Raw genomic sequence first — 55,392 nt, 5'->3', positions numbered from 1 at the left:
GGCCATACCCCTGACCGCAGGCCGCATCCCCGGCCGAAGGCCACATCCCTGGCCGAAGGCCGTACCCCTGGCCTGAGGCAGCACCTCCGACCGGAGGCCCTGCCTCCTACCCAAGGCCACACCCCGGCCCAGGCCACACCCCCGGCCGGAGGCCGTGCATCCTGCCCGAGGCCGTATCCCCGCCCCGAGGCACTCACCTCCCACCCCTCCCACCCCTCCCGACCCCTCCCGCTCCCTCGGCCCCGCCCGGGCTCCCGCCGGTACCCACCCGGCGGGGGTCCGGGCGGCGGCGCGTAGGCTCTGGCCCTGTGAATCTGCTCGACAACATGGGCTCGCTGAGGTCGCTGACCGCGGGCCCGTGGATCTATCCGGTGGTGGCGACGTCGATCCTGCTCGACGTCTTCCTTCCCGTGCTGCCGAGCGGCTTCCTCGTGATCTCCGCCGCCACGGCCGCCTCCGCGGCCCTCGGCTCGGCGAACGCGCCCGCGGACGTCCCCTCCCTGCTGCCGCTGCTGCTCACCGCGGCGACGGCCTCGGCGCTCGGGGACTTCCTCGCGTACCGGCTCGCGCTGCGCGGCGGACGGCGCATGGACCGGGCGATAGCCCGCTCCCGCCGCCTGACCGTGGCGCGGGAACGTCTCGGCACCGCCCTGGCCCGGGGCGGCGGCCTGATCGTGGTCCTCGCCCGCTTCGCCCCGGCCGGCCGCTCGGTGGTCTCCCTCGGCGCGGGCGCGGCACGGCGGCGCCCCGAGGAGTTCCTGCCCTGGTCGGCCCTGGCGGCGGTGATCTGGGCCTCGTACAGCGTCGGGCTCGGCTGGCTGGGCGGCCAGTGGCTGGGCGCGACCTGGTTCAGCGCGGGGGTCTCGACCCTGGCGCTGCTGCTGGCGGGCGGACTGGCCGGCTACCTCATACGGCGTCCGGGGACGGCTCCGGCTCCGGCGTCCTGACGGCGTGGTGGTGGGCTCCTCTCACCTCCAGGGTGGCGAGGAGCCGGACGGTGGCGTCGGCGATCTCGTCGACGGCCCGGTCGAAGACCTCCCGGTTGTGCGCGGCGGGGGCGCGGAAGCCGGAGACCTTGCGGACGTACTGGAGCGCGGCGGCGCGGATGTCGTCCTGGGTGGCTTCGTGGGGCAGGACGGGCGGACGGAGCGTCTTGATGCTGCGGCACATGCTTCCAGTGTGACCCGCCCCACTGACAGCGGGTGCGGGTCGCGGACGACCGTCGCATTCCAGCCAGACGCGACAAGGCGCGGCACGCATCAGCACGCCTCGGCACGACCCGGCATGCCTCGGCACGGCACGATCAGCACGGCGCGGCAGGGATCAGTTCAGCCCCCGCCGGCTGCGCGCGTTGATCTCGGCGGCGCGGGCGCGGAGCTCGCGCAGGGGCGTGGCGGGCTGGACGTCGCGGGGCTCGGCCTCCCACTCGGCCTCGGGGCCGCCGTGGACGGCGCGGATCAGGAAACGGCCGGAATCGCTCCGTACGAAGAAGCCGACCCGCCCCGTGGCGGTGTCACGGACGAGGTCGCCGACCTCGGGCACAGGTTGCACGCCACCCCTCCGTCCCGTCCGGAATGCTGCGTGGGGACACCCAGGGAAACCCGGAGACCTCGCCCTGTCAACGTATCTCTAGAGATGTCCCCCGATGGATGGATCACGAGGGCAGGACGGCGCACACGTGTGCACCCTGGCCGCGGGAGGCCCCTTAGGGTGTCCCGCAGACGAAGGGAGTGGTCCACTCGTGACCGACCAGGACAGCACTCGTCGCCCCAAGTACCAGCGCATCGCGGATGAGTTGAGAACAGCGATCCAGTCCGGCGACTTCGCGCCGGGCGACCGGCTCCCCGGCGAGAACGACCTCATGTCCACCTACGAGGTGGCCCGGATGACCGCCCGCCAGGCCCTCTCGGTCCTCCGCGGCGAGGGCCTCACGGAGGCCCGCAAGGGGGCCGGCGTCTTCGTCCGCGCCTTCCGCCCGCTGCGCCGCCGCGGCATCCCGCGCCTCGCGGCGGACGGCTGGGCGGGCGGGCGTTCGGTGTGGGCGGCGGAGGTGGAGAACCGGGACCTGGTCGTGGACGGGATCACGGTGACGGAGGAGGAGGCGGGTCCCCGGGTCGCCGCCGCGCTCGGCCTGCCGCCGAAGGCCCCCGTCTGCGTCCGCAGCCGCCGCTTCGTCCTCGACGACAAGCCGGTGCTGCTCTCGGTCTCGTACCTCTCCGCCGATCTGGTCCGCGACACGGCCGTCACCCGCCCCGACACGGGCCCGGGCGGCACGTACGCCCGCCTGGCCGAACTGGGCCACCGCCCGGTCCGCTTCCGCGAGGAGATCCGCTGCCGCATGCCGACGGCGGACGAGACCACCCGCCTGACCCTCCCCCCGGGCACCCCGGTGGTCCTCATCGGCCGCACGGCGTTCACGGAACGGGGCCGCCCGGTCGAACTCAACGACATGACCCTGGACGCCTCGTCCTACATCCTGGAATACGACTTCGACGCCTGACGCCGCCTACCCCTCCCGAGCTACCCCTCCCGAGCCCCAGGCACAACAGGGCTCCCGCCCTTCCCCTCCACATCCCCCCCGACCTGCGCCCCCAAGGTCATCACATTCAACGTGGCTGCGTTCTCATGGGCGATGGCCTTCTCCACCCGGGCCACGAGCAACGCGAACGCCTCCCGCTGCGACAGCTCCCGATAGGGCCCGACCCGCGTCTCGAAGTAGACCCGCTCGTGCCCGAGGAGCTGCTCGGTCGACCGGTAGTTCTTCCACTGCTCCCGCTACCGGTAGACGCTCTCCAACGACACCGCAGCCACCACGACCACACTCAGCACGGTCGCGGTCACCCGCGCGAACCCGGCATCCAGATTCACGAACACCGGCACCAACGCCCCACCCACCACGGACACCGTCCACCACGGACACCGTCCGCATCCGCAGATGCATCGCCTTCATCCGCCCGGCCTTGACGTCGTACCACTCCTGATACCGCCCCTGCCGAGTCTCCACATACTTCTGCGCCGTCATGTCCCCACCGACAGCCCCCGCATCAGGAGCATCCCCCCACGTCAACCATCCCGCGAGTACACCCACCCCCGACACCCCCGTCAACCCACCCCCTCCCCCCGACACACGCCTCCCGCCGACGCGCCCCCGCAGACCTCCAGCTAACCGATCGGGGATCCCCCGGAGGGTTGCGAGACCGCCTCCAACTCCGCACGCTCCAAGGCCGCGATCGTCCTGCGCCGCCATCGAACAACCACAAACGCCCCGACCACAGCCACCAGCACTGCGGCGAACACAGCACCCCAGACCAAGGCGCCCATGAGATACCCGACCGACTCCAAGGCACTCTCCCCCTCACCTACAGCTCCACCGACCCGAATCTCGTAAGACCATCCCATACCGGTTGGCGTGCACTTCCTGGCTATTCGGCAATGCGGACGGGGCGCACGAGCCGGCCACCGACGAGGAGCGGAACCGCCCCACCCGGCACTGCACGCCCCGCCCTCGCCTACACTGCCGCGGCCCCCGATTGACCGTGGCTGTCTGCTCGGTCTGGCGCGGATCTGGCACGGTCCCTGGCGCCGACGCCTGCGCCGTGAGTCCGTCCGCCATGCCCCGTTCAGAACCGGATCGCCGGCTCCATCTGCCATGGCAATTGCGCATGGCCGCCGTCATCCAGCTTCGTTGATGTCAGTTCTAGATGTCCGCTCCTGCGACAACCGCGAGGAACCCGGTCACTCTTCGTCGCTACGCTCCAAGACCAGGCCGACGGACCCGTCTTCCAGTCCGTTGTTGTCTTCGAGGTGCAGATGAGCCCCATCAGGAACTCCTTCGCCTGCCAGCACCAGAAGATGCCCGGCAAGCGTCCTGAGACCCGCGGCGTTCGCCTCGATGACGACCTCGCCTCCAAGGTTGCGTACCTCGATCCGGGCATCGGCATCCCAGGAGAAGTGGAGCCTCGCGCCCTCAACGGCGGCCGTGACGTGAGTGCTCTCGATCGGCACTGAGCCGGTTTCCGAAGTCATGGAACTCATGATGCCGCCACAGGGGCAGGGCACCAGGGCCGGGAGCTTTCCCTCGTGCCCCGCACACTGACAGACGTCCAGGAAGCCACGGTCACAGTTGCGCCAGGCATCAGTGATCCTCGCTCGGACGATGTCCTTTCTCGCCAGCAGAGCAGCCACGTCCACGCCGTACTCGCCCAGGGTGAGGTCGACGTACCAGCAAAGCTGCTCCCGCTCCTCGGTGCAGAAACCGGCTCCCATGTGTGTCGACAGCGTTGAGCGCGAGAACGATCCTTTCGACCGCCCGGAAGACCTTCCCGTCGGAAGGATTCACGAGACCCCGCATCTCCGCCTCGAACGCCTCCAGCGCCGAGTCCGTCGCCCTCAGCACGAACTCTGGGTGCATCTCTGCCACGCCTGCACCATCGGGCTCCAAGATCCCGGCCTCGACGTCTCGGGCCGCCTGCGCCATCCAGACACGCCAGGTCTCAGGAGGCCTGCTCACCATGACGAGAAGGTGCGCAGAGGCACTGACAGCCCAGTTCGATCGGGCGCTTGGCAGTAGTCGGCCCGCCCGACATGTCAGACCTCCCTGGCATCCTGCGCCCGTGAGAATGACATGGGCCGACTTCTGGGCACTGATAGCCACCCTGAACGGCGAAGCCACCAAAGAGAACTGCCATCGCCTCGCTGAGGAGCTGAGCCGCCGCCCCGTCTCCGACATCGTCGGCTTCGCGGAACGGCACGCCGAGGCGCTCTACCGTCTGGACCAGGAGAAGTTCGGCACCCTGCCGGTGATCGACATGACGCTTCGGGACGGCAGTCCCTTCCCACAGTCGTCCGACGCGTTCCTGTACTCCCGATGCGCGGTCGTCGCCGCCGGCCGGGCCGTGTGGGAGAGCGTCTTCTCCGACACGGACAAGTTCGCTCCGTACACCTCCACCGAGCTCGACGGCGAATCGCTCCTGTACGTCCCGGACGAGGCGTACGAGCTGGCCACCGGCAACGAGTGGGACCGCACGACCCGCCACTGCTTCGAGAGCTGCTCGAACAGAGACGGTTGGCCACACCTACGAAACTGAGGCGAGCCCCCGCTTGACCTGCAGGGCCAGTGGCCTCGCGGACCTGGCAAGATCGAGGAGGCGGGGCAGTGCCATGAGGGGAGGACCGGTGGGAAGCCTGTTGCGTGTCGGGGACGTGTTTCGGTCTGCTCGAAACAGAGATCCCGAGGTGGCGTTCATCGACGGTCACCCAAACATCCACCACGTCACAGCCTCGGAGAGGCTCGCTCAGATCCAGCTCAGCAAGGGAATCAACCCGATTGCCAAGGTCAAGGCGCCCGGCGGGCTGCGCCGTCCGTGCATCCTGATCCGCTCCAGCCCGTGGAAGGCCGGAACGGCTGAAACGCCCTGGCACGATGTGTTCGACCTGGACAACGGCCGAATCCTCTATTTCGGCGACCATCGGGTCGACCACACGGTGCCGGTGGGCACCACACAAGGCAATGCGGTACTGCTGGAGGCACTGGAGGAACACCAGGGGCTCGCTGCGGAGCAGCGCGCGCTGGCCGTACCGCTGCTGGTGTTCGCCGCGGTCTCGCGCAACAAGACACCCAAGGGATACGTCGAGTTCTGCGGCGTTGCGGTGATCGACCGCGCCGAGCAGATCGAGCAGCAAGCGACGGGAACCTCCTTCCCGAACTATCGATACGAACTATCCCTCCTGGATCTGAGCGCAGAGAACGATCAGGTCGACTGGGCTTGGATCGAGGCTCGGGGCAACCCTGAGCTCTCGACCGCCGACGCGCTGCAGCTCGCTCCCCGTTCCTGGCGCCAGTGGGTGGAGCAGGGGCATGCTGCGATGCCCGAGGCTCGGCGTTGGGCCGTTCGCCCTCCCAGCGGCAGGGAAACGGTCCGGCAGTCGCCCGAGAGCGGCCGGGAACTCACGCCGCCGCTTCCCGCGCCACGCGAACCGGACGCCTCCGGTTCGGCCTCCCGAACCCCGACCGAATCGTCCGCCGAGCTCATGGTGAGCGTGCTCATGGACAGATTGAGGAACCTCCGGGTCCACAAGAGGAACGGTCGGCAGAGCAGGCACAAGCCGTTGGCTCTCCTGTGGGGCATCTCCCGAGTGGCCACGGGCAAGCCTCACCTCGCACCTTGGCGAGAGTTCCGCGAGGAAGTGGGCAGCCTGTTGGCCGAGTTCGGCCTCCCCGAATCCTCCATCACCCCCGAGTACCCGTTCGTGCACCTGCAGACGAGCCGACTGTGGGATGTCCATGGCCTCCCACCCGAGCTGGTCGCCGTGGCCCACGCCGCAGCGTTCGACAGGCTCAACCCCGAAGGAGGAGTGACCGAGCAGGTCGCGCGGCTGCTGGAAGACCCCTTCGTCCGGTCCCAGGCTGTGGCTGTCCTGCGGGAGACCTACCTGGCAGACATAGATCAGCACGCCCTGCTGGAGCGGCTGGGACTGGCCGGCTACGAAAGCGCCGGCGGCATCGAGGACTCCACAGAGGATCACGCGAGGGAAACGGTTCCTGCCGCACGCCGCACGGTCACCTCCTCCCTCGTCATCCGCGACACCGCCCTGACGGCCAAGGTGAAGAAGCTGCACGGCGACCGCTGTCAGGTGTGCGCCCTCCAGCTGTCGACCCGCTTCGGCACCTACAGCGAGGCCGCCCACATCCGTGGCCTCGGCCGCCCCCACAACGGCCCCGACGAACAGGCCAACCTGCTCGTCCTGTGCCCGAATCACCACGTTCAGTTCGACACCCTGGCGATCTACATCGACGCCGAAGGAACCGTTCGCTCGACGGCGAACAACAGCCCCATAGGCCCGCTCCGCAAGCACCCCGCCCACCCACTCGACGAAGCGCACCTTCGCTACCACCGAGCGCTCTGCGGCAGGGACACGACCGCCCATGCCACCCAAGGCGAGACCTCCTGACCGGACCAGACGGCTGCCGCACGTCAGAAGGCGTGCACGGCAGCCGTCATCGAGCACGAAGCCTCGCCAAATCAACCAATCAGCTGCCCGACGGAGAACGACGTCACGAACCTCCCCCGGGTAGCCGAACGCACCCGGCCATCGGTCCGTCGCCCATCAGCACCACGAACCCACCCGCCCCTCCCGGAGCCACTCCTTCTTCCCCCCTATGTTGAAGGCTTCCTCCGCCATTTCCCCTGATCACGCCCTTTTACGTCGGGCACGGACGTCAAAGGCCCCCAGCCATGATCGACTGGGGGCCTTTGTGCTGGTGGGCGCGGACGGTTTCGAACCGCCGACATCTGCTTTGTAAGCCTGGCGCCTGCGGCTGATCCGTCATCGCAGCTCAGCCCCTCGGTGCGCTACGACGGCTGCCACAAGCCGTGAACGCCGCATCGATCCTCCAGTGACCGTGGTTGACCGTTCGATCTGGCACGCATCTGGCACGCGTGCCGCCGGCCCCCTCATTGACCGCGAGCAGCCGCACCTTCCGGCAGGTCGGTGACGCGCCGGGCGGTCACCAGGTAGCCCGCGAAGCTCACGTCAGGCCTGGCCTTCGCCCACCCGTCCGCCTTCTCAACCGGCACCAGTACAGTCGTCCCCGGAACGGGGTGGTTCACCCTGTCCGTGGAGCCCGGGGGTACCCCATAACGGCAGTGCACCTCGACGATCGACACCACTTCCACCGAGGTGGGTGCGTGCCCCTCCTCCTGGCCGTGATGCTCCTCGCAAAAGTCGATCTCATCCGCACGTTCGCTACCGACAACGTCGACGTAGTCCTCCGAATCGACCTCCAGCAGCGTCCACGAGACAACGTCCCCCGGCGCGAAGCTCTCTCCGCAGCACTGCATCTGCCAGTCATCGACCCAAATCGTCAACGTCATGTCGTCATTGTCCACCGAGCGACCCACGCTCAAGAGGGCCTCGGGCAGGACCATCGGCGGTGTCACTGTTGTCAGGGAGAGATGTCAGGCCGGCCCGGGGCTTGCCACCCTTCGGCGGCCAGCTCTTCGCTTTCCAGAGCCGCGATGGCGCGCCGACGCCACCTGACGGTCAGCACCGTGGCGACCACACCTGCGAGTAGGGCCATGACAGCGCTGCCCCACGCCACGGCGGCAATCGCGTACCCGAGTGTCTCCAAAGTCCTTCACGCTCCCGCTTCGTCGTCTTCGTCGCTGCCCACGGTCTCCAACAAACGCCGCCTCGCCTGCTCCAGGCGGCCGGCGTAGTCAGGCATGAAGACCTCGGGCAGAGTCGTCTCCAACGTTCCGGAAATCGCGTAGATCCCCGACCAGACCGCTCGGTCCGGCACGATGGCGTCCAGCTTGTCGGACTGCATCATGACTTCATACAGCCAGTCAGACAGGACGAATGCCTGGTCACGCGTGAGTTTGATAATCACTGGTTCTTCGTCCACATGGTGACCGTACAGCCGAGGTCGGAAGAGCTGCTGTGGACTGGAGTTGTTCTGGAGCGAGCGACCTACAGACGTCGCCCGCGTCCGGCATGACGATTCGAGCCACGGACGTCAATGCCGCTGGATCGGAACCTCGTAGACGATCTCGCACAGGGAAGCAGGTACGACGATGTCCGCCGTCTCTACGGGCCTGCCCTGGTCGCTGTAGTACGTCCGCCGGATGTGGGTGACGAGCGCGGCCTTCTGGATCCCGAGGAGCGACGCCTCCTCTGCGGTCGCCTGCCGCGGCTCGGGCTGCTCGACGGCGTGGCTGACCGTGACTCCGATCTCTGCCATCCGGTTCACAACGCCGGCCCCGGCGTGAGGCCCACCCTCAGGAAGGACGACAAGGGTCCCGCCAGTGAGGTCGTACGGCTCCCAGCTCGTCGACAGCTGCACGGGCCGCCCGTCGGCAAGAAACTCATACACGGTCCGGACGCACAGCTCGCCCTCACCGACCCCGAGCCGCGCAGCGATCTCGGTCGGCGCGGGCACCTTCGCATCGGTTCGACTCTCCCAGCCGCCATTCCGCCCCACGGCCTTCATGTCGGCCCGGAACGGCGACCCATCGGGCTGCTCACGCGCCGCAGACCGAACCATCCGCACCCGCTGCCGAGGCTCGGCCACGTACGTCCCCGACCCAGCCCGCCCCTCCAACACACCCTGGGAGATGAGCAGCTCCTGGGCCCGACGGACGACGTTCTCACCCACCCCGCACTCCTGGCCGATCTGGGCCCGCGAGGGCAGACGGTCTCCGGGAGTCCACTCGTGCTCCGCGATCCGCCGCCGCAGTTCGTCGGCGATGCGGAGGTATGGCGGCTGCTCAGACATATGGAAAATCTAGTCCACTAGCTCTAATCTAGTTAACTAGCTTCACTCAAAGTGATCGCCGGTGACGGAGGCTGTCCTGTGCCTGCTCCAGAAGTAAGCGCGGAGGCCTTGGCCGCCCGGCTAGCAGCTGTCGGACTCACCACACGCGTGGAAGAGCACCCCGAGCACACATCGATCGAAGCGGAGGTACCGAAATCCCTCCCCGCCGAGACATGGCGGGAGGTCTTGGAAGTGGTGGCCGCAGCGGACCGATTCGGTCTCCTGGCTACCAGCCTGGGCGGCCGCACACTCTGGGCCGCCGTGACCAAAGTGGTCCCCGCGACGGGCGATGTCCGGGGACCTGGCCATCAGCGATAGGAGCTGATCAGCATGTTCAACCGTATCCGTCACGCCATCAGGCGCACCAGGGAACGGCACGCCCCAAGGGCCCGGCACCGCAATGCCTTAACGCCAACGCCCCCGACGCTCATCCGCCCCAAGCCGTCCGACGAACTGACGCTGTTCCTCCGGCAGCTCCGAGACCGCACGGACTTCCTCCCGGGCGAAGAGACGGCCCTCGTCCGCCCGTACGTCTTGGCCGGCGAGCAATGCACCCGGCAGAGCTCGGAGCCGATCCCGCACGACCTCCTCGCCCACACCTGCTTCGCGCCGGCGGAGGTCCACGGATGACCCGTGTGCCTCGGCGGCGACCACGCCCTACCGATCCAGCGCATGCCGGATCGGCACCCACCACGAGTGCGCGCACTCCTCCCCGACGACGGCGCCGATCGGCATCCCGGTCATCTACGAGGCGTGCGCCTGCTCCTGCCACTCCGCGACCACGTCACCGGAGGCGACCTCGTGAACGGCTTCCCCCCGGGCGGCGCACTCGCCTCCCCAGTCGAGATCACCACGACCACCGTGCAGCGCGGCGACGTCATCCAGATCGGCGGCCAACCGTGCCGAGTAGCTGACCTCCGCCAACTGCCCGGCGGCGCCAAGCGCCTCCTCTTCGAATCGGGCGAACTCCTGACCATGCACACCCGAACACGCCTGATCGCCGTACGAGTGCTCAGAAGGTGGTGATCGCCCCTATGCCGTCTCTACGCCACACCATCGCCGCCGACCTCCGGGCCCGGATCACCACCGGCCATCTGAAGGCTGGCGCCCGCCTCCCCTCGGAGCCCCAACTCGCCGCGGACTACAAGGTCAGCACCCCGACCCTGCGCAACGCCCTCGCGCTCCTCCAGGCCGAAGGCCTAATCGAGAAGATCCACGGCAAGGGCAACTTCGTCCGCCGCCCTCTCCGCAGACTCACGTACACCGGAGGCCGCCTCACCCCGGACGCAGACCTTCACGTCACGATCCGCACCACCAAACTCCGAGCGCGCGGAGACCTCATCCCTCTACTCAAGGTCCCTTCGCGCACCCCGCTGACGGAGTTCCTCTGCCTCACCCATCAGGGAGAGAGGCCGCACAGCCTGGCCCGCATCTACGTCCCGCGCGACCTGGAGCCAGCCGAACTGTCGTGGCATCGCCACGGACGGGCGGAGACCCGAGAAGTAGTTACCGCCCGACTCCCCACCCCAGAAGAGGCCTCCGACCTCAGAATCAGCACGACGCTGGCCGTGATCGCGATCACGCGAGTGTCTGCCGACATCACGGGCCGCGTGATCGAGGTAGCCCGCCTGATCCTCCCCGGCGACCGCGCCGAAGCGCTCTTCACCACTCATCACACGATCGAAGAGATGAGGACGGACGGATGAAAGCCCACAGCGAGCTCCGCCTCCTCCCCTGGTCGGGCCCTGACGGAAAGCCCTGCTACCTGAGCACTGACGACGCCAGCAGTCACTTGTCCCGCCTGGCCGACACCACTGAAGCCGCGCAACTCGACGTCGGGCAAGAGCTCCTGGAGCACGCCATCGAGGTAATCGTCGACGCGGAGCCCGGGCCGGCGGAGCTCCGCCTCCTGGCAAGGGATCTCACAGAAGCTTTGCGGGACACGCTCCGCGTGGCGGTGAGCCGCGGTCACCGCCTTCCTGCGCCGAACCCCGCCGCACCCGGAGATGAAGAAGCGGGCCCTCGGTCCCCCGCTGCGGCCTTCAGTTAGCAGCTACCTACCGCAACAAGTCGAAGCCCCGGGCCAAGGTCCGGGGCTTCTCTGCACACGGCTCCGGAGGGCCCGTGTGTTTCGACCATTCACACTGGTCAGTGGCTTATAGAGAGTCAAGGGCGATGGTTTCGTCCACGGGTAGTCCGCGCCTCAACTAGTACTCGAGGGCACCAGACGGATAAACAGAAGCACAAGGGCGGGGCTGACAGACTGCGGGCTCAGTCCACCGTCTGTGGCCTGTGGGTTTACCAGTGCCTACCGCTCTCAGCCAACCCTCGTTCGGCAGGATCACGACATCGCTGCGGGCTTCGTTATCCACGATCCACGGCGAGGTGCAGTGAGAGGTCACCTCCAGACGTCACTCTCCACCACAGTTCGACTCAGGAGAGCCCTGCCAACTGGCCGCCGTTGGTGGGGCATCGCCGGAGGGCGGGTGTAGCCCTGGCGGCGCCGTGTGACTCACCGCTCGAATAAGACGTAGCTGCTGATATCTCAAGCCGCCCAACTCACCCGCAGTACCCCAATCACTCAAGGGCGCCAATAAGGCTTCTCCCGGCGGTACGGCCCACTATCTCGCGCCCCCAATGGCAGCCACATTCCTATAGAGCGCAGAAATCTCGTCGGGTGAAACGGGTTCCCGAATGGCTGTCCCCAGAGGCTCAGCCGGATGAGGTGCGAAGATGAGCGGACCAGGATCGCCGGGAGAATCATCCTGCGTAATGAGCAATGTGGCGACAGGCGCTTGGGTAATCAGGGTCTCATGGATTGATCTGGATGGGATTCGATAAACCTGGCCCGCTGTCACGTGGCGACGATTTACCTCTTGCAGATGCGCTCGCCCTTCGTAAGTGAAGTCGTTTACCTCCCCATACGATACTCGAATTACATCATGAGACCCGCAAGGATCAGGAACTGCCCTAATTGCAATATCGGTCAGCTGGCCCACCAGCACCATACTGTCCAGGTGCCACATGTGATCGTGAACTAGGCCAAGCGCATCGCCGCCCGAAGTGGACTCTGTCCAAACATGCAAGCGCACCCGTGCACCCTCCGGCATCTCACCAACAAGTCCGGTGAGCTCGGCGTGCACAAATCCGAGAGGGTGCCGAAATGCGGCGAAGTTGTCCGATCCATTCGCGAGAAAACCAAGCAGCTCCCGAGAGTCGAGCGAAATGGGCTCACCACTTGAACCTGACCGCATTGCATTGACTGCATTCCGGAGTGGGTTCATTTTAATTCGACCTCCCCTTAAAGGGTAGTTGCGCGATTTTCTCGAAATCGAGATTCTGACTTTCGGCCCAGTCTGCTAGGAGGGGCAGGCTTGGTTGATCTGAGATCCTGCTGGGTCGAACTCTTACAGCTTCCAGCGCGTCCATGACATGCTGCGCCCTGACGTCTCTCCAGTTGCGCGGAAACATATCATCGCCGGACGGAAGTACGACGGCAGGGAGCGCTTTTCCGGCTTGTTCCAGCTCGTCCCGCACCGAAGTGCAATACCATCCCCCCGCCGGAGCGTAAATGGCCCGCTCCTGCATGTCCGGTACGGTGACAATCAGCCCGGCGTTGCTCAAGTCGTAGCGGAGCGGACTGTAGTTGGAAAGGAATGAAATATCGGGCTTAACGCGAGTGCGCTGCTGATACCAGGCCGCTGCGTACAAAAGTGCAAGCAGCTCGTCACGAACACTCTGAGGATCTGTAGTTCCGGTCCGCTGTCCCGCGCTCGCACGATAATTGGCGTAGCGGTGGCACAAATCCTCGTTAGCTGGGTTTAGGATATGCATCACGTACGAGATATCCTGATTCATTACGCTCGCCAGGGCAGGAAGGGCGGTGCTTCGCTGCCAACCACCCAGACCTCCGCGAAAGTGCCATGAGTTTGCCGAGTTTAGGAGTTCATCAAGGCGCCTTCCGATTTCCTCCCGAGGGATCTCGATCACATGAGCCCCTGTACCTCGGATTTCAATGTCTTGCTTGATGGCGCCTAGATCTGTTACGACATTCTGCAGCGCTCCCTTCTGCTCTACAGCGGCCTTCTTGCTGGCTAGAAGCGTTACTAGGAATGCGCTCAAAACTACGATGGCCGCCGCAGACAGGAACTCCTGACCGAGGGAGAGAACATCAAACATGTCAAGTAGTGTGACCACGACAATCGTTGTGATCGTGAGGAACGTGACGGCATCGCCCGGAGACTCTTTTGCCGTGTTTAGGATGTTCCTGAATCTAGAGGACGTCATGCCGTGATGATAGCCACCGCCCAGCAGCACCGCTTACGGATTGTCGAGGATCTTGGAGGCGCGTGTTCTTGCAGCTCGGAGGCCTGCTAGCGATTACCTGAGCCGTCTTCGATGGTTGCATCCGACCGCTGCCGAGTGGCTTCGGACGGCCCAGGCGCACACTAGTTGACCAACGACCTTCTGATCCGTAGCTCTACAGAGATCGACCGTTGAGGTCATACAGGCTGCCGGGAAGCCCATGGAAGGTGGCGTGGGGCGCTGCCGGTGCTGGGGTTGCTGTACCTCGCTGCTGCACCTCAGCGGGTTCATCCGCTGAGCGCTTCCACGCTAGCCATGAAGATGCCCGAGCCGAAGACAGCGGCGGCCACCATCCCGAATAACCGTCAGCGAGCAGCAAGAAGCGCTTGCCACCGTGGCCCATGCCCGCACGAAGATGCCAACGAGGCAGACGCGTGCGGTCTCCGGGCGCTATGAAAGCTCGCGAAACATGCCCTCGATCGCAGCATGCTCGGAAGGCGATACAGAGGTGCCTGGGAATCCGTAGCTCATCCCAGACTGCGGCCGGCCGTCGGGGTACTCGTCATATTCGTAATGTTGTTCAATCGACTCTCGGGCAGACTCGATGTCTGATCTCATGTCGTCAATGACGCCGATCCTAATCGCCGCTGTTTCCACTTCGTCGACCCACTGATGATCAGAATCACGATCTTGCTCATTTCCGGACAAATTCTCCAGTTCCTGTCGCAAGCCAGAGCAGACGCTCTCGTGAAATCTTTCGCTAGGGTCGAAATGCCTGCCTAGGACTGAACCATACGATACAAAGAAATTTTCGAATGCGGTCACGTTATCTAGGGTGTACAGCAATTCACCCCAACTTTCGAAGGCCCACCTCAGCTCGTCTCGCACATGATCCGGGTCTTCGTCATAACGCATCATCAAGGCCTCGTTGAAGGGCTCCCAATCGTCCGGATCCATGTACCTCGAGGCTGAACACTGAAGAAGTTCGATTGTCACCGCAAGGATCTCAGTGAATTCTGCCCCCAGCAATCGATGCGCCGGCCGTAGTGACTTGAGAAGAGGTTTGACCGTTCGCTGATAAATCCTAGCCGGTCCACGTGAATCGGATTTGCTTGCCTCTTTTTCTTTGGCAATCAGATCCATCATTTTCCTGACAATGAAGCTTGTGTGGCGAGTAACGGTTTCGGCGCAGTTCGGGAAGCGGAGCTTACCTTCAAGTTCGGATACCGCATATACCAGGAGCGTGCTCACCTGAGCCAGATGCATTGCATCCCGGATAGTATCCATCAGATAGTCCGGCTCTTCGTCAAGGAAAGCGAGAGTGAAGTCACGTACGCTTGGATTGGCGTAGGATATCACCGTGTCCCCGTCATGCCCTTTTTCCAGGCTGACAAAGGTGCCTTCCAGTACTCGAAGTGCGCTTGTGTACTCAGTTGGCTTCGACTCTTTTTTGACCAAAGCCTTAAGGACCCTGGAGCTGGCGCCTTGAACAGGAAATGAGGCAAGTGTAAGCGTTAGTCGTTGCGCAAGATCCGACAACCCGTTGTTGAAGACTATTCTCCAAAGATCCAGCGGATGGTCAAGCGTGTGGTTGAGGGTGCGCGCGAGTTCATCCGCCGACGAGTGAGTCCGCTTGATGACCAATTCCAGGATCCGTGGGGAGAAGTTTTCGTGTCTAACCACTGTCCAGTAGGAAGAATTCTCTACGTACTCCCTGACGACTTCTCGTGACAGGGTAGAAAAGTAGAGGTGGTTGTACAGTATGCGGGCTCGTTGGATCGCCCCGTAGTCAGCGATCCTCATTACGAACTCGACAACTCGTAAGTCTGCATGAGCGATCGGCTCGCTGATTAGTCGAGTTTGCCGAAGGATTTGCGATCTCGTAGTCATGACAAGCCGCTTGTCTGGGTTCCGCGCCACGCGGTCCATTAGACGTATTACAGAACTGTCCTTCGCGCGCCTTTCGCTGAGGTCCGTCTGCCCGAGGAAATCGTCATACAGAAACACCTGCTTACGACCCGGTTTATATGTCTCCCATGCGTCATCAACGTCGGTTCCCACCGACACGATCTGCCATCCTTCGTGCCAGTACCTTAGAGCAAGCATTTCCGCGAGCATGCTTTTGCCAACGCCGGGCGAACCCGTTAGGACGACTACATTCTTATCGTCGAGCAGTTTGTACGCCGCCTTGAAGCTGCTGGTTGGAACGTACAGCTTGACTCTATCCCTGATGTCCTCAAGCAGTGCCTCGCTGCGCTCCCAGATGCCACTCTGAACAATGCGTTCCAAAACGGTTGTCGAGGCCAGCCAAAGCTTGAAATGTTGTTGCTCTACTATCGGATGCCGTGTGATTAGGTCATTGATGTCAGCTTGGGTTAGTAGGTCGGCGGTGTCCGAAAGCCACGGCTTGAGGTCGCCAGCGAGGGTGTCTTTCTGGGTCCTGTTTAGGTCTTGGGATGTGACGAAGAGATACCGGTCGGGCTTCTCTTTGTTCATTTTTGGAACTTCCCGGCGTGCCGACGTTCGGAGGTCCGAGAACGACGATCTGAGATAGTGCTTGCACTGGACGACGACCTTCCCTGCTGTCGTGCTCGCCCGTAAGTCGATGCCCCCGTCGCGACCACGCCCGAATGCCTCGAGGCGCCAGCGATACTCGGCTTCGAGAAGATCACGAATTAGTATCTCGAAGTCGTTAGGCGAGAGGGTTCGAAAGTCGTAGTCGGCCAATCTGTATGCTCCAACAGAGTTAGCGATCCATCAGGGATGCGAGCTGAGGGCAGGAGCATCAACTATACCGACGCTAGCGTCCGCCGCCGATGGTTTGTCAGATCACGGAGTCCTGCGGCCGTCTGGCCAGTACGGCGCGGACGGCAAGGCTCGATAGAGCGAAGTTGCAGGTCAGAGGCTTCACGAAACCGATCGGTCTTGAAAACCGTCGTGGCGCGAGTCACCGTGGGTTCAAATCCCACCCCCACCGCAGGTGAACGGCCCCTGATCAGTCAGATCGGTCGGGGGCCGTCGTCGCGTGCGTTGCCCGTCAACCACGGTGGTCCCCCGTCAGCTCCCGGCCGAACGGGCACGCCAAGGGCACGAGTGCCACCTTGGCAGCAGCAGGAGTCCTTAGGATGGCGGGCGGGGCGGAGCTGTAGCGCAGAGGTCGTCGCGCGCGGTCTCCAAAATCGCGAGGACGCCGGTTCGAATCCGGCCGGTTCTGCCCTCTTGTCGTGTCCGGCGTGGCGGCTGCCTGCATTTTGCGGTCACGCTACTGCGGGCCTTCGCCGCCTACCTCAACCCACCACTCACCCCAAGCTCCCATCCCGTCTGCCGTCAACCCACACACCGTGGAGCGGGCGTGGTTCAGGGCGTCAAGGTGGAGCGCGCCACTGTACGAACGACCTTGACGCCCTGGGCCGCGACTGCTCGGCTTTGCCTGGGTCGACGGCAGACGGGATGGGAGCTCCCCGCGCACGCCACCAATCGGCCGGCACTCGCGAACGGCGCCCCCGCCGTCCCGGAGCCTGAGCGCCCCCGCCGGAGGCATCGTCTTGAGGTTGCACTCGCGTACCGCCTCGGCCAAGTCATGGGTTCGTCACCCATCAACCCGAGCTGTCAGGCGTGCGGACGGCGGCCGGGCTGGAGCGGGGCGCAGACAGGAGCGCAGGCCCGGGCGACGGGCCGCGCGCGCCGCGCCGCGCGCGGCGGGTGCCTTGATGAAGTAGAGAAAGTCTTACCGCGCTTCTGGGCTTCGCTCGGCCTTGAACTCGCTCAGCAGGTCGAAGAACAGGTCGATGCCTGCCCTGCCGCTCGCTTCCGCGGCCTTCGTGATCTCGACCGCCCACCCCAAGGGGCTCGCGTAGGCATGGCCAAGTCGCGGCCACAACCACTCGGCGAACGGGCCCTGATGCTCAAAGTCCGTCATGGGCTCGGGGCCGTGAATCTCGGATGCGACCCGATAGCCGTACAGCATTGCCTGGAGCTCCGGGAGGGAACCGCCGCGTACGAACATTCCGGGTCGCAAGCGGACTTGATCCAGGAAGTCGTAGACGTCGCGCCACTCGCTGACGGGCTTCGCGGTGGTCATGCGGACGTGTCCAGGAGGTGGCGACCGTCGTGGCTGCGGACGTGGGGGCCGTGTCCGTCCAGGGCGTCCAGGAGGCGGATCGCGTAGACCTCGGCCATGCGCTCCTTGGCCTCGGCCGGCGTGAGCCAGTCGACCGCGGTGGACTCGTCCGAGGTTCGCTCGGTGCCGCCGGAGGGCTTGCAGCGGAAGACCAGGGCCACGATGCCTCGCGTCGTGTTCTTGTAGACGCCGGTCAGCTCGTCCACCTCGACATGGATGCCCGTCTCCTCCAGGACCTCGCGGGCCACACCTGCTTCCGGTGCCTCGGTGAGTTCGAGCACTCCGCCCGGGAGCTCCCACGTGCCGTTGTCCGCTCGGCGGATAGCCAGGAGTCGCCCGTCCTCGCGCACTACCGCTCCGGCCACGGACACCGAGTGGAGTGGCGTTGACTTTGTTCCCGCGCTCCCATTACTCATGTACAGGAGAATATGAGAGTGGGTAGGACTGTGGGAACTCCAGCAGGAGCTGGCAGGGCCGTACCTCGGTACGTGCAGATCGCGGACGAGATCGTCCAGCAGATCCGGTCCGGCGTGCTCAAGGCCGGCGACATGGTGCCCAGCGAGTCCGAGCTCGTCGAGCGGTACGGGGTCGCCGGCGGGACCATCCGTAAGGCCATGGTGGAAGTACGGGCCAGCGGGCTCGTCGAGACCCGGCACGGCAAGGGCTCGATCGTGAAGGATCGGCCTCCCGTACGGCTCCGGTCCTCGGATCGTTTCCGCGCTTCGCACCGGCGGGGCGGAAAGGCCGCTTACCTCGCCGAGTCCGAGCAGTCCGGCGCCACGGCCAAGGTGAGCGTCCTCTACATCGGGCCCATGGAAGCGCCGGCGGACATCGCCGAACGGCTCGGTGTCGATGCGGGGACTCAGGTGCTCGCGCGGCGGCGGCTGTACTTCCGGAACGGGACGCCTGTCGAGACCGCCTCGTCCTACCTGCCGTGGGACGTCGTGAAGGACATCCCCGAGCTGTTCGCCGAGAACCCCGGCCCCGGCGGCATCTACGCCCGGCTCGAAGACCACGGCCACACCTTCGCCGAGTTCATCGAGACCCTTCAGGCTCGGCCGGCCTCGAAGGCGGAAGCGTCGGAGTTGGCTCTGAGTCCTGGTGCCTCTGTGGTGCACCTGCTGCGGGGTGCCGTGACGAAGGAGGGGCGGGTCGTGGAGGTGTGCGACACGCTCATGGCTGCTGACCAGTTCGTCTTCCAGTACCGGATCCCCGCGACCGACTGACGCTCACTCAACTTCCCTCAACCCGCTGCGGTTTACTTCCGCGGCGGGTTGACTCATGTACAGGAGTGGTGCACTCTTCTTCATGTCACTCCTATATAGGAGTGCATGAGCCCAGCCTCTATAGAGGAGTGATCCACTGTGCGTCAGATCCCCGTCGACACGTCCGCCGCGATGGTGATGGTGGCCCAGCCCCCGGCCCCGAAGATCGCGAACCGCCAGACCGGCGAGATCGCCACCGACCGGGACACCGGTGCCCCGCTGATGACCGTCGACGTCATGTTCGTCATGGACGGGAACGCCGAGATCCTGAACCTGACCGTCCCCAAGACCGGCATCTCCGAGGAGCTGTCCATGGGCACTCCCGTCGCCCTGACCGGTGTCATCGCCCGGCCCTGGGAGAACGAGTTCAACGGCCAGAAGCGCCACGGCATCAGCTTCCGCGCCGTCGCCGTCACCTCGCTCGCTGCCGCGAAGGTCGGCTGACCCATGACCGCCTTAACGGTCACTCTCGCCCTGGTCGCCTCGGTCGCGCTGCTGCTGCGGTGGCAGCGTCCGGCCTGGTACTGGATGAGCTTCGGCGTCGTCTTCGCCGTGGTGCGGATCCTCGCCCGGTACGCGTCGGTCATGGACGCGTGTGGGCTGACCGTCCCGCCCTCGCGCTGGCGCCTGGCGCTGGCCCGGATGACCGGCCGGCCCATCCCCGAGTCGCGGGCGCCCCGGATCCTGCGGCTGCGGCCGACACGTACCGGGCTTGTCCTGCGGCTGAAGCTGCGGCCCGGTCAGGACGCCTTCGACTTCTCGGCCGCGTCGGACCGTCTCCGGCACTCGTTCGTCATGCAGAACGTCACCGCTCGGGAGATCCGATCGGGTGTGGTTGAGCTGCGGATGACTGGCTACGACGTCCTCAAGCGGGTCCAGATGCCCGCGGCTGCCCGCGGTGGGGTGATGCGGGTTCCGGTAGCCATGCGGGAGGACGGGGAGGTCTACTACCGCGACTACCACCAGACCCCGCACGCGTTGAACGTCGGTGCCACCCAGTCCGGAAAGTCCGTCTATCAGCGCAATCTCGTCGCCGCGCTTGCCACGCTGGATGTCGCCCTCGTCGGGATCGACTGCAAGCAGGGAGTCGAACTCGCCCCGCTAGCACGTCGGTTCACTGCCTTGACCGATAACCCTGATGCCGCTGCCGACCTCCTCGACGCCCTCGTCGAGCACATGGAGGGCGTCTACCAACTGATCCGACGCGAGCAGAGATTGAGTGCAGACCTGCCGGATGCGGAGATCACCGCCGATATCTGGGACCTGCCCGATCACCTGCGACCGACGCCGATCGTGCTCCTGGTCGATGAGGTCGCCGAACTCGCCCTCTTCGCCACGAAGGAGGAGGAGAAGCGGCGGGACCGGATCATCACCTCCCTGGTCCGGCTCGCCCAGCTCGGCCGGGCCGCCGGCATCTACCTGGAGATCTGCGGGCAGCGCTTCGGCTCCGAGCTCGGTAAGGGCATCACCATGCTTCGTGCCCAGCTCACCGGCCGGACCGCTCACCGCGTCAACGACGAGACGTCCGCCAACATGGCCTTCGGTGACATCGCCCCGGACGCCGTCCTCGCCACGGTCCAGATCCGCACCGATCGGCCCGGCACCGCTGTCGCCGGCGACTCCTCTGGTGGGTGGGTCCGCATCCGTACCCCCCACCTCACGCTCCGGCGAGCCGTGAACATCGCGAACTCCCATGCTCACCGCACGCCCGAGGTTCCCGCGCTGGACGCCTTCCGGCCGGTTCTGTCGCCTCTGGGCAAAGCCGCGGCGCCCTCGGCCGTCACGGCTCCTGCGATCGTCTGAATCCCCACGCTCCACGGCGGCGTGACCGCGCTTCACGCCAGGCCCCTACCCCTCCCATGCCTGATATCGGAAGGAGGACCCTCCGATGCGTCCCATCCGCCGACCGGACGCCGTCCTTGTACAAGCCGTGATCGCCGGCGCCCTGTCCTTCGCTCATCTCCACGACCTGGCTGCGGCTGCCGGACAGTCTGGTTGGAAGGCTTGGGCCTACCCCGTCTCCGTGGACCTCCTGCTCGTCGCCGCCTGGCACCGGCTGCGGACCTCGCGGGCCGCCGGTGTGCCTGCCCGCTCGGCCTGGACGTGGTTCATGGTCGCCCTGGCCGCTTCCCTCGGCGCGAACGTCGCCACCGCCGGTCTCCTCGACCTCGGCCACGTTCCCGCCTGGCTGCGCATCCTCGTCGCCGGGTGGCCCGCCCTCGCCTTCCTCGGCGGCACCCTCCTCGTCCACTCCCCCGCCGAGCCGGAGACCGGGCCCACTCCGGCACCGGCCCCGCCGTTCGTCGGCCCAGAGCCCGTCCCCGAGCCGACACCGGCCCTGCCGTCTGTCAATCCGGAGCCTGCCCCAGCGCCGACACCGGAGCCGGCCGCGGTCGCTGTGCCTCCCGCCCTGGTCGCCCACGCCCGCAAGGTTGCCGACGACCACCAGACCCGTACCGGCTCCCCGATCGACACCGACACCCTGCGCGCTCGCCTCGGCGTCCCGCCCCTGATGGCCAACGCCATCGCCGCCCAGCTCGCCTGAAGGGAGACCCCCATGGCCCCTCGCGACCACTTCCACTCCGTGATGCGGATCGGCCCGGTGCAGATCGGCACCCACCGCGACCGCCACGGCCGCAACAAGTACGCCGCCGTCTGCACGGCCGACGGCTGCGGCTGGTCCACCGAGTACTCCAGCTCCTCCGCCGCCCAGCTCGCCGCCCGCACCCACCGCTGCAAGCCCCGCTGACCTCGAAGGAGACCCGCGTCATGGACGTCCCGCTCTGGCTCGCCCTGATCGTCGTCGGCGGCCTCGGCATCAAGCTCATCCGCCCGCCCTGGTGGCTCGTCGCCGTGATCCTCCTCGGCGGCTATCTACTCGCCGACAGCGTCGTCGCCCCGCTCATCGACACCACGATCAACAAGTAGGGAGAACTGCCATGTTCCGGACGCGCATCCCGGTCAACCCGCTCCCGACCGGCATCGTCAGCCCGCTCGTCCAGCCGACCGGCACGGGCGACGTCGAGCCCCGTCACACCGCGCCCGCTTTGGTCTGCGACCACCACCACGCCCCCGCCCCGTCACAGTCCCCGGCCGTACGCCTCACCCCGGGCGGCCTGGCCATGGTCGTTGCCGGCGGCGCGGGTGCCGTCCTGGTCGTCGGCCCGGTCCTGGTCTCCATGCTCCTGGCCGTCGCCGTCACCGCCGCTTCGGTCGCCGTCTGCGCCGTCGTGCTGCGCTCGCTCCTCAACGGCCAGAACCGACACCGCTAGTCGGGCTTCCGGGCAGCTCAACCGCCAAGTCTCCGCTGCCCGGAAGCCGCCCCTACCCAGTTCGCAGAACCAGAAGGAACCGCCCCATGATGACCGACCCGGCCACCGCGTCGGCGGGCTTGGACACTGCCACTCTGAGCGACATGCTCCGGGTGGCCGGATCCCCCGGCTTCGACCGCTGGCGCGAGCAGATCCACCGCACCGGCGGCTGTTCCCACCCCATCCACCTCACCGGCTGGACTCTCACCCGGGACAAGACCACCGGCGAGACCCTGCACCGCTACTCCACCGACACCGAGCCGGGCGGCCATCTCCGGATCGCCTGCGGCAACCGCCGGGCCTCTCGCTGCCCCGCCTGCGCCTGGACGTACGCGGGGGACACGTACCACCTCATCCGGGCCGGCCTCGCCGGAGACAGCGCCCGGGACATCCCCACCACCGTCCGCGAACACCCCCGCGTCTTCCTCACCCTCACCGCCCCATCCTTCGGACCGGTCCACAACCGTCCCGACACCCGGCCCTGTCGCTGCGGCGTCCGCCACGCCGAGGACGACGCCACCCTCGGCACGCCGCTCGACCCCGAGTCGTACGACTACGCCGCCGCCGTCCTCTTCAACAACCACGCCGGGCAGCTCTGGCAGAGGTTCACGAATCGCCTCCGTCGAGAGATCGCCGCCGCGGCCGGCCTCTCCCAGCGTGAGCTGAAGGAGGTCGCCCTGATCTCGTACGGGAAGGTCGCCGAGTTCCAGAAGCGCGGCGCCGTCCACTTCCACGCCGTCGTCCGCATCGACGGCCCGGACGGTCCCGACTCCCCACCGCCATCGTGGGCGACCACCGAGCGCCTCACCGATGCCATCCGCGCCGCCGCCACCCACGCGTACACGACCGTGACTGTCCCCGCCGCCGGCGATCAGCCGTTACGTCGCCTCCGCTGGGGCACCCAGCTCGACATCCGGCCCGTGAAGGCGTTCGGCGACGGCTCCGACATCACCGAACAGGCCGTTGCCTCGTACATCGCCAAGTACGCGACCAAAGCCGCGGAGACCACCGGCAGCCTCGACCGCCGCGTCGGCAACCGTGAGGCCCTGGTCCTCCTCGGCGTCCCCGACCACACCCGCCGTCTCGTCGAAGCCTGCTTCGACCTCGACCCGCTGTACCCAGACCGGCGCCTTCTCGCCTGGGCCCACATGCTCGGCTTCCGCGGCCACTTCTCCACCAAGTCCCGCCAGTACTCCACCACCCTGAGCGAGCTCCGCCAGACCCGAGCCGACTACCGCGCCGCCAAGGAACGCACCGCCCGCGGCCTCGACGACATCGAGCCGGACACCGTCCTCGTCCTCACCTCCTGGCAGTACGTCGGCCAGGGGCACAGCCCTGGCGAGGCCGCCCTCGCCGCCTCCATCGCCCGGGACATCCAGCTCAACCGTGAGACCGCCCGTGACGCCCTAGGCGACCAACTCGCCCTGGAGGGAGCAACCGCATGACCGACCGACTGCTGACCGTGGGCCAAGCCGCCGAACTCCTCGGTACCACCGAGAGGTTTCCGCGTCGGCTCATCGCCGAGCGCCGGATTGCCTTCGTCAAGGTGGGGCGGCATGTCCGCATTCCTGAGCGGGCCTTGGAGGAATTCGTCGTCGCCCACACCGTCCAGCCGATCACCACTCGTCGCCGATTCGCGGCGGTGGCCTGATGGCGAACACCAAAGGGAAGCGTCGTCGCTTCGGTGCCGTGCGCAGGCTGCCTTCGGGGCGGTTTCAGGCTCGCTATCAGGGGCCGGACGGGCTGACGCGATCCGCGCCCGAGACATTCGCCTCGCAGACCGATGCCGATCGGTGGCTCGTCCGCAAGGAAGCGGAGATCCTCGACGGCAAGTGGAAGAACCCCGACGACAAGGTTCTCTTCGGGGTGTACGCCGACGCCTGGTTCAAGGAGCGCGACTACGCCGCGACCACCCGCGAACGCAACGGCAGCGCACTGCGCCTCCACATCCTGCCGACCTTCGCGGACGTGGTCCTGAGTGAGATCACCACACCCCAGATCCGCCGATGGCGTGCCGGCCTCCTGGAGGCGGGTGTCGGCGAGCCGACGGTAGCCAAGGCGTACCAGATCCTCCGCGCCATCATGAACACTGCGGTCGACGACGAGCTGATCCAGCGCAACCCCTGCCGCATCAAGGGCGCCGGAGCGGCCAAGACGGCTGAGCGGCCGTTCCTCGACGTCGCCGAGGTCTTCCAGCTCGCCGACGCCGTGCCGGCGCGCTTCCGGGTGTTCATCCTGCTGGCGGCCTTCACCGGCCTTCGCTTCGGGGAGCTCGCCGCGCTTCAGCGCCATGACGTCGACCTTGACCGGCGGACCATCGCCGTACGGCGTTCTCTGGCAGAGACCCGCACCGACGGCATCCTGATCAAGACGCCCAAGAGCGCGGCCGGTGTGCGCACCGTCGCCTTCCCGGCCTCGCTGGCGGAGAGCCTGGCCACTCATCTCGCCGTCTACGCCGAGCCGGGTCGGACCGGGCTGGTCTTCACTGGAGCCCGCGGCGGGCAGCTGCGCCAGAACAACTTCCGCCGGCTGTGGCTGCGGGCCCTGAAGGACACCGGCCTCCGCGACGTCCACTTCCACGACCTGCGCCACACCGGGAACACCCTCGCCGCGACCGGCGGCGCCACGACGCGTGAGCTGATGCAGCGGATGGGGCATTCGTCAGTGCGGGCCGCGCTGATCTATCAGCACTTGGTGAACGGGCGTGACCACGCCATCGCCGCTCACGTCGACGAGCAGATCAAGAAAGTCCGGCCGGGCGAGTCCGGCGACGCTTCTGGCACGTAACTGGCACGGCGCCCCGTAGTCGCCTTCCCCGCCGGGGAACGGACAAGGCCCAGGTTCCCGGTTCAGTACCGGTAGCCTGGGCCTTTGCCTATCTACCTGCTGGTGGGCGCGGACGGTTTCGAACCGCCGACATCTGCTTTGTAAGAGCAGCGCTCTACCCCTGAGCTACGCACCCGTGGGAGAGCAACAGCCTACATGGGTTACGGGTGGGTGCCGCAAACCGGTGGGTGGGGGTGAACTGATCGGGCCGTGTGTTCGTCCTTGGTGGGTGGGAGAATGAAGCGGACCGGGCACGGCGGAGACAGCACGGGAGAGGGACGTTGGCGGCGAGTGGCGAGACATCCTCGGGGGGCCGTACGGCGCCCGGGGCCGGTTCCGTGTTTCGGCTGGGCCTGGCGTTGCCGTTGCTTGTCGGGGCGCTGTTGCCGGGGGCGTTCGCCGGTGGGGGGACGCGGCGGTGGTTCGGGGGGCGCGGGGAGAGTCAGCGGGCGGAGGCGCAGGCGGCCAAGGACGCGGCGGCCGCGGCCTTCTACGAGCTCGACACGGCGCAGCGGGGGCTGCGGATCACCATGGAGACCATCACCGCCGTGGACGGGTCGCCGGAGGCGCGGCGGGCGGTCGAGCAGTTCGAGGCGCTGGGGCGGCGGATCGACGAGGTGTCGCACGGGTACATCTCGGCCGTGGACCGGGTCGATCTGGACCGGGAGGAGGTCGACGCCGGGAGCGCTCAGCGGGCCCGGGCGGAGCTCACCGCGGCGCGGGAGGAGCTGGAGCGGGTCAAGGGGGAGCTCGACCGGTTCGAGGCGGGGCTCGCGCCGTTGCTCGACCGGGCCGAGACGCAGCTGGCGCGGCTCGCGCCCGCTGTCGAGCGGGCTCGGCAGGCCTTGCGGGGGGCCAGTGACGCGCTGGATGCCGTACGGGGGAACGGGTTGCGGGCTGATGAGCTTGCCGCGCGGCTTGCTTCGCTCGGGCCCGAGTTGACGCGGCTCAATGAGGGGGCCGGACGGCATGGGGTCGGGGAAACGCTTCAGCGGGCCGATCGGGTCGTGCGGGACGCGGAGGCGGTGCGGGCCGAGGCCCTGCGGCTGCCGGAGCGGGCCGCGGAGATCGACAAGCGGCTCGTGTCGCTGCGGACCAGGGCCGAGGCGCTGGGGACGCGGGCCGAGGCCGTCGAGCCCGTGCTGTCCGAGCTGCGCCGGCGGTACTCCGCCGCCTGCTGGCAGGACCTTCAGCAGGTTCCGGAGCAGGCCGCCGAGGCCGTACGGCAGGCGCGGGAGCGGCTCGCGGAGGCCGCGGCGGCGCGGGCCGAGCAGCGGTGGCCGGACGTGACCGCCCTCCTGTCGACCGTACGCGCGCTGCTCGACACGACCGGGGAGGCCGTCTCCGCCGCCGGCGACCGGCTGCGGCGGCTCGACGCGGTCGCCAAGGACCCGAAGGCGGAGACGGACCGGGCCAGGTTCGCGGTGCGGGACGCGCAGCGGCTCGCGATGGACGGGCGCAGCCGGCCGGAGCCGCGGCACGCCCGTCCGCTCGACGAGGCCGTCGCGCGGATCGAGCGGGCCGTCGACGGGCTGGAGGGGCGCCATCCCGACTACTGGCACTTCCTGATGGAGCTGGAGGCGGTGCGGGACGCCGCCGGGAGCGTGGTCGCCGCCATTCGGGAGGAGCGGGGCGGTGGGAAGGGCCGCTGAGCCCGCCAGGCCGCTGAGCCCGCCGGGCCGCCAGGCCGCTGAGCCCGCTGGGCCGCCAGGCCGCTGAGCCCGTCGGGCCGTCGGGCCGTCGGGCCGTCGGGCCGTCGGGGCGGTGACGCTGTGACCCGGTGACCCGGTGACCCGGGAGGGGGCGCCGCTAGCCTTGTGCCATGCCTCGTTACGAATACCGCTGCCGCACCTGTGGTGACACCTTCGAGCTCAGCCGGCCCATGGCCGAGTCCTCCGACCCCGCCGCGTGCCCCGCCGGGCACGACGACACCGTGAAGCTGCTGTCGGCCGTGGCCGTCGGCGGGTCCGCGGCCTCCTCGCAGGCCCCCGCCGCCTCCGGTGGTGGCGGCTGCTGCGGCGGGGGCTGCTGCGGCTGAGATCAGCTGAGCGCCGCCGCGCGGAAGCGGCGGAGGATCTCCTCGCCCGCCGCCACGCCCCGCTCCGTGAGGACGTCGAGGTGGGGGGCGGTCCAGGCGCTGTCGGCGAGTTCGCCGTGGCCCGGGCGCCAGGCCCGGTCCGCGGCCAGCAGCAGATCCGCGTCGAGGAGCGAGTCGCCCGCCGCGAGGGTGAGCGCGGCGCCGGTGCGCCGGGCGACCTCGCGGACGGCGGCGCCCTTCGTGAGCGGCTTCGGCACCGCGTACACCTTGCGGCCCTGGAGCGAGACCGTCCAGCCGCGCTCGCCGGCCCAGGCGCCGAAGCGGTCCAGCCAGTCCTCCGGGAGCCGCTCCCGCTCGACGACGAGGTACGCGAAGAGGTCCTCGGCGACGCGGTGCTTGCGCACCCAGGAGAGGTCCGTCGTGGCGGTGAGGTAGGCGCGGATCTCGGAGAGCGGGGCGCACTCGTCGGCGAGCCTGCGGAGGACGGAGGCGTGCCAGTCGGCGTCGGTGACGCCGTCGACGAGGATGTGCCCGCCGTTGGCGCAGATGGCGTACTTCGGTGTGGCGCCCGGGAGTTGGATGCGCTCGTACTGCTTGCGCGTCCGGGTCGTGGTGGGTACGAAGACCGTCTCGGCGGTGAGCCGGGCGAGGAGTTCGGCGGCATCCTCCGTCATGTACGAGAGCGGCTTGGACTCGTGGACCTCGACGCACAGCAGCCGGGGCGCCTGCGCGTCCGGCATGCCGAGGGCGAGGGCCGCGGTCGAGTAGATGAGGGTGCGGTCGAGGTCGCTGGCGACCAGGGTGGTGGTGGAGGGCGCGTTCATCGGGACACCACCGCCTTCCCGTCGGCGCCTGTCGCACCCCTGGTGTACTGGGGGTGGATCAGGCCCACGCAGGTGTACGGGAGGCCGTCGACCTCCTCCACGGGGACGCCGCGCTGCTCCGCGAGGAGGCGGACGTGGGCGAGGTCGGCGCCGGCGCCGCGCTTCGCGAGGATCTTCCAGGGGACGCGGCGCAGCAGGACGCGGGTGGTCTCGCCGACGCCGGGCTTCACGAGGTTCACGTCGTGGATGCCGTACTCCTCGCTGATCCGCTCGACGGCCGCCCAGCCTTCCCAGGTGGGGGTGCGGTCGGCGCGGTCGGCGGCGAGGAGGTCCTTCACGTCGGTGTCGACGGTGTCGGCGACCTCGTCGAAGCGGGCCTCGACGGCGTCGAGGAAGGCATTCGAGACGTCGGCGCCGGTCAGGTCCCGGTAGAACTTGGCGCCGTGGAAGTCGTCCGCGCCGACCAGGTCGGAGCGGAGCACCGTACGCGATATCAGGCCGGAGACGGTGGAGTTGAGGCACGCGGACGGGATGAGGAAGTCCTCGCGGGTGCCGTACGTGCGAACGCAGGAGCCGGGGTCGGCGAGGACCGCGATCTCCGGGTCGAAGCCGGCGAACTCCTCCGACTCGCGCAGGGCGGCGGCGAGTTCGCGGGTGATGGCGCCCTTGCCGGTCCAGCCGTCGACGAAGACGACGTCGGCCGGGTCGTGGTGGGCGGCGAGCCAGCGCAGCGCGTTGGCGTCGATGCCGCGGCCGCGGACGATCGAGACGGCGTAGTGCGGCAGGTCGAGGCCGTGGCGGTGGAGCGCCCAGCGGCGCATCAGGACGCCGACGGGGGTGCCGGCGCGGGCGAGGGAGACGAGGACCGGACGGCGGCCGTTCTTCTCGGCGAGGACGGTCTCGGTGACGGTGCCGACCGCGTGGGCGATGCGGGCGGCGGAGGCCTCCAGGGCGCTGTGGAAGAGCTCCTGGTAGCGGGCGCTCGGCTGGTACTCGACGGGCAGCGACTCGGCGTAGTGCGCGCCGCCGCGCTGGATGGCTTCCTCGCGTTCCTCGGTGGGCGCCTCCAGCTCGACGTCCGAGAGGTCCTGGAGCAGCCAGCCGACCTCCTCGGGGGCGTACGAGGAGAAGGCGGGGCCGCGGAGGGGCTCGGGCAGCATGGAGCTCCTTTCGGGAGCTTCGGTGAGGTCGGGAGCTTCGGTGAGGGTCGCGGCCACCGGCGCCATGGCCGCCTGCGCCTGCGGTTGCGGCTGCGGCTGCGGCTGCGGCTGCGGTGCGTAGGCGGGGACGACGGCCAGGGCGACGCGCGGTACGTGCGCGGCGAGCTGGGCGAGCAGGCCGTCGGGGGCGTGCAGTGCGGGGGTGTCGGCGGCCGAGTCGACGACCGCGACGACGGCGTCGAAGCCGCCGCCCGCGACGTTGTAGGCGTAGCGCTCGCCGGGGCCGTCGGCCGGGTCGTCGTGGGCGGGGAAGACGAGCCGGGTGCGGATGGCGTAGCCGGGGTCGTCGACGGCGAGGACGGGCGAGCGGGTGGTCGTGGAGTACCGGACGTCGAGCCCCGCGTCCTCCAGCGCGCCGGCGAGCCGCAGCGGCGCGTACATCAGCTCCTCGAACCCGAGGACGAGGATCCGGGGCGCGCGCTCGGCGCCGCCGTCCGACGCGCCGCTGCCGTCCGCCGCACCTGCGGTGACCGCCTCGGCGACCGCCTTCGTCATCGCCGGCAGCGCCGCCTCGAGCCGGGCCCGATGCCCGGGCGTGAACCCGTGCCGGCCCCCGTCGGGGACCTCCGCGGGCCAGTCGAGGGGGATGCGGGTGACGGTGGGGGTGTGGGCGGGGGCGGGGGTGTGGGTGTGGGTGGGGGGGGGGGTCGTCGTGGGCGCGGCCTGCGCCGTGGGCGCGCCGAACTCGGCGGGCACGGCAGGCGCCGCAGGCACGCCCTGCGCGCCAGGCGCACCCTGCATGGCAGGCACGCCTTGCGCGGCTGGCGCGGCCTGCACATCCGGCTCGGCAGGCGCCGCGGGCGCGGCCTGCACCGTGGGCGCACCGACCTCGCCGGGCGCGTCCGGCGCCGCAGACACGCCCTGCGCCGCAGGCACATCCGGCGTGGCAGGCACTGCGGGCACGGCCTGCACCGTGGGCGCGCCGAACTCGGCGGGCACGGCAGGCGCCGCAGGCACGCCCTGCGCCGCAGACACGTCCGGCTCGGCAGGCGCCGTGGGCGCGGCCTGCACATCCGGCGCGGCCTGCGCCGCAGGCACACCCTGCGCCGTGGGCGCGGGCCGTTCGGCGGACGCGTCGAAAGGGGTGGACGTAGCGGGCACGGTCGGTGCGGCGGCTGGGGAGGGGGTGGTCGAGGGCTTCCCGTGGGGGCGGGGTGTGGAGGGGCTCTCGTGGCGGGCCACCAGCGCCTGGCCCTTCTCCAGGACGTCTTCCGGGAGGGTGACGGTGCCGGCGGCCAGGGAGAGGAGGTCCACGCGGGCGCCCAGTTCGGCGGCGAAGGCGGTGAGGCGGTCGCGGTCGGCGGGGGCGCGCATGTCGACGAGGGCGACGACGACGTACCGGTCGCGGGGGTAGCGCTCGTGGAGGCCGCGGATGGTGTTGAGGACGGTGTTGCCGGTGGAGAACTCGTCGTCGACGAGGACCAGCGGGCCCTTGCCCGCCAGCAGCTCCGGGTCCTCGGGGAGCAGCAGGTGCGAGGTGGCGTGGGAGTGGGACTCCTCGAAGCCGCCCGCGGTGGCGACGCCGGGGACGGGGCGGCGGGTGGAGTGGAGGTACGGGGCGGTGCCGAGGCCGTCGGCGACGGCGTGGCCCAGGGCGGTGGCGGTCTCCGCGTAGCCGAGGACGACGGCCCGCTCCGCCTCCTCCGCGCCGAGGAGCTCGCGGACGCGCAGGCCGAGGCCGAGGCCGGAGCCGTACACCACGGAGGGGTGCTGCGGCACGTGCTTGCCGAGCACGCTGGAGACGAGCAGGTGGGCGCGCTTGGGGTTGCGGCGCAGGGCGAGGCCCAAGAGGGCCGGCAGCTCCTCGTCGCCGATCAGTTCGACGCCGAGCCGCTCCGCGACCCACGTTCCGGTCCACACCACGTCGCCGCAGTCCTTTCGTCAGCCGGCCAGGCCGGCGGTGAGCAGTTCCACGAAGCCGACGTTCTCGCGGGCGACGCCGAAGGCGTCCGCGCGCAGCAGGGTGCGCTCGGCCCAGGCCCGGTGCGGCTTCACTTCGTTCATCTTGTTCGTGTAGGCGGAGCGCAGCACTCCGCCGCCGTCCCGCTCGGGACGGAGGATGTCCTGGGCGTCGCTCCACTCCTCGTGGCTGACCACGGACAGGGCGTGGACGGGCACCACGTGGGTGGGGTGGATGCAGGTCTTGCCGAGGAGGCCGTTGGCGCGGTCGAGCTCGATCTCGCGGAGCAGGCCGTCCATGTCGTGCTCGATGAGGGCGGTGCGCAGGTCCTCGGCGCGGCCCTCCAGGAAGGGGCTGCGGCGCAGCTGGGGCTTGAACATGCGCTCGCCGGGGCGGAAGTACTCCCAGACGGGGCCGGTGATGGTGAAGCCGGTGCCGTCGGCGCGGCCGAGGACGTTGACGACGTCGGCGATGACGTTCGCGACGACCTTGACGTCGTAGGCGGTCATGTCGGGCGAGCGGCGGAGCCCGTACGCGGAGCAGAAGTCGGTGACGCCGAGGCGGAGGGCGAGGACGTGGTCGCGGTACTTGTCGGTGATGGCGGCGATGCCGGCGAGGGTCTCGGCCCGGGTCTCCAGGTGGAGCAGCTCGGGGGACTCCAGGACGGGCATGGCGTAGAGGCGGCGGCCGGCGATGCGCTCGGCCTGGGTGAGCGCTTCGAGGAAGGCGGCGCCGCGCGTCTCGGTGAACTTGGGCAGGACGAATCCGGACAGCAGGCGCACGGTGTCGCCGAGGCGGGTGGTGAGGTCGGTGATCTGGCGGGGGTCGCGGACCCGGATGAAGAGCAGGGGCACGCCCGGGCCTTCGGCGGGGCGCGCTCCGGATCCGTCGCCGGTGCCTTTGCCGGTGCCCCTGCCAGAGCCTTCGCCGGGGCCTTCGCCGAAGCCACCGCCAGAGCCCTTGCCGGAGCCTGCGCCGGAGCCGCCGCCAGAACCCTCGCCAGGGCCTTCGCCGGAGCCGCCACCAGGACCCTCGCCAGGGCCTTCGCCGGAGCCGCCACCAGGGCCCCCGTCAGAGCCCTCGCCGGAGCCACCGCCAGAGCCCTCGCCGGAGCCGCCACCAGGGCCCTCGCCGGAGCCGCCACCAGGACCCTCGCCGGGGCCCTCGCCGGAACGCCGTCCGTCCGGACCGTCGCCCGCCTCCGGGGCCTCGTCCGCCAGGCGGCGGAACTCCCGGACCAGGTTGGCCTCGCCGGCCTCGACGTCTCCGTCGCCGATCGAGTCCTCCAGGCAGAGGACCATGGACACGACGCCCCGGGCGGCCTGCTTGCGGATCGCGTCGGCGAGCCGGGGCCGGGTGGCGGGGCTGTAGAGCGTGGCGCCGAGGGCGACCGCGAGTGTGCCGGCGGGCGAGTCGGCGGTGAACTCGACCGGCTCGCGGTGGAACAGCCCGCTCCGCACGGCGGACGGGATGTGCCCGAAATGACGCATATAAGTCCCCGTCTGGTTTCCTTGGCCGGATGACACGTGGCCGGTAATAGTACGTAGGTGCGGGTGTCCGTAGTTCCCACCGCTCATGAAATCCAGGTAACCCGTCCCCGTCGGGTCCCTTCCCTACACCGGATTCCGACAGGCGTACGACCCCTGTACGGCCCCGGTACGCCCCCGGTACGCCACCGGTTCCGCGACCCGTGGCGCCCCCGCGTTGTCCCCCGGTCGGACAGGAGGGCAGGATGGCCGTCATGACGCACGCGATGCTGAAGGGCTCCAACGTCCCTCTCGACACCGCGGCCGTACGGGCCGTGCTCCGCTGGACCCCGGGCCCCGGGGTCCCCGACGTGGACGCCTCGGCCCTGGTCCTCGGTCCCGACGGGCGAGTCCGCTCCGACGAGGACTTCGTCTTCTACAACCAGCCGCGCCACCCCTCGGGCCTGGTGCGGCGGCTGCCGAAGAAGCGGGTGGCCGAGGGGCTGACGGACACGGTCGAGGCCGATCTCGGGGCGCTCGACGCCGCCGTCGACCGGGTGGTGCTCGCCGCCTCCTCGGACGGCGGCACCTTCCGCGCGGTCACCGACCTGCGGATCTTCCTGTACGACGCCACGGCCGCGCCCGACCGGGAGCCGCTGGCGCGCTTCGACGTGACGGCGGAGACCGGCGAGGAGACCGCGGTCATCTGCGGCGAGCTGTACCGCCGGGGCGACGGGTGGAAGTTCCGGGCGGTCGGGCAGGGCTATCCGACCGGTCTGGTGGGCCTGGCGACGGACTTCGGCATCTCGGTCGACGAGGAGCCCGAGGCCGCCGCGGACACGCCCACCGACACCCCCGTCGCCGACACCCCCGTCGACGATGCCTCCACCGACGGCTCGCTCGCCGAGACCGCGCTCGTCGACTCCTCCGCCGCCTCCGGAGCCGGCGCGGGAGCCGGTACGGGCTCCGCCCCGGACCCGGACCTGGACGCGACCGTCGTCCACGCCCCCGTACCGCGCTCGCCGCAGCCGCCGCCGATGCCGCCCGCCCCGCCGGTGCCGCCGATGCCCGAGGGGCAGCCCGCGTACGGCTACCCGCAGCCGGTGTACGCCGGGCACGGCGGGCAGGGCGGGCCCGAGCCCGTCGTGGAGTTCCGGATGCCGCCGATGGGGCCGCAGTTCCAGCGCTCCTGACCCGGGAGCCGGGGGGCCGCCGTCAGGTCTTGGACTTGTAGCCGCGGCCCCACTGGAGTCCCCAGCCGTACAGCCGGTCCAGCTCGGCCTGGAAGCCGTAGACGAACCTCACCTCGCGCCGGACGAGCAGCTCGTCCTTGCTGTTGTCCACCGAGAAGACGGCGCAGGAGCGGGCCTGCGGGGCGCGCTCGTCGAGGTCGATCTCGATGCGCGGGCCGTTGCTCGGATAGAGCGTGATCTTGGCGTGCGTGCGGTCGAAGGCCGGGGTCTGGTCGTAGATGTACGCGAAGAACAACAGCCGCTTGATCTCGTCCTTGTGGTCGAGGTTGACGAAGATCGTCTCACCGGAGGGCGCGCCGAAGCGGTCGTCGCCGCTGAGCTTCACGTACGGGGCGGTGTTGAGGTCGCCGAAGAAGCCGCCGAGCGGCTGTACGACGCCCTTGCTGCCGTCCTTGAGCTCGTAGAGGCAGCCGAGGTCGAGGTCGACGTTGACCATGCCCTGGGTGTGGGCCTGCACGACCTCGGGCTTGAAGAACTGGGCCGGGTTGCGCAGCAGCCGGCCGCTCTGCCGGGAGCGGCCCTCGATGTCGGAGGTGCGCATCCGCCAGGAGAGGTTGACCCTGAGGTTGCCGGTGGCGCCGCCCTGGCGGGCCAGCGAGACCTGGGGGCGGCGCCTGGTCAGGTCGATGGTGTGGGACGTACCCACCCCCGTGTCGAAGGACGCCGCGCGCCCCGGAATCAGGTTGTCCCAGAAGGCCATCGGGCCCCCACCCCCATATCGCTCGCCTTGCCCGGCTGTCACGCGCCTGCGGGGCGACCGGACGAGCCGGCCGCCCCGCAGGGAAGCGTTCCTCATTGTCCCCGGTGTCACACCCCGTGGCCGGGCGCACACCCGGGTGCAGGGTGTCACACCCCGGAGCTCACCTCGGCCTTGTCGTCCGAGGAGCCGGAGCCGCCCTCGGCCGCCGCCAGCGCGCGGTTGCGGCGGACGGAGGACCAGAAGGACCAGGCGATCAGCGCGACGCCGATGCCTCCGGTGACGATCTCGGGAATCTCGTACTGGATGGTGATCATGAGGACCACGGCCAGGGCGCCGATCGCGTAGTGCGCGCCGTGCTCCAGGTACACGTAGTCGTCCAGGGTGCCCTGGCGGACCAGGTAGACCGTGAGCGACCGGACGTACATGGCGCCGACGCCGAGGCCGAGCGCCATCAGCACGATGTCGTTGGTGATGGCGAAGGCGCCGATGACGCCGTCGAAGGAGAAGGAGGCGTCGAGGACCTCCAGGTAGAGGAACATGAAGAAGGCGGCCTTGCCGGCGAGCTGGACCGCGGAGACCTTCTTGCCGCTGCGCTTGGCGGCTTCCTCGGCCTCGTGCTCGCGCTCCTCTTCCTCCTCCAGCTTGTTCTCGAAGTAGCCGGAGAGACCGCCGACGACGAGGTACGTGATGAGGCCGGCGATGCCGGAGATGAGGACCGTCTGCGCCTTGTCGACGTGGGCGCCGCCGTGCTGGTGGGCGTGGGTCGCGAAGGTCATCGAGGTGACGAGCAGGACGATCAGCGCGATGCAGACCGACAGCATGTCGACCTTGCCGAGCTTGGCCAGCGGGCGCTCGATCCAGCGCAGCCACTGGATGTCACGGTCCTCGAAGATGAAGTCGAGGAAGATCATGAGGAGGAACATGCCACCGAAGGCCGCGATCGACGGGTGCGCGTCGGTGACCAGTTCCTGGTATCGGTCGGCGTCGTTGAGCGCCAGGTCGACGGCGTCGATCGGACCGATCTTGGCGCTGATCGCCACGATCACGACGGGGAAGACCAGTCGCATTCCGAAGACGGCGATGAGAATGCCGATGGTGAGGAAGATCTTCTGCCAGAAGGCATTCATCTTCTTCAGGATGCCGGCGTTGACGACCGCGTTGTCGAAGGAGAGCGAGATCTCGAGGATGCACAGGATCGCGACGATCCCGAACGCCTCCCACCCCCCGTAGAACACCGCGGCGACCAGGCCGAGCGCGGTGATCGCGAACGACCAGCCGAAGGTTTTCAGAAGCACTGCCTACCCCATTGTGTGATAACGCGGCTTTACGAAACGTTGACCCCGAAGTCTAGAGCGATGCCGCGCAGTCCGGACGCGTACCCCTGACCGACCGCGCGGAACTTCCATTCGCCGTTGTAGCGGTAGAGCTCGCCGAAGATCATCGCGGTCTCGGTGGAGGCGTCCTCGGAGAGGTCGTAGCGGGCCAGTTCCTGACCGTCCGCCTGGTTCACCACGCGGATGAAGGCGTTGCTGACCTGGCCGAAGGTCTGGCCGCGGTTGTCCGCGTCGTGGATGGAGACCGGAAAGACGATCTTGTCGCACTGGAGCGGGACGCGCGTGAGGTCGATGATCAGCGACTCGTCGTCGCCGTCGCCCTCTCCCGTGAGGTTGTCACCGGTGTGCTCGACCGAACCCTCGGGGCTGCGCAGCTGGTTGTAGAAGACGAAGTATTCGTCACCGAGCACCCGGCCGGCCTGGCACATCAGCGCGCTGGCGTCGAGGTCGAAGTCGGCTCCGGTGGTGGACCGCGCGTCCCAGCCGAGGCCCACGAGGACCTTGGTGAGGTTGGGTGCGGCCTTGGAGAGGGAGACGTTGCCTCCCTTGGCGAGTGTGACGCCCATGGTGTTCGGTTCCTCCCCGGTGGATGCTGCTGCCATGAGGCACGTCCGGCGCCGCACGAGGTGCGGCGCCGGACGTGTGCGAGCGGGCTCGGCTCAGACGTTGACGCCGAAGTCCTGCGCGATGCCGCGCAGGCCCGAGGCGTAACCCTGGCCGACCGCGCGGAACTTCCACTCCGCGCCGTGGCGGTACAGCTCGCCGAAGACCATGGCGGTCTCGGTCGAGGCGTCCTCGGAGAGGTCGTACCGCGCGATCTCGGCGCCGCCGGCCTGGTTCACGACGCGGATGAACGCGTTGCGCACCTGGCCGAAGGACTGCTGGCGGTTCTCGGCGTCGTAGATGGACACCGGGAAGACGATCTTGGCCACGTCGGCAGGCACGCCGGCGAGGTTGACCTTGACCTGCTCGTCGTCGCCCTCGCCCTCACCGGTGAGGTTGTCACCGGTGTGCTCGACGGAACCGTCGGCGCTCTTGAGGTTGTTGAAGAAGACGAAGTCCTGGTCGTTGCGCACCTTGCCGGCCTCGCTCACCAGGATGGCGCTGGCGTCGAGGTCGAAGTCCGTACCGGTGGTGGTGCGGACGTCCCAGCCCAGACCGACGGTCACGGCGGTGAGGCCAGGGGCCTCCTTGGTCAGCGAGACGTTGCCGCCCTTGCTGAGGCTGACTCCCACGAGTCCCTCCATCATTGGTTTCCAGGGGCAGCGCCCCCGGTCGTGCGTTGGCATCGGATCAACGACTGGATCCTAGTGACGGGTTCCCAGTCGAAACAGGCGATTCGCCCGGGGAATCGGGGGATGTCGGTTCGCGTCGCCGATTCCGGGGCCGCCCCGGCGGGCTCAGAGGGTTCCGAGCGCCTTCACGTACGCGTCGAGGTCACGGGCGTCCGGCAGGGCGTTGACGACCGTCCAGCGGACGACGCCCTCCTTGTCGATGATGAAGGTGCCGCGGACGGCGCAGCCCTTGTCCTCGTCGAAGACGCCGTAGGCGCGGGAGGCCTCGCCGTGCTTCCAGAAGTCGGAGAGCAGCGGGTACTCCAGGCCCTCCTGCTCGGCGAAGATCCGCAGGGTGTGGATGGAGTCGTTGGAGACCGCGAGCAGCTGGGTGTCGTCGTTGACGAACGTCGGCAGGTTGTCGCGGAGCTCGCACAGCTCGCCCGTGCAGACGCCGGTGAAGGCGAAGGGGTAGAAGAGCAGGACGACGTTCTTCTCACCGTGGAAGTCGGAGAGCCTCACGGTACGGCCGTGGTTGTCCTTGAGCTCGAAATCGGGGGCCTTGGTGCCGACCTCGATCGCCATCGCGTACGCATCCCTTCGAAGGGGCCCGGCCTCTGGGCCGAACCGGTGAACCCCACCCTACGGCCTGGCCGGCGGGCCCCCGGGGCGCGGTCGGGTCCGGGCGCGTACGCGGGTGCGGACGCGGGTGCGGGGAAGCCCCCGCCGTGGTGACGGCGGGGGCTTCGCGCAGCAGGGGGATCAGCGCTTGGGAGCGGCCAGGCGGGTGCCCGTCCAGTCCTTGGCGACGCTGATGCTCTTGGTCTGGGAGAGACCAGCGGTCTGCGCGGCATCGTTGATGTCGGACGGCTCGATGTAGCCGTCACGGCCGGTCTTCGGCGTCAGCAACCAGATGTTGCCTCCGTCCTCCAGCAGACCGATGCTGTCCACCAGCGAGTCGGTGAGATCACCGTCCTCGTCACGGAACCAGAGGACGACGGCGTCGGCGACGTCGTCGTAGTCCTCGTCCACGAGCTCCTGGCCGATGGTGGACTCGATGCCTTCACGGAGATCCTGGTCGACGTCGTCGTCGTAGCCGATCTCCTGGACCACCTGTCCGGGCTCGAACCCCAGCCTCGCCGCCGGGTTGGTCCGCTCCTCCGCGTGGTCCGCGGTCGCGCTCACGGCTTGCCTCCTGATCATGTAACGGAAAATGCTCGGGCCGCACGTACGCGCGGCGCTGGCCGTAGTCCACACGTGACGGGGCGGATCGCGCAAGTACCCGGCCGTGGAGACCGCCGAAACGGTGACGTTTGGGGCCGTCTCACCGCAACTTCCGGCGACTTTCGACAGCGCTCCGTGATCAGGGGTACGCGATTCGTCCCGCTTCGCGGGTTTCTGCGGTTTCAGTCTGCCGAACGCATTGCCGGAACGCATGCGCGGATTGAGCGTAAGGTTGCGATTTGACCACACCGCTCGCGCGGGGAGGGCGCGCGGAGGATTACCTCTCGGTAAAGATGACGGGTGCCGCGAGCCGGGTACACGATGGACGTCCCCGGCCTCGGACATCCCGGCCTCAACGGGGCTCCCCTCCCTCGTGGGGCTCCCCCCGACCAGCGAAGGAACAGCGTGGCTCCCGGATCCGACCGCAACCCGATCATCATTGGCGGCCTTCCCAGCCAGGTCCCGGACTTCGACCCGGAAGAGACCCAGGAGTGGCTCGACTCCCTCGACGCGGCCGTCGACGAGCGGGGCCGCGAGCGGGCCCGCTACCTGATGCTCCGGCTGATCGAGCGCGCCCGCGAGAAGCGGGTGGCCGTGCCCGAGATGCGGAGCACGGACTACGTCAACACCATCGCCACCAAGGACGAGCCCTTCTTCCCCGGCAACGAGGAGATCGAGCGCAAGGTCCTCAACGCCACCCGGTGGAACGCGGCCGTGATGGTCTCGCGCGCCCAGCGCCCGGGCATCGGCGTCGGCGGCCACATCGCCACCTTCGCCTCCTCCGCCTCCCTCTACGACGTGGGCTTCAACCACTTCTTCCGGGGCAAGGACGAGGGCGACGGCGGCGACCAGATCTTCTTCCAGGGCCACGCCTCCCCCGGCATCTACGCCCGCGCCTTCCTCCTGGACCGGCTGACCGCGACCCAGCTCGACGGCTTCCGCCAGGAGAAGTCGAAGTACCCGAACGGGCTGTCGTCGTATCCGCACCCGCGGCTGATGCCGGACTTCTGGGAGTTCCCGACGGTGTCGATGGGCCTCGGCCCGCTCGGCGCGATCTACCAGGCCCGGATGAACCGGTACATGGAGGCGCGCGGGATCGCCGACACCTCGAAGTCGCACGTGTGGGCCTTCCTCGGCGACGGCGAGATGGACGAGGTCGAGTCGCTCGGCCAGCTCTCCATCGCGGCCCGGGAGGGCCTCGACAACCTCACCTTCGTCGTCAACTGCAACCTCCAGCGGCTCGACGGCCCGGTCCGCGGCAACGGCAAGATCATCCAGGAGCTGGAGTCGATCTTCCGGGGCAACGGCTGGAACGTCATCAAGCTCATCTGGGACCGCTCCTGGGACCCGCTGCTCGCCCAGGACCGCGACGGCATCCTGGTCAACCGGCTGAACACCACGCCGGACGGCCAGTTCCAGACGTACGCGACGGAGACCGGCGCGTACATCCGCGACCACTTCTTCGGCGACGACCACCGGCTGCGGGCGATGGTCGAGTCCATGTCGGACCAGCAGATCCTCCACCTGGGGCGCGGCGGCCACGACCACAAGAAGATCTACGCGGCCTACGCGGCGGCCAAGGCGCACAAGGGCCAGCCGACGGTGATCCTGGCCCAGACCGTCAAGGGCTGGACCCTCGGCCCCAACTTCGAGGGCCGCAACGCCACCCACCAGATGAAGAAGCTGACGGTCGACGACCTCAAGCGCTTCCGCGACCGGCTGCACATCCCGGTGACCGACAAGGAGCTGGAGTCCGGCCTGCCGCCGTACTACCACCCGGGCCGGGACTCCGAGGAGATCCAGTACATGCACGACCGCCGCAACGGGCTCGGCGGCTACGTGCCGACCCGCGTGGTGCGGTCGAGGCCGCTGGCGCTGCCGGACGACAAGACCTACGCGGCGGTCCGCAAGGGCTCGGGCCAGCAGTCGATCGCCACCACCATGGCCTTCGTCCGGCTGCTCAAGGACCTGATGCGGGACAAGGAGATCGGCAAGCGCTTCGTGCTGATCGCGCCGGACGAGTACCGCACCTTCGGCATGGACTCCTTCTTCCCGAGCGCCAAGATCTACAACCCGCTCGGGCAGCAGTACGAGGCGGTGGACCGCGAACTCCTCCTCGCCTACAAGGAGTCCCCGACCGGCCAGATGCTGCACGACGGCATCTCCGAGGCCGGCTGCACGGCCTCGCTGATCGCCGCCGGCTCGGCCTACGCCACCCACGGCGAGCCGCTGATCCCGGTCTACGTCTTCTACTCGATGTTCGGTTTCCAGCGGACCGGCGACCAGTTCTGGCAGATGGCCGACCAGCTCGCCCGCGGCTTCGTCCTCGGCGCCACGGCCGGCCGCACCACGCTGACCGGCGAGGGCCTCCAGCACGCCGACGGTCACTCGCACCTCCTCGCTTCGACGAACCCGGCCTGCATCGCCTACGACCCGGCCTTCGGTTTCGAGATCGCGCACATCGTCAAGGACGGTCTGCGCCGGATGTACGGCCCCCAGGCGGAGGACGTCTTCTACTACCTGACGGTCTACAACGAGCCCATCCAGCACCCGGCCGAGCCGGACGACGTGGACGTGGAGGGCATCCTCCAGGGCATCCACCGCTACAAGCGGGCCGAGGCCGGCACGATCCCCGCGCAGATCATGGCCTCCGGCGTCGCCGTCCCGTGGGCGGTCGAGGCGCAGCGGATCCTCGCCGAGGAGTGGAACGTCAAGGCCGACGTCTGGTCCGCGACCTCCTGGAACGAGCTGCGCCGCGAGGCCGTGGCGGTCGAGGAGCACAACCTGCTCCACCCGGACGAGGAGCAGCGCGTGCCGTACGTCACCCGCAAGCTCCAGGCCGCCGAAGGCCCCTTCGTGGCGGTCTCGGACTGGATGCGCTCGGTGCCGGACCAGATCGCCCGCTGGGTCCCCGGCCCGTACACCTCCCTCGGCGCGGACGGTTTCGGTTTCGCGGACACCCGGGGCGCCGCCCGCCGGTACTTCCACATCGACGCCCAGTCGGTCGTGCTCGCGGTGCTGACCGAGCTGGCCCGCGACGGCAAGGTGGACCGCGCGGTCCTGAAGCAGGCGGTGGACCGCTACCAGCTCCTGGACGTGGCCGCCGCCGACCCGGGCCCCGCGGGCGGCGACGCCTGACGGGCAGTGGCGGGGCGTAGCACCTGGTGAGGGCGGTGGGACCGGCGGGTCCCGCCGCCCTTCGCCGTCCCCGGCATTCCTTACGATGCCTCGTATGTCCGTGAAGAAGGAGCGCCCCCCGCAGGTCCGCTGGGAAGAGCGCACCCAGACCCCGCTGCTCGTGATGGCGGTGGCCTTCGGCATCGCCTACGCCGTGCCGATCGTCGCGCCGGACGCCGAGCCGTGGCTGCTCCGGCTGTGCCACTACGTGGAGTGGGCGGTGTGGGGCGCCTTCGCGGTGGACTACGCCGTCCGGCTCGCGCTCGCCTCGTCCCGCTGGGCCTTCGTCCGCTCCCACCCCCTCGATCTGCTCGCGGTGCTGCTGCCGCTGGTGCAGCCGCTGCGGCTGCTGCGTCTGGTCGCCACCCTCCTCCTCGTGGGCCGGCGGGCCCGGATGGCCCCGCAGATCACGCTCACCACCTATGTGGCGGGCGCGGTGACCGGGCTGATGATGTTCGGCTCGCTGGCGGTGCTGCACGTCGAGCGGGACGCGCCGGACGGCAACATCAAGACCCTCGGCGACGCCGTGTGGTGGTCGTTCACCACGATGACGACGGTCGGGTACGGCGACCACGCGCCGAAGACGGGGCTCGGGCGGGTGCTCGCGGTCGGGCTGATGCTCTCGGGCATCGCCCTGCTGGGTGTGGTGACCGCGAACATCGCGGCCTGGTTCATCTCCCGCTTCGACCGCGACGACGCGCTGGAGCGCCGCCAGACGGAGCTCCTGGAGACCCTCACCCGGGAGGTCCGCGAGCTGCGCGCCGAGGTCGCCCGCCTCTCGGACCCGGTGCCGCGCCAGGCGGCCGCGGGTCCGGAGGGCGTACCGGAGGACGTACCGGACGGGGTGCCGGCGTCGGGTGGTCCTACCGCTCCCAGAGTTTGAAGGCTCTGACCTCGTAGGGGGTCTGCGGGGCCCAGGTGCCCCGGCCCGGGTAGGTCTCGAACTCGCCCGTCTCCGCGCACTCCGCCGACTGGTACGCGGTGACCGGCCGGCCGGTGCGGACGGCCAGGGACTGGGCCGAGGCCCCGGCCGGGAGGGCCACGCAGCTGTCGAGGTCCGTCGTCGCCAGTTCGTACGTCCACGGCCGGCCCTTGAAGTCGGGCTTCGGCCAGAGGCAGAGCCGCCCGGGCCCGCACGCCCCCAGCGTGGTCCCGCCCGCCCGTGCCGCCGATGCCGCTGGTGCGGCCGGGGCCGCCGGTGCCGCCGGTGCCGCCGGAGCGGCCGCGGCCGGGAGGGTGGCCAGGAGCAGGGCCGCCAGCCCGGTGAGCACGGCCATCGCCTTTGCGTTCATGCAGATCATCCCCCATGTCGTTACTCTCTGTAATCACGAGCATGGAGGAAGTGACCCTCCGAACGGAAGAGGGGCCGCCCCCGTTCCTTCGAACGGGTGACGGCCCCCTGGGGAACCTCAGGGTCCCCTGTGGATCAGATGTGTCCGCCGCCCATGCCCGCCTGCGCGTTCGCGCCGCGCTTGGTGAGGGTGGCGACCAGGGCCGCGACCACCGCGACGACACCGGCGACGGTGAAGGCGAGGCCCATGCCCTGGAGGAAGGTGTCGTGGATGACGTCGGTGATCTTGGCGAAGAGGTCCGGCGTCATGCCGGGCGCCTTCGCCATCGCCTCCGGGGCCACACCGAACTCGGCGGCCTCCTCCAGGCGCGGGTCGACCGGGACCGGGATGCCGGCCTCCTTCCAGTTCTCCGCGAAGGAGCCGGCGACCTTGGAGGACATGACCGCGCCGAGCACCGCGGTGCCGAGCGCGCCGCCGACCTGCATGGCGGCCTGCTGGAGACCGCCGGCGACACCGGAGAGCTCCAGCGGCGCGTTGCCGACGATGACCTCGGTGGCGCCGACCATGACCGGGGCGAGGCCCAGGCCGAGGAGGGCGAACCACAGGGACATCGTCAGCGTGCTCGTCCCGGCCGAGAGCGAGATCATGCCGAACATCGCGGCGGCCGTGCAGACCATGCCGCCGACGAGCGGCACCCGCGGGCCGAACTTGGTGATGAGCGCGCCCGCCAGCGGCGAGGAGACGATCATCATCGCGGTCAGCGGGAGCAGCCGCAGACCGGCGTCGATCGGGCCGAGGCCCTTCACGCCCTGGAGGTAGAAGGTCACGAAGAAGAGGCCGCCCATGAAGGCGAAGGCCATCAGGACCATCAGCACCACACCGGCCGACAGCGGCACGGAGCGGAACATGCCGAGCGGGATGAGCGGCTCCCTGACCTTCGTCTCCCAGACCGCGAAGACGGCGAAGAGGACGACCGAGCCGATCAGGCAGCCCCAGGTGTTGCCGCTGGCCCAGCCCCAGTCCGCGCCGGCCTTGATGAGGCTCCAGACGAGCAGGCCCATCGCGCCGGAGAGCAGCGCGATGCCGAGGAGGTCGAAGGAGCGCGGCGCGTTCTCGGCGCGGTGGTCCTTGAGGATCAGCAGGCCGAGGGCGAGGGCGAGGACGCCGACCGGCACGTTGATGAAGAAGACGGACTGCCAGCTGACGTGCTCGACGAGGAAGCCGCCGAGGATCGGGCCGCCCGCCGTGGAGGCGCCGATGACCATGCCCCAGATGCCGATCGCCATGTTCAGCTTCTCGGCGGGGAAGGTCGCGCGGAGCAGGCCGAGCGCGGCCGGCATCAGCAGGGCGCCGAAGAGGCCCTGGAGGACGCGGAAGGCGATGACGGCGGCGATCGAGTCGGAGAGGCCGATGGCGCCCGACGCGGCGGCGAAGCCGGCGATGCCGATGAGGAAGGTCTGGCGGTGGCCGAAGCGGTCGCCGAGCTTGCCGGCGGTGATCAGGGCGACGGCGAGCGCGAGCAGATAGCCGTTGGTGATCCACTGGAGCTGGTCCAGGGAGGCGCCGAGATCGGCCTGGATGGCCGGGTTGGCGATGGCGACGATCGTGCCGTCGAGGGCGACCATCATCACGCCCGCCGCGACGGCGAACAGAGTCAGCCAGGGGTGGCCGCGCAGGCCCTTCGCCGGGACCGGACCAGGCTCCCGGGCGCCCCCCTGGCCCTGCGGGGCCTTTTCCACTGTGGTCTGACTAGTCATGGAAACGAAGGCTAGTGACAGTCACTGACAATTGACAAAGCGATTCATGCGTCGGTAACTGTCACGTAGCTCACAGGTACGCTGATCAGGGAGAAGCTCCCGTAATCGACCGAAAAGAGACTCAGTTGACCGTGTCCGCGCCCGGCCTGCGTGAGCGGAAGAAACAGCGCACCCGCGACGCGCTCATCAAGGTCGCCCTGGAGCTCTTCACCACCCAGGGGTACGAGCGGACCACCGTCGACGAGATCGTCGAGGCGGTGGAGGTCTCGCAGCGCACCTTCTTCCGCTACTTCGCCTCCAAGGAGGAGGTCGCCTTCGCCCTCCAGCGGATCGTCGAGGAGGAGTTCGTCCGGGCGCTGGCCGCGCGCCCGCCCGAGGAGGGGCCCTTCGACGCGATGCGCAACGCCGTCCTCGCCTCCTGGGACGGGGTGGGCGACGCGATCCACGAGGTCGTCCCCGTCGAGCTGTACCTGAGCACCTTCCTGATGATCGAGTCGACGCCGGCGCTGCTCGCCGCGCACCTGCGCAGGTCGAGCGAGATGGAGGAGACCGTCGCCCGGCTCGTCGCCCGCCGCGAGGGGCTCGACGTGGACGCCGATCCGCGGCCCCGGATCGCCGTGGCCGCCTTCTGCGGCGTGATGCGCGTCACGGGGCAGATGTGGGGCAAGGGGACGGACCGCACCCTGGAGGCCATCCGCGCCCTCACCGAGCGGTACCTCGACCACCTCGGCCCCGCCCTGTCCCTGCACTGGCGGTAGCCCCGTACGCGAGGCCGGCGCGGCCCCGTGCGCAGCGCTGACGCGAGCCCGGGCGGAGGGGCACGCCCGGGCCGCCCCCGCCCGGTCCGTCATCTCGGCCGTCTAGGGTGTGCGCCCGTGACCTCCGCCGACGTCCCGCCGTCCCTCGCCGTCCTGCGCACGCTGCTCGCGCTCGCCGTCGTCCTCGTGATGCTGGCCACCACCGGGTGGACCACCGTCCGGCACCGGCCGGTGGCCGGGCCGTCCATGGAGGCCGCGCTGGCCGCCTGGGCACGGGAGCGGACAGCGGACACCCCGCCGCCGGATCCGGCCACCGCCCCGCCGCGCACGGTCGCCGCCTGGTTCGCCGCGCTGGGCCCGGCCCGCGCCGAGGGCCTCGCCGAGCGGCATCCGTTCGTCGTCGGCAATCTCGACGGGGCGCCGCCGGCCCTGCGCTACCGCGCCAACCGGATCGGTCTCACCCGCGCGCTCGCGGCCGAACGGCCCCGCGTCGACGACACCCGGCTCTCCGCCGAGGGCCGGCACGAGGCCCGCCGGCGGGTGGACCGCTTCCGGTCCCTCCTCGCCCCCGGCCGCCGGATCCTCGCCTTCGACCCCACCGGTACGGGACGGGCCGCCGAGGTCCTGGGCGACCTGGAGCGGGCCCGGCGGGTCTCGGTCGTCGTGCCCGGCGTCGACACCCACCTCCTCACCTTCCAGAAGACCAACGGCCGGTACACCGCCCCCGTCGGCATGGCGCGCGCCCTGTACGAGGCGGAGCGGCGCACCTCCCCGGGGGCCCGGGTCGCGGTCATCGCCTGGGCCGACTACACCGCGCCCGCCCGCGTCGGCGTGGACGCGGTGACCGGGCGGCTCGCCGCCACCGGCGCCGACCGGCTCGTCCGGCTCGCCGAGGGACTGCCGGGGACGGCGCGGGTGGCGCTCTTCTGCCACAGCTACGGCTCCGTGCTCTGCGGGATCGCCGCGCCCCGGCTGCCGGAACGGGTGACGGACCTGGCCGTGGCCGGCAGCCCCGGGATGCGCGTGGAGACCGCCGCCGAGCTGGGCACGAAGGCGCGGATATGGGCGATGCGGGACGCGGAGGACTGGATCGCCGACGTCCCCCACCTGGAGGTCGGCGGGATCGGGCACGGGGCGGACCCGGTGGCGCCGGAGTTCGGGGCGCGGCTGGTCTCGGCGGCCGGAGCGGCCGGGCACAGCGGCTACTTCGAGCCGGGGACGCAGAGCCTCGGCAACTTCGCGGCGATCGGCGCGGGGGCCTTCGGCCGGGTCGTCTGCGCACGTGCCGACCGCGCTTGCCACGGGGGAATCTCCGGCGGCACCGGCATCTGACGCGATCTGACGCGCGTAGATCACGGAATTTCCCCATAGTTCCGAGGGGCGACGCACGGGCACGCGCCGCTTACGATGAGGCGTATGGGTGATGTGCTGGCCGGAATTCATGCCACCTGGGAGTTCGAGAGCGACGCCCTCGTCATCCGCTTCGAACGGGGGATCCGTACGCCGAGGCTGTTCCAGGCGCTGCGCGAGCGACGCGTGCCGTATGAGGCGCTGTCCGCGGCGACGCTCGCGCCGGGCAGGCGCGGCACCGTCGTGCTGCACGCCGTGCCGCGGCCGGGCGCCGATCCGCTGATGGAGGCGGCCGCGGGGCAGCTGAAGGAGACCTGCGACCCGTATCGGCTCGCGCTGCCCGCCGACCGCGAGGAGCTCGCCTCCCGGCTGCGCGACGAGCTGGCGGCGGTGATCCCCGGGGGGCCGTCGCATCCCGTGGACCCGCTGGACCGGTTGGATCCACTGGATCGGCCGGATCCGCTGGACCGGTTGGATCCACTGGACCGGTCGGATCCCTCGGACCCGTTCGATCCGCTGGACCGCTTCGACTCGGGCTTCCTGGTCGCGGCGCCGCAGGGGCCGGTCTCCTTCAAGGCGTACGACGGGAAGGCGACGTTCGACGGCACGTCCGAGGTCACCTTCCGCTGGTCGTCGACGATGGCCACCTCGGAGAAGTGGAAGACGGGGGACCAGGTCTTCCCGGTACGGGAGCTGAGCGGGGTCGAGTGGCGCAGCCCCGACTCCCCCGGCGGGTTCCTGCGCCTGCTCCCCCGGGGCGGCGCGCCCCGGCCCGAGCGGCCGGACCACGATCCGGCGTCGGTGGTCTTCGGACTCGGTTACGGCCCGGTGCACGACTCCCTGCCGTTCGCGGCGGCGGTCCTCGCGGCGATCCGCGCCAAGGACCGCGCGCCGGTCCCCGCGGGGGCGCGCAGCGCGGCGCACGGGGACCCCGGGGCCATTGCCGAAAGGATTCGGCACCTCGGTGAACTGCATCGGGCGGGCCTCGTCACGGACGAGGAATTCGCGGCGAAGAAGACGGAACTGCTCGCCGAGCTGTAGTACGCCCCCGAGTCGTCCCGCGGCTCCCGGGAGGTCATACCAGGGTCCTGTGCGGGATCGACCCCCTGGTACGACGACGGGGCCGGGCCGCGAACCTAGGCTGACCCGACATGAAAGCGTTCGAGAAGCGACCGCGCCCCGGCCGGCTCGCGGTGCGGCTCCAGACCTGGTCACGCCCCGCCCTCCAGGCACTGGAAGCCACCTTCGCCACCCCCGCCGCGCCGGGCGCCGCACCCTTCGGCGGCGCCTCGTCCCGCTGGGCGCGGCTGCTGCCGTACGCGTTCGGGGTCGCCCTCGTCGCCTCCCTGCTCCCGGTCACCGTCCATCTGCTCATCACCGACTACGGCGTGCCCGGCGCCCTCGCCGGGGCGCTCGCCACCGCGCAGACCGCGCCGCTGCTGCTCGCCACCACCCGGCCGCTCCAGGCCTGGTGGGTCGTGTTCCCCGCCGACATCGCCGGGGCGCTGGTCCTGCTGGCCTCCGACGGCCCGCACGCCCGCCTGTGGCCGTGGACGCCGCCGGCGGTGGTGGGCTACTGCGCGCTGATGCTCGCCCTCGGTCTGCGCGAGCCGCGCCGCACCCTCGTCGGGGTGTGGCTGGCGACCGGCGCGGCCGGCTACCTCCTGGAGCTCGTCCGGCCGTACGGCCAATCCGGGGTCACCACGCTGCTCTTCGTGCTGAGCGGCGTGCTGCTGCTCCTGGCCTCCTCGTTCCGGGCCCGCGGCGAGGCGCAGCGCAGGCTCGCCGAGCAGGAGACCATCAGCGAGGCCGAACGGGCCCGGCGCACGCTCCTGGAGGAGCGGGCCAGGATCGCCCGCGAGCTGCACGACGTCGTCGCGCACCACATGTCGGTGATCACCGTGCAGGCGGACTCCGCGCCGTACCGGATCCCCGGGCTCCCCGAGGCGGCCCGCGAGGAGTTCGCCTCGATCGCGGGCGGCGCGCGGGAGTCGCTGGCCGAGATGCGACGGCTGCTCGCGGTGCTCCGCAGCGACGGGAGCGAGGGCGAGCGGGCCCCGCAGCCCGGGCTCGAACGGCTCCAGCAGCTGGTGGAGGCGACCGTACGGGCCGGGGTTCCGGCCGAGCTGTCGCTGGCGGCGGAGCTCGCGGACGGGCGGACCGAGGTGCCGCAGGCCGTGGGCCTCTCCGCGTACCGCATCGTGCAAGAGGCACTCGCCAACGTCGTACGGCACGCGCCGGGCGCGCCGACCCGGGTGTCGGTGCGGGAGGACGGCTCCGGCAGCCTGACCGTCCTGGTGGTCAACGGGCCCGCCACGGAGCCGGTCTCGCCGCTGGAGAGCGCGGGGACCGGGCACGGCCTCGTCGGCATGCGCGAACGCGTCCGGCTCACCGGCGGCACCCTCGACACCGGCCCCCTGCCGGACGGCGGCTTCCGCGTGGCGGCCCTCCTGCCCCTGGGACCGGCGGACGCGGACACGCAGACGGGCGCAGACTCGGGCTCGGGCTCGGACGCGGACACGGGTGCGGATACGGGTACGAATACCAGCCCGGACCCGAACTAGAGTCGGTCGGGCAGGGGACTTCCCGTCGGCTCGTCAGCAAGGGTGTCGTGTGACCATTCGGGTGATCATCGTGGACGACCAGGCCATGGTGCGTGCGGGGTTCGCCGCGCTCCTCGCCGCCCAGGCCGACATCGACGTGGTCGGGGAGGCCCCGGACGGGCGGCAGGGCGTCGAGGTGGCGCGGGCCGTCCACCCCGACGTGGTGCTGATGGACGTGCGGATGCCGGAGCTGGACGGGCTCGCGGCGGCGCGGGAGATCCTGCACCCGCCGGCCGGGGTGGTGCACCGGCCCAAGGTGCTGATGCTGACCACCTTCGACGTCGACGACTACGTGTACGAGGCGCTGCGGGCCGGGGCGTCCGGGTTCCTGCTCAAGGACGCGCCGCCGGCCGACCTGATCGCCGCCGTACGGATCGTGGCGGCCGGCGACGCGCTGCTCGCCCCGTCCGTGACCCGGCGGCTCATCGCCGACTTCGCCGCGACCCGCCCCGCCGCCCGCAAGGACGTGACGGCGCTGCGGCTCAACGGTCTGACACCGCGTGAGACCGAGGTGCTCGAACTGATCGCCCGGGGGCTCTCCAACCAGGAGATCGCGGAGCGGCTCGTGCTCGCCGAGCAGACCGTGAAGACCCACATCGGGCGGGTGCTCGCCAAGCTCGACCTGCGGGACCGCGCCCAGGCGGTGGTCTTCGCCTACGAGTCGGGCCTGGTGACCCCCGGGGGCTAGCCCCACCTCCCGCCGGGGGCGGTCACCTCGTCCACCCCCTACCCGGGTATGGCACGGGAGTTGGCTCCCCGGTGTGACGTGCCGTCACCCACCCCCTTCCTACCTTCCTCTCGCCGACAGGCCGACGACGAGAGAGGGAGGACGGCATGGGCCGCATCACGAGGAGCCTGGTGACCGCCGTCATGGTGACGGCGGTCGTGGCGGGGACGGCGGGCTGGGCGTCCGGGACCGCGCAGGAGCCGGTCACCGGGCCGCCGCCGGGCACCGCCGAGTGGCGGGCGGCGGGCCTGCCGGACCCGGAGCGGACGGACCCGGCCGGGATCGCCCGCTTCTTCGCCGGACTCGCCCCCGAGGAGCGGCAGGAGCTCGTACGGGCCCACCCGACCGTGGTCGGAAACCTGGACGGGACGCCGCTGGAGCTGCGCTACGAGGCCAACTCCCGTATCGCACCCGGCCGTTTCCCCGGGGCGCGGGTCCTCGCGCACGACTCCCGGGGCCGGGGCCAGACGGTCCTGGTCTACGGGGACCTGGCGACGGCCGAGCGGGTGGCGGTCCTCGTGCCGGGCTCGGACGTCGACGCCGGGCGGATGGACTCCCTCACCCGGAAGGCCACCGCCCTGCGCGAAGCCACCGGCGGAGGGACCGCCGTCGTCGCCTGGGCCGGCTACACCACCCCGCTCGGCGTCGGACTCGACGCCGCCGCGGGCGACCTGGCGGAGGCGGGCGCCGAGCGCCTCACCCGCTTCGCGGAGGGGCTGCGGGCCGCCGGGGTGCGCCCCGAGCCGTCCCTGTTCTGCCACAGCTACGGCTCCGTGGTCTGCGGGCTCGCCGCGCACGGCCTGAAGGCCAAGGACCTGGTGGTGTTCGGCTCCCCCGGCATGCGGGCGGAGAACGCGGCGGCGCTGCGGACCACGGCGCGGGTGTGGGCGGCGAAGGACCCGACGGACTGGATCGACCGGGTGCCGTACGTGTCGGTGGGCGGGTACGGGCACGGCACCGACCCCACGGCGCCCGAGTTCGGAGCGCGGGCCGTGCCGGCGGGCGACGCGGCCGGCCACGACGGCTACTTCGCGCCCGGCACCTCGTCGCTGCGCGCCTTCGCCGCGATCGCCGAGGGGGACGTCCGATGAAGACGCCCGCTCCCGCGCAGACCCTCGCTCCGGTGGAGACGCCCACGCCCGTGAGAGCACCCGCTCCGGCGACGACGGCCGCCCCCGCGACGGCACCCGCTCCGGCGACGACGCCCGCTCCCTCGAAGGCCCTCGCTCCGGCGACGACGCCCACGCCCGTGAAAGCACCCGCTCCGGTGAAGACGGCCGCTCCCGCGACGGCACCCGCTCCGGTGAAAGCGCCCGCTCCCTCACAGGCCCTCGCTCCGGTCAGGGCGCTCGTGCGGAGGATCGAGGCCGGTACTCCGGGCCATCGCGACCGGGCCGTGGACGGGCTCCGCGCCCTGGCGCTGCTCGCCGTGCCCACCGGGCACTGGCTGCTCGGCGGGTTCACGCTCTCCGCCGACGGCGCGATCCACAACGCCTCGCCGCTCGCCGCCTTCGGCGCGCTCGCCCCGGCGAGCTGGATCCTCCAGATGCTGGGGATCTTCTTCCTGGTCGGCGGGTACGCCTCCGCCCTCTCCTTCCGCCGCCGGACCGGCACCACCCGCGCCTGGCTCGGCGGGCGGCTCGCCCGGCTCGGCCGGCCGGTGCTCGGGGTGACGGCGGTGTGGGCGGCGCTGCTTCCGCTGCTGCACCACGGGTTCGGGATGCCGGTGGACACCCTGCGGACGGCGTCCACGCTGGTGGTCCAGCCGCTGTGGTTCGTCGGGGTGTACACGGTGGTGACGGCGCTGACCCCGCTGTGCGTGCGGGCCGCGCGCCGGTTCGGGGTGTGGGCGGCGGCCCCGCTGCTCGGCTCGGTCGCCGTCGTGGACTTCCTGCGGTACGGCCCGTACGCGGACGCCGTGCCGTCCTGGCTGAGCCTGCTGAACATCCTGCCGGGGTGGCTCTTCGCGTACCAGCTCGGCACCGCCTGGGGCGAGGGGCGGGTGAACCGCCGGCACGCCTGGGGGCTGCTGCTCGGCGGGGCGGCGCTCTTCGCCGTCCTCCTGCTCGTCTTCGGCTACCCGTCGTCGATGGTCGGCGTGCCCGGCGAGGCCCGCACCAACTCGCACCCGCCGTCGCTGCTCGTCCTGGCGCTCGCCGCGCTCCAGAGCGGGGCCGCGATCCTGCTGCGGGACCGGCTCGGCCGGTGGCTGCGGCGGCCCGCGCTGTGGGCGCCGGTCGTCGTGATCAACCTGTCGGCGATGACGATCCTGTGCTGGCACCAGACCGCGATGCTCGCGGCGGCGGTCCCCGCCTCGTACCTGGGCGAGGTGCCCGGTCTCGTCGGGGCGCCGGACTCCGTCGGCTGGATCCTGGCCCGGCTGGCCTGGATGCCGGTCTTCGCCGGACTGCTTGTGCTGATCGGCCGGTACGCGCGCGGCTTCGAGTCGCCGTGGGCGCGCACCGGCCCGGCCCGCCGCGCCCTCGCGGGCGTGCTCGCGGCGGGGTTCGCGGTCTTCGCGCTGGGGCTGGCCTAGACGCGCCGCTCAGACCTCCCGGCTCACCGAGGTGAAGCTCATGTCCGGGTAGCGGTCGCCGGCGACCAGGCCCGCGAGGGGCTCCAGTGCGGCGAGTTCGGCGGCGGTGAGGGTGATGCGGGTGGCGGCGGCGTTCTCCTCCAGGCGGGACCGCTTGCGGGTGCCGGGGATGGGGACGACCGTCAGGCCGTGGACGGCGGCGCGCTGCTGGACCCAGGCGAGGGCGATCTGCGCGGGGGTCGCCCCGTGGGCGGCGGCGATCTTCCGGACCGGGTCGAGGAGGGCCGCGTTCCGCTCGGCGTTCTCGCCGGTGAAGCGGGGCTGGTGGCGGCGGAAGTCGCTGTCCGAGAGGTCCTTGCCGGCGTCCGCGAAGGCGCCGGTGAGGAAGCCCCGGCCGAGCGGCGAGTACGGGACGAAGGTGACGCCGAGCTCCGCGGCGGCGGCCACGGCGGAGCGCTCGACGTCCCGGGAGAAGAGCGACCACTCCGACTGGAGGGCGGTGATCGGGTGGATGGCGTACGCCTCCCGCAGCTCGGGCCCGGTGACCTCGCTCAGACCGAGGTGGCGGACCTTGCCCTCGGCGACCAGCTCGGCCATCGCGCCGACGGACTCGGCGAGCGGCACGGCCGGGTCGCGGCGGTGCATGTAGTAGAGGTCGATGGTGTCGGTGCCGAGGCGGCGCAGACTGCCCTCGACGGCCTGCCGGATGTAGGCGCGGTCGTTGCGGACACCCCGGTGCGAGGGCCGCTCCGGGTCGCGTTCGATGGCGAACTTGGTGGCGAGGACGATCTCGTCGCGGTGGGCGGCGACGAAGGGGGCGAGGAACTCCTCGTTGGCCCCGCTGCCGTAGATGTCGGCGGTGTCGATCAGGGTGACGCCGGCCTCCAGGGCCGCGTCGAGGGTGTCGCGGGCGGCGGCCTCGTCGGTGGCGCCGTAGAACTCGCTGATGCCCATGGCGCCGAAGCCCTGGACGCCGGTCTCCGGCCCGTCCTGACCGGGTCCGAGCCGTACGGTGTCGATCTTCCCGGTCCTGTCGGTCTTCCCGGTCCTGTCAGTCGTCTCGGTCGTCTCGGTCGTCTCGGTCATGAGGGGGTACCTCCGCAGATGGTTCCGTAGTGGTCGATCTTGAGGTCGAGCACGGCGAGCGTGGACCGGAGCTCGTCGATCCGGGTCAGCACGTCCCGCCGGGTGGCCTCCAGGAGGGCCCGGCGCTCCCCGTGGGTGTGCTCTCCCTCCCGGACCAGCTCGGCGTAGCGGACCATGTCCGCGACGGGCATCCCGGTCAGCCGGAGCTTGCCGACGAAGTCCAGCCAGGTCAGGTCCCGCTCGGTGAAGCGGCGCTGCCCGGTGTGCGAACGGTCGACGTGCGGCATGAGGCCGATCCGCTCGTACCAGCGCAGGGTGTGCGCGGTGAGTCCGGTCAGGGCGGCGACCTCGCTGATCGTGTAGCGGTCCTTGCGGGCGGCCGACGGCCGGGGGGTGCTCTCGGTCACGCTCATTCCCCCACGCTAAAAGGTTGGAGTGCACTCCAAGCAAGTAGGCTCGGCCCCATGGAGAGCAGCAGCCTGCCCAGCCTGGCGGCGATAGAGAACTGGCCCGTCCCCACCGCGGCGGCGGCCGTGGTCCGCGCGGACGGCACGGTGGCCGGGAGCCACGGCCCGACCGGGCAGCGCTTCCCGCTCGCCTCGGTGACCAAGCCGCTGGCGGCTTACGCGGTCCTCGTCGCGTACGAGGAGGGGGCGATCGACCTCGACGAGCCGGCCGGGCCCGAGGGCGCGACCGTGCGGCACCTGCTCGCCCACACCTCCGGGCTCGCGTTCGACGAGAACCGTGTCCAGGCCGCGCCGGGCACCCGCCGGATCTACTCCAACACCGGCTTCGAGGTCCTGGGCGATCTGGTCGCCAAGGCCACCGACATCCCCTTCGCCGACTACCTCCACCAGGCGGTCCTGGAGCCGCTGGGCATGGCGAGCACCTCGCTCGACGGCTCCCCCGCCAAGGACGCGGTGTCGACCGTGGACGACCTGGTGCGGTTCGCGGCCGAGGTGCAGGCGCCCCGGCTGCTCGACGCCCGCACGGTCCTGGACGCGATGACCGTCACGTACCCCGGGCTCACCGGCATCCTGCCCGGCTACGGGCACCAGCGGCCCAACGACTGGGGGCTCGGCTTCGAGATCCGGAGCGCCAAGTCGCCGCACTGGACCGGCACCACCTCCTCGCCGCGCACCTTCGGCCACTTCGGCCAGGCCGGCACCTTCCTGTGGATCGACCCGGACGTGCGGGCCGCCTGTGTGGCGCTCACCGACCGGGCCTTCGGGCCGTGGGCGATCGAGGCGTGGACGCCGTTCACGGACGCGGTCCTCGCCGACCTGCGGCGCTGACCCACGACGTCCACTGCCGCCTCAGCGGGCCGCGGCCTCGCAGGTGGTGGCCGGGAGGACACCGTCCGGGCCCTCGACGGTCACCGGGAGCGTGCCGGAGCGGTCCACGGCGTGGGCGGCCGTGCACACCAGCTGGACGACCGCGCCCCGCGACAGCTCGCGCGCCGCGAACGGGGTGCGGAGCCGGATCCCGCCCGCGAGTTCGGACTCGACGCGGATCAGCTCGCGGCTCTGGGGCAGCTCGGTCGTGATGCCCGCCTGGAACTCGGCGCCGCCGGGCCCGGCGAGCAGGGCGGCGAGCACCTTCATGGTGGCCGGGGCGGAGCCGTGCGGGGGGTCGTCGTCGGACTCGAAGCCGAGGCCGACCCCTTCGGAGGAGGCGGACGCGTCGTCCGCTCCCGGGCCGCCCTCCGAAGCGGTCCGCTCGGGGACGGG

At 69.9% G+C, this 55,392-nt stretch carries 56 protein-coding genes, 3 tRNA genes and 1 pseudogene (1 of these 60 cut by a window edge); 33 read left to right on the top strand and 27 right to left on the bottom strand.

The features are described 5' to 3' along the window. Nucleotides 1-314: 314 nt before the first annotated feature. Complete coding sequence (locus HHL19_RS03195; protein WP_169086262.1) at nt 315-947, top strand: VTT domain-containing protein; 633 nt, start codon at nt 315-317, stop codon at nt 945-947. On the opposite strand, the gene HHL19_RS03190 is transcribed toward HHL19_RS03195, so the two are convergent. After that, nucleotides 907-1,170, bottom strand: coding sequence for a DUF2277 domain-containing protein (locus HHL19_RS03190; RefSeq protein ID WP_169085254.1), 264 nt, complete (start codon nt 1,168-1,170; stop codon nt 907-909). The two genes, HHL19_RS03195 and HHL19_RS03190, sit on opposite strands and share 41 nt — an antisense overlap. A gap of 153 nt (nt 1,171-1,323) precedes the next feature. Continuing rightward, on the bottom strand, nt 1,324-1,551 hold the full coding sequence (locus tag HHL19_RS03185; protein ID WP_169085252.1) for a hypothetical protein: 228 nt from the start codon (nt 1,549-1,551) through the stop codon (nt 1,324-1,326). Between the two features lie 190 nt (nt 1,552-1,741). Between HHL19_RS03185 and HHL19_RS03180 the strand changes: the two genes are divergently transcribed. Further along, nucleotides 1,742-2,500: a GntR family transcriptional regulator gene (locus tag HHL19_RS03180; RefSeq protein ID WP_169085250.1), complete on the top strand. Its 759-nt coding sequence runs from the start codon at nt 1,742-1,744 to the stop codon at nt 2,498-2,500. Between the two features lie 20 nt (nt 2,501-2,520). Here HHL19_RS03180 and HHL19_RS37005 read toward each other — a convergent pair. Continuing rightward, nucleotides 2,521-2,725, bottom strand: a pseudogene (locus tag HHL19_RS37005) (DUF4231 domain-containing protein); the annotation flags it as partial. A gap of 1,010 nt (nt 2,726-3,735) precedes the next feature. Beyond that, entirely contained in the window at nt 3,736-4,266 is a 531-nt protein-coding gene (locus HHL19_RS37000; protein WP_240981384.1) for a hypothetical protein, read from the bottom strand. Nucleotides 4,267-4,619: 353 nt separating this feature from the next. Between HHL19_RS37000 and HHL19_RS03160 the strand changes: the two genes are divergently transcribed. Together HHL19_RS03160 and HHL19_RS03155 are read left to right on the top strand one after the other, a co-directional pair. Beyond that, a complete protein-coding gene (locus HHL19_RS03160; RefSeq protein ID WP_169086258.1) occupies nt 4,620-5,087 on the top strand; it encodes a DUF4240 domain-containing protein in 468 nt (155 codons plus the stop codon). A 148-nt stretch (nt 5,088-5,235) separates the two neighbouring features. Continuing rightward, on the top strand, nt 5,236-6,951 hold the full coding sequence (locus HHL19_RS03155; protein WP_169085248.1) for an HNH endonuclease: 1,716 nt from the start codon (nt 5,236-5,238) through the stop codon (nt 6,949-6,951). Between the two features lie 503 nt (nt 6,952-7,454). Here HHL19_RS03155 and HHL19_RS03150 read toward each other — a convergent pair. From HHL19_RS03150 to HHL19_RS03140, 3 genes are all read right to left on the bottom strand, one after another. Continuing rightward, complete coding sequence (locus tag HHL19_RS03150) at nt 7,455-7,874, bottom strand: DUF6578 domain-containing protein (RefSeq protein WP_169085246.1); 420 nt, start codon at nt 7,872-7,874, stop codon at nt 7,455-7,457. A gap of 263 nt (nt 7,875-8,137) precedes the next feature. After that, entirely contained in the window at nt 8,138-8,407 is a 270-nt protein-coding gene (locus HHL19_RS03145) for a hypothetical protein (RefSeq protein WP_169085244.1), read from the bottom strand. A 111-nt stretch (nt 8,408-8,518) separates the two neighbouring features. Further along, nucleotides 8,519-9,277, bottom strand: a complete 759-nt coding sequence (locus HHL19_RS03140) for a GntR family transcriptional regulator (RefSeq protein WP_169085242.1) — start codon at nt 9,275-9,277, stop codon at nt 8,519-8,521. Nucleotides 9,278-9,355: 78 nt separating this feature from the next. Between HHL19_RS03140 and HHL19_RS36995 the strand changes: the two genes are divergently transcribed. Next, nucleotides 9,356-9,634, top strand: coding sequence for a hypothetical protein (locus HHL19_RS36995; RefSeq protein ID WP_169086256.1), 279 nt, complete (start codon nt 9,356-9,358; stop codon nt 9,632-9,634). A 12-nt stretch (nt 9,635-9,646) separates the two neighbouring features. Then, a complete protein-coding gene (locus tag HHL19_RS03130; RefSeq protein WP_206324490.1) occupies nt 9,647-9,946 on the top strand; it encodes a hypothetical protein in 300 nt (99 codons plus the stop codon). 114 nt (nt 9,947-10,060) lie between these two features. On the opposite strand, the gene HHL19_RS38410 is transcribed toward HHL19_RS03130, so the two are convergent. After that, entirely contained in the window at nt 10,061-10,240 is a 180-nt protein-coding gene (locus HHL19_RS38410) for a hypothetical protein (protein WP_346768264.1), read from the bottom strand. Here HHL19_RS38410 and HHL19_RS36990 point away from each other — a divergent pair. Both HHL19_RS36990 and HHL19_RS03120 read left to right on the top strand, forming a co-directional pair. Then, nucleotides 10,163-10,342, top strand: a complete 180-nt coding sequence (locus HHL19_RS36990) for a hypothetical protein (RefSeq protein ID WP_346768263.1) — start codon at nt 10,163-10,165, stop codon at nt 10,340-10,342. The two genes, HHL19_RS38410 and HHL19_RS36990, sit on opposite strands and share 78 nt — an antisense overlap. An 8-nt stretch (nt 10,343-10,350) precedes the next feature. After that, nucleotides 10,351-11,022 carry a GntR family transcriptional regulator gene (locus tag HHL19_RS03120; protein ID WP_169085238.1) on the top strand — a complete coding sequence of 224 codons (672 nt, stop codon included), beginning with the start codon at nt 10,351-10,353 and terminating at the stop codon, nt 11,020-11,022. 1,579 nt (nt 11,023-12,601) lie between these two features. Here HHL19_RS03120 and HHL19_RS03110 read toward each other — a convergent pair. Together HHL19_RS03110 and HHL19_RS03105 are read right to left on the bottom strand one after the other, a co-directional pair. Continuing rightward, the gene (locus HHL19_RS03110; RefSeq protein ID WP_169085234.1) at nt 12,602-13,603 is read right to left on the bottom strand and encodes a hypothetical protein; all 1,002 of its coding nucleotides are present in this window, start codon (nt 13,601-13,603) and stop codon (nt 12,602-12,604) included. A 468-nt stretch (nt 13,604-14,071) separates the two neighbouring features. After that, complete coding sequence (locus HHL19_RS03105; protein ID WP_169085232.1) at nt 14,072-16,348, bottom strand: restriction endonuclease; 2,277 nt, start codon at nt 16,346-16,348, stop codon at nt 14,072-14,074. Between the two features lie 168 nt (nt 16,349-16,516). Here HHL19_RS03105 and HHL19_RS03100 point away from each other — a divergent pair. Both HHL19_RS03100 and HHL19_RS03095 read left to right on the top strand, forming a co-directional pair. Beyond that, a tRNA-Ser gene (locus HHL19_RS03100) sits at nt 16,517-16,595 on the top strand. 165 nt (nt 16,596-16,760) lie between these two features. Beyond that, nucleotides 16,761-16,835 (top strand) — tRNA-Trp (locus tag HHL19_RS03095). 513 nt (nt 16,836-17,348) lie between these two features. On the opposite strand, the gene HHL19_RS03090 is transcribed toward HHL19_RS03095, so the two are convergent. Both HHL19_RS03090 and HHL19_RS03085 read right to left on the bottom strand, forming a co-directional pair. Next, nucleotides 17,349-17,702 carry a hypothetical protein gene (locus HHL19_RS03090; RefSeq protein ID WP_169085231.1) on the bottom strand — a complete coding sequence of 118 codons (354 nt, stop codon included), beginning with the start codon at nt 17,700-17,702 and terminating at the stop codon, nt 17,349-17,351. Next, entirely contained in the window at nt 17,699-18,157 is a 459-nt protein-coding gene (locus HHL19_RS03085) for an NUDIX domain-containing protein (RefSeq protein ID WP_169085229.1), read from the bottom strand. Before HHL19_RS03085 ends, HHL19_RS03090 begins: the two co-directional genes overlap by 4 nt. 12 nt (nt 18,158-18,169) lie before the next feature. Here HHL19_RS03085 and HHL19_RS03080 point away from each other — a divergent pair, with 12 nt between their 5' ends. The 10 genes from HHL19_RS03080 to HHL19_RS03035 all read left to right on the top strand — a co-directional run bounded on the left by HHL19_RS03080 (nt 18,170) and on the right by HHL19_RS03035 (nt 25,104). Beyond that, the gene (locus HHL19_RS03080) at nt 18,170-18,967 is read left to right on the top strand and encodes a GntR family transcriptional regulator (protein WP_206324489.1); all 798 of its coding nucleotides are present in this window, start codon (nt 18,170-18,172) and stop codon (nt 18,965-18,967) included. Between the two features lie 138 nt (nt 18,968-19,105). Further along, a complete protein-coding gene (locus HHL19_RS03075; protein WP_169085225.1) occupies nt 19,106-19,450 on the top strand; it encodes a hypothetical protein in 345 nt (114 codons plus the stop codon). Nucleotides 19,451-19,453: 3 nt separating this feature from the next. Further along, a complete protein-coding gene (locus HHL19_RS03070; RefSeq protein ID WP_169085223.1) occupies nt 19,454-20,809 on the top strand; it encodes an FtsK/SpoIIIE domain-containing protein in 1,356 nt (451 codons plus the stop codon). A gap of 85 nt (nt 20,810-20,894) precedes the next feature. Beyond that, the gene (locus tag HHL19_RS03065) at nt 20,895-21,551 is read left to right on the top strand and encodes a DUF2637 domain-containing protein (RefSeq protein ID WP_169085221.1); all 657 of its coding nucleotides are present in this window, start codon (nt 20,895-20,897) and stop codon (nt 21,549-21,551) included. Between the two features lie 12 nt (nt 21,552-21,563). Continuing rightward, entirely contained in the window at nt 21,564-21,755 is a 192-nt protein-coding gene (locus tag HHL19_RS03060) for a mobile element transfer protein (RefSeq protein ID WP_169085219.1), read from the top strand. 20 nt (nt 21,756-21,775) lie between these two features. After that, nucleotides 21,776-21,934, top strand: coding sequence for a hypothetical protein (locus HHL19_RS03055; protein WP_169085217.1), 159 nt, complete (start codon nt 21,776-21,778; stop codon nt 21,932-21,934). Between the two features lie 11 nt (nt 21,935-21,945). Further along, nucleotides 21,946-22,278, top strand: a complete 333-nt coding sequence (locus HHL19_RS03050; RefSeq protein ID WP_169085215.1) for a SpdD-like protein — start codon at nt 21,946-21,948, stop codon at nt 22,276-22,278. Nucleotides 22,279-22,367: 89 nt separating this feature from the next. Then, nucleotides 22,368-23,762, top strand: a complete 1,395-nt coding sequence (gene repSA / locus HHL19_RS03045) for a replication initiator protein RepSA (protein WP_169086254.1) — start codon at nt 22,368-22,370, stop codon at nt 23,760-23,762. Continuing rightward, nucleotides 23,759-23,968 (top strand): excisionase family DNA-binding protein, encoded by a 210-nt coding sequence (locus HHL19_RS03040; RefSeq protein ID WP_148002459.1) that lies wholly within the window; start codon nt 23,759-23,761, stop codon nt 23,966-23,968. The genes repSA and HHL19_RS03040 overlap by 4 nt, the downstream gene beginning before the upstream one ends. 38 nt (nt 23,969-24,006) lie before the next feature. Then, on the top strand, nt 24,007-25,104 hold the full coding sequence (locus HHL19_RS03035; protein WP_346770276.1) for a tyrosine-type recombinase/integrase: 1,098 nt from the start codon (nt 24,007-24,009) through the stop codon (nt 25,102-25,104). Nucleotides 25,105-25,204: 100 nt separating this feature from the next. Here HHL19_RS03035 and HHL19_RS03030 read toward each other — a convergent pair. Next, nucleotides 25,205-25,279: transfer RNA gene (locus tag HHL19_RS03030), tRNA-Val, on the bottom strand. A gap of 202 nt (nt 25,280-25,481) precedes the next feature. Here HHL19_RS03030 and HHL19_RS03025 point away from each other — a divergent pair. Beyond that, on the top strand, nt 25,482-26,795 hold the full coding sequence (locus HHL19_RS03025) for a hypothetical protein (RefSeq protein ID WP_169085211.1): 1,314 nt from the start codon (nt 25,482-25,484) through the stop codon (nt 26,793-26,795). A gap of 170 nt (nt 26,796-26,965) precedes the next feature. Then, nucleotides 26,966-27,181 carry a zinc ribbon domain-containing protein gene (locus tag HHL19_RS03020; RefSeq protein ID WP_169085209.1) on the top strand — a complete coding sequence of 72 codons (216 nt, stop codon included), beginning with the start codon at nt 26,966-26,968 and terminating at the stop codon, nt 27,179-27,181. A gap of 2 nt (nt 27,182-27,183) precedes the next feature. Here the strand turns inward: HHL19_RS03020 and HHL19_RS03015 are convergent, their stop codons facing one another. Genes HHL19_RS03015 through HHL19_RS36980 form a run of 3 tightly spaced genes read right to left on the bottom strand, consistent with a single transcriptional unit; the run spans nt 27,184 to nt 32,615 of the window. Then, a complete protein-coding gene (locus HHL19_RS03015) occupies nt 27,184-28,005 on the bottom strand; it encodes an HAD family hydrolase (protein ID WP_169085207.1) in 822 nt (273 codons plus the stop codon). Then, nucleotides 28,002-31,088, bottom strand: coding sequence for a phosphoribosyltransferase domain-containing protein (locus HHL19_RS03010; RefSeq protein WP_169085205.1), 3,087 nt, complete (start codon nt 31,086-31,088; stop codon nt 28,002-28,004). The genes HHL19_RS03015 and HHL19_RS03010 overlap by 4 nt, the downstream gene beginning before the upstream one ends. Before the next feature lie 18 nt (nt 31,089-31,106). After that, nucleotides 31,107-32,615 carry an HpcH/HpaI aldolase/citrate lyase family protein gene (locus HHL19_RS36980; protein WP_240981382.1) on the bottom strand — a complete coding sequence of 503 codons (1,509 nt, stop codon included), beginning with the start codon at nt 32,613-32,615 and terminating at the stop codon, nt 31,107-31,109. A gap of 242 nt (nt 32,616-32,857) precedes the next feature. On the opposite strand from HHL19_RS36980, the gene HHL19_RS02995 reads away from it, so the two are divergent. Beyond that, entirely contained in the window at nt 32,858-33,784 is a 927-nt protein-coding gene (locus HHL19_RS02995) for a TerD family protein (protein ID WP_169085203.1), read from the top strand. Nucleotides 33,785-33,806: 22 nt separating this feature from the next. Here HHL19_RS02995 and HHL19_RS02990 read toward each other — a convergent pair whose 3' ends face one another. From HHL19_RS02990 to HHL19_RS02965, 6 genes are all read right to left on the bottom strand, one after another. Beyond that, nucleotides 33,807-34,544 (bottom strand): Tellurium resistance, encoded by a 738-nt coding sequence (locus HHL19_RS02990; RefSeq protein WP_169085201.1) that lies wholly within the window; start codon nt 34,542-34,544, stop codon nt 33,807-33,809. A gap of 146 nt (nt 34,545-34,690) precedes the next feature. After that, nucleotides 34,691-35,839 carry a DUF475 domain-containing protein gene (locus tag HHL19_RS02985; protein ID WP_169085199.1) on the bottom strand — a complete coding sequence of 383 codons (1,149 nt, stop codon included), beginning with the start codon at nt 35,837-35,839 and terminating at the stop codon, nt 34,691-34,693. A gap of 29 nt (nt 35,840-35,868) precedes the next feature. After that, nucleotides 35,869-36,444: a TerD family protein gene (locus tag HHL19_RS02980; protein WP_169085197.1), complete on the bottom strand. Its 576-nt coding sequence runs from the start codon at nt 36,442-36,444 to the stop codon at nt 35,869-35,871. Nucleotides 36,445-36,537: 93 nt separating this feature from the next. Beyond that, nucleotides 36,538-37,113, bottom strand: coding sequence for a TerD family protein (locus tag HHL19_RS02975; RefSeq protein WP_030495317.1), 576 nt, complete (start codon nt 37,111-37,113; stop codon nt 36,538-36,540). 165 nt (nt 37,114-37,278) lie between these two features. Further along, the gene (locus tag HHL19_RS02970) at nt 37,279-37,737 is read right to left on the bottom strand and encodes a peroxiredoxin (RefSeq protein WP_169085195.1); all 459 of its coding nucleotides are present in this window, start codon (nt 37,735-37,737) and stop codon (nt 37,279-37,281) included. Nucleotides 37,738-37,914: 177 nt separating this feature from the next. After that, nucleotides 37,915-38,337 carry a DUF3052 domain-containing protein gene (locus HHL19_RS02965; RefSeq protein ID WP_169085193.1) on the bottom strand — a complete coding sequence of 141 codons (423 nt, stop codon included), beginning with the start codon at nt 38,335-38,337 and terminating at the stop codon, nt 37,915-37,917. 444 nt (nt 38,338-38,781) lie between these two features. Here HHL19_RS02965 and aceE point away from each other — a divergent pair, with 444 nt between their 5' ends. Both aceE and HHL19_RS02955 read left to right on the top strand, forming a co-directional pair. Continuing rightward, nucleotides 38,782-41,514: a pyruvate dehydrogenase (acetyl-transferring), homodimeric type gene (gene aceE, locus HHL19_RS02960; RefSeq protein WP_169085191.1), complete on the top strand. Its 2,733-nt coding sequence runs from the start codon at nt 38,782-38,784 to the stop codon at nt 41,512-41,514. A gap of 85 nt (nt 41,515-41,599) precedes the next feature. Next, complete coding sequence (locus tag HHL19_RS02955; protein WP_169085189.1) at nt 41,600-42,436, top strand: potassium channel family protein; 837 nt, start codon at nt 41,600-41,602, stop codon at nt 42,434-42,436. Here HHL19_RS02955 and HHL19_RS02950 read toward each other — a convergent pair. Together HHL19_RS02950 and HHL19_RS02945 are read right to left on the bottom strand one after the other, a co-directional pair. Then, the gene (locus HHL19_RS02950) at nt 42,417-42,845 is read right to left on the bottom strand and encodes a peptidase inhibitor family I36 protein (RefSeq protein ID WP_169085187.1); all 429 of its coding nucleotides are present in this window, start codon (nt 42,843-42,845) and stop codon (nt 42,417-42,419) included. The genes HHL19_RS02955 and HHL19_RS02950 overlap by 20 nt on opposite strands. Nucleotides 42,846-42,979: 134 nt before the next feature. Continuing rightward, entirely contained in the window at nt 42,980-44,602 is a 1,623-nt protein-coding gene (locus HHL19_RS02945; protein ID WP_169085186.1) for an MFS transporter, read from the bottom strand. 131 nt (nt 44,603-44,733) lie between these two features. On the opposite strand from HHL19_RS02945, the gene HHL19_RS02940 reads away from it, so the two are divergent. The 7 genes from HHL19_RS02940 to HHL19_RS02910 all read left to right on the top strand — a co-directional run bounded on the left by HHL19_RS02940 (nt 44,734) and on the right by HHL19_RS02910 (nt 52,576). Continuing rightward, nucleotides 44,734-45,360 (top strand): TetR family transcriptional regulator, encoded by a 627-nt coding sequence (locus HHL19_RS02940; protein WP_169086252.1) that lies wholly within the window; start codon nt 44,734-44,736, stop codon nt 45,358-45,360. 117 nt (nt 45,361-45,477) lie between these two features. Next, complete coding sequence (locus tag HHL19_RS02935; RefSeq protein ID WP_169085184.1) at nt 45,478-46,692, top strand: alpha/beta hydrolase; 1,215 nt, start codon at nt 45,478-45,480, stop codon at nt 46,690-46,692. Between the two features lie 84 nt (nt 46,693-46,776). Then, nucleotides 46,777-47,751 carry a DUF4429 domain-containing protein gene (locus HHL19_RS02930; RefSeq protein ID WP_169085182.1) on the top strand — a complete coding sequence of 325 codons (975 nt, stop codon included), beginning with the start codon at nt 46,777-46,779 and terminating at the stop codon, nt 47,749-47,751. A gap of 110 nt (nt 47,752-47,861) precedes the next feature. Further along, complete coding sequence (locus tag HHL19_RS02925; protein ID WP_169085180.1) at nt 47,862-49,274, top strand: sensor histidine kinase; 1,413 nt, start codon at nt 47,862-47,864, stop codon at nt 49,272-49,274. A gap of 49 nt (nt 49,275-49,323) precedes the next feature. After that, nucleotides 49,324-50,001, top strand: a complete 678-nt coding sequence (locus HHL19_RS02920) for a response regulator transcription factor (protein ID WP_169085178.1) — start codon at nt 49,324-49,326, stop codon at nt 49,999-50,001. Nucleotides 50,002-50,147: 146 nt separating this feature from the next. Continuing rightward, a complete protein-coding gene (locus HHL19_RS02915; RefSeq protein WP_169085176.1) occupies nt 50,148-51,131 on the top strand; it encodes an alpha/beta hydrolase in 984 nt (327 codons plus the stop codon). Beyond that, the gene (locus HHL19_RS02910; protein WP_240981381.1) at nt 51,128-52,576 is read left to right on the top strand and encodes an acyltransferase; all 1,449 of its coding nucleotides are present in this window, start codon (nt 51,128-51,130) and stop codon (nt 52,574-52,576) included. The genes HHL19_RS02915 and HHL19_RS02910 overlap by 4 nt, the downstream gene beginning before the upstream one ends. 9 nt (nt 52,577-52,585) lie before the next feature. Here the strand turns inward: HHL19_RS02910 and HHL19_RS02905 are convergent, their stop codons facing one another. Both HHL19_RS02905 and HHL19_RS02900 read right to left on the bottom strand, forming a co-directional pair. Continuing rightward, nucleotides 52,586-53,662, bottom strand: coding sequence for an aldo/keto reductase (locus tag HHL19_RS02905; RefSeq protein WP_169085174.1), 1,077 nt, complete (start codon nt 53,660-53,662; stop codon nt 52,586-52,588). Next, nucleotides 53,659-54,075 (bottom strand): MerR family transcriptional regulator, encoded by a 417-nt coding sequence (locus tag HHL19_RS02900; protein WP_169085172.1) that lies wholly within the window; start codon nt 54,073-54,075, stop codon nt 53,659-53,661. The genes HHL19_RS02905 and HHL19_RS02900 overlap by 4 nt, the downstream gene beginning before the upstream one ends. A 51-nt stretch (nt 54,076-54,126) precedes the next feature. Here HHL19_RS02900 and HHL19_RS02895 point away from each other — a divergent pair, with 51 nt between their 5' ends. Continuing rightward, nucleotides 54,127-54,957, top strand: a complete 831-nt coding sequence (locus HHL19_RS02895) for a serine hydrolase domain-containing protein (protein WP_169085170.1) — start codon at nt 54,127-54,129, stop codon at nt 54,955-54,957. Between the two features lie 21 nt (nt 54,958-54,978). Here HHL19_RS02895 and HHL19_RS02890 read toward each other — a convergent pair whose 3' ends face one another. Next, nucleotides 54,979-55,392: the 3' portion of a hypothetical protein gene (locus tag HHL19_RS02890; protein ID WP_169085168.1), read on the bottom strand. 210 nt of this gene lie beyond the right edge of the window; 414 of the gene's 624 nt are visible here — the last part of the coding sequence; its start codon lies off the right edge, out of view — the gene reads right to left on this strand; it ends in the stop codon at nt 54,979-54,981.

The organism is Streptomyces sp. R302, from assembly GCF_012927245.1.
Lineage (GTDB): Bacteria > Actinomycetota > Actinomycetes > Streptomycetales > Streptomycetaceae > Streptomyces.
The sequence above is the reverse complement of the archived record's forward strand: the minus strand, read 5'-3'. Positions and strand labels throughout refer to the sequence as shown.

Bases quoted from the DNA above. Each gene is read 5' to 3' on its own strand.
- HHL19_RS03190 (WP_169085254.1), bottom strand. From the start codon at position 1,170: ATGTGCCGCAGCATCAAGACGCTCCGTCCGCCCGTCCTGCCCCACGAA.
- HHL19_RS37000 (WP_240981384.1), bottom strand. From the start codon at position 4,266: ATGGGAGCCGGTTTCTGCACCGAGGAGCGGGAGCAGCTTTGCTGGTAC.
- HHL19_RS03160 (WP_169086258.1), top strand. From the start codon at position 4,620: ATGACATGGGCCGACTTCTGGGCACTGATAGCCACCCTGAACGGCGAA.
- HHL19_RS03150 (WP_169085246.1), bottom strand. From the start codon at position 7,874: ATGACGTTGACGATTTGGGTCGATGACTGGCAGATGCAGTGCTGCGGA.
- HHL19_RS03140 (WP_169085242.1), bottom strand. From the start codon at position 9,277: ATGTCTGAGCAGCCGCCATACCTCCGCATCGCCGACGAACTGCGGCGG.
- HHL19_RS03130 (WP_206324490.1), top strand. From the start codon at position 9,647: ATGTTCAACCGTATCCGTCACGCCATCAGGCGCACCAGGGAACGGCAC.
- HHL19_RS03120 (WP_169085238.1), top strand. From the start codon at position 10,351: ATGCCGTCTCTACGCCACACCATCGCCGCCGACCTCCGGGCCCGGATC.
- HHL19_RS03110 (WP_169085234.1), bottom strand. From the start codon at position 13,603: ATGACGTCCTCTAGATTCAGGAACATCCTAAACACGGCAAAAGAGTCT.
- HHL19_RS03090 (WP_169085231.1), bottom strand. From the start codon at position 17,702: ATGACCACCGCGAAGCCCGTCAGCGAGTGGCGCGACGTCTACGACTTC.
- HHL19_RS03085 (WP_169085229.1), bottom strand. From the start codon at position 18,157: ATGAGTAATGGGAGCGCGGGAACAAAGTCAACGCCACTCCACTCGGTG.
- HHL19_RS03080 (WP_206324489.1), top strand. From the start codon at position 18,170: ATGAGAGTGGGTAGGACTGTGGGAACTCCAGCAGGAGCTGGCAGGGCC.
- HHL19_RS03070 (WP_169085223.1), top strand. From the start codon at position 19,454: ATGACCGCCTTAACGGTCACTCTCGCCCTGGTCGCCTCGGTCGCGCTG.
- HHL19_RS03065 (WP_169085221.1), top strand. From the start codon at position 20,895: ATGCGTCCCATCCGCCGACCGGACGCCGTCCTTGTACAAGCCGTGATC.
- HHL19_RS03060 (WP_169085219.1), top strand. From the start codon at position 21,564: ATGGCCCCTCGCGACCACTTCCACTCCGTGATGCGGATCGGCCCGGTG.
- HHL19_RS03055 (WP_169085217.1), top strand. From the start codon at position 21,776: ATGGACGTCCCGCTCTGGCTCGCCCTGATCGTCGTCGGCGGCCTCGGC.
- HHL19_RS03050 (WP_169085215.1), top strand. From the start codon at position 21,946: ATGTTCCGGACGCGCATCCCGGTCAACCCGCTCCCGACCGGCATCGTC.
- repSA (WP_169086254.1), top strand. From the start codon at position 22,368: ATGACCGACCCGGCCACCGCGTCGGCGGGCTTGGACACTGCCACTCTG.
- HHL19_RS03040 (WP_148002459.1), top strand. From the start codon at position 23,759: ATGACCGACCGACTGCTGACCGTGGGCCAAGCCGCCGAACTCCTCGGT.
- HHL19_RS03020 (WP_169085209.1), top strand. From the start codon at position 26,966: ATGCCTCGTTACGAATACCGCTGCCGCACCTGTGGTGACACCTTCGAG.
- HHL19_RS03015 (WP_169085207.1), bottom strand. From the start codon at position 28,005: ATGAACGCGCCCTCCACCACCACCCTGGTCGCCAGCGACCTCGACCGC.
- HHL19_RS36980 (WP_240981382.1), bottom strand. From the start codon at position 32,615: ATGCGTCATTTCGGGCACATCCCGTCCGCCGTGCGGAGCGGGCTGTTC.
- HHL19_RS02995 (WP_169085203.1), top strand. From the start codon at position 32,858: ATGGCCGTCATGACGCACGCGATGCTGAAGGGCTCCAACGTCCCTCTC.
- HHL19_RS02990 (WP_169085201.1), bottom strand. From the start codon at position 34,544: ATGGCCTTCTGGGACAACCTGATTCCGGGGCGCGCGGCGTCCTTCGAC.
- HHL19_RS02980 (WP_169085197.1), bottom strand. From the start codon at position 36,444: ATGGGCGTCACACTCGCCAAGGGAGGCAACGTCTCCCTCTCCAAGGCC.
- HHL19_RS02970 (WP_169085195.1), bottom strand. From the start codon at position 37,737: ATGGCGATCGAGGTCGGCACCAAGGCCCCCGATTTCGAGCTCAAGGAC.
- HHL19_RS02955 (WP_169085189.1), top strand. From the start codon at position 41,600: ATGCCTCGTATGTCCGTGAAGAAGGAGCGCCCCCCGCAGGTCCGCTGG.
- HHL19_RS02950 (WP_169085187.1), bottom strand. From the start codon at position 42,845: ATGAACGCAAAGGCGATGGCCGTGCTCACCGGGCTGGCGGCCCTGCTC.
- HHL19_RS02945 (WP_169085186.1), bottom strand. From the start codon at position 44,602: ATGACTAGTCAGACCACAGTGGAAAAGGCCCCGCAGGGCCAGGGGGGC.
- HHL19_RS02930 (WP_169085182.1), top strand. From the start codon at position 46,777: ATGGGTGATGTGCTGGCCGGAATTCATGCCACCTGGGAGTTCGAGAGC.
- HHL19_RS02925 (WP_169085180.1), top strand. From the start codon at position 47,862: ATGAAAGCGTTCGAGAAGCGACCGCGCCCCGGCCGGCTCGCGGTGCGG.
- HHL19_RS02915 (WP_169085176.1), top strand. From the start codon at position 50,148: ATGGGCCGCATCACGAGGAGCCTGGTGACCGCCGTCATGGTGACGGCG.
- HHL19_RS02910 (WP_240981381.1), top strand. From the start codon at position 51,128: ATGAAGACGCCCGCTCCCGCGCAGACCCTCGCTCCGGTGGAGACGCCC.
- HHL19_RS02905 (WP_169085174.1), bottom strand. From the start codon at position 53,662: ATGACCGAGACGACCGAGACGACCGAGACGACTGACAGGACCGGGAAG.
- HHL19_RS02900 (WP_169085172.1), bottom strand. From the start codon at position 54,075: ATGAGCGTGACCGAGAGCACCCCCCGGCCGTCGGCCGCCCGCAAGGAC.
- HHL19_RS02895 (WP_169085170.1), top strand. From the start codon at position 54,127: ATGGAGAGCAGCAGCCTGCCCAGCCTGGCGGCGATAGAGAACTGGCCC.